This window comes from Streptomyces rugosispiralis (assembly GCF_024505145.1).
Lineage (GTDB): Bacteria > Actinomycetota > Actinomycetes > Streptomycetales > Streptomycetaceae > Streptomyces > Streptomyces rugosispiralis.
Genome location: NZ_JANIAA010000044.1, coordinates 1 through 57,232, shown reverse-complemented (window position 1 = coordinate 57,232; position 57,232 = coordinate 1). Strand labels below are relative to the sequence as shown.

Annotated in this window: 51 protein-coding genes, 1 tRNA gene and 1 pseudogene (1 of these 53 cut by a window edge); 30 read left to right on the top strand and 23 right to left on the bottom strand. The window is 71.6% G+C overall.

The genetic code is table 11. The annotated features are described in order from the left end of the window. Window positions 1–324 carry the 3' end of an ATP-binding cassette domain-containing protein gene (locus tag NP777_RS39650; RefSeq protein WP_256655022.1) on the top strand. 660 nt of this gene lie to the left of the window's left edge, so 324 of the gene's 984 nt are visible here — the last part of the coding sequence; its start codon lies beyond the left edge, outside the window; its stop codon occupies window positions 322–324. Next, window positions 321–1,085, top strand: coding sequence for an ABC transporter permease (locus NP777_RS39645; protein WP_256655021.1), 765 nt, complete (start codon window positions 321–323; stop codon window positions 1,083–1,085). The genes NP777_RS39650 and NP777_RS39645 overlap by 4 nt, the downstream gene beginning before the upstream one ends. On the opposite strand, the gene NP777_RS39640 is transcribed toward NP777_RS39645, so the two are convergent. Further along, window positions 1,069–4,386 (bottom strand): BTAD domain-containing putative transcriptional regulator, encoded by a 3,318-nt coding sequence (locus NP777_RS39640; protein ID WP_256655020.1) that lies wholly within the window; start codon window positions 4,384–4,386, stop codon window positions 1,069–1,071. The two genes, NP777_RS39645 and NP777_RS39640, sit on opposite strands and share 17 nt — an antisense overlap. A 136-nt stretch (window positions 4,387–4,522) precedes the next feature. On the opposite strand from NP777_RS39640, the gene NP777_RS39635 reads away from it, so the two are divergent. Further along, on the top strand, window positions 4,523–5,551 hold the full coding sequence (locus NP777_RS39635) for a phosphotransferase (RefSeq protein ID WP_256655019.1): 1,029 nt from the start codon (window positions 4,523–4,525) through the stop codon (window positions 5,549–5,551). A gap of 122 nt (window positions 5,552–5,673) precedes the next feature. Here NP777_RS39635 and NP777_RS39630 read toward each other — a convergent pair whose 3' ends face one another. Next, window positions 5,674–6,525 carry a helix-turn-helix transcriptional regulator gene (locus NP777_RS39630; RefSeq protein WP_256655018.1) on the bottom strand — a complete coding sequence of 284 codons (852 nt, stop codon included), beginning with the start codon at window positions 6,523–6,525 and terminating at the stop codon, window positions 5,674–5,676. 88 nt (window positions 6,526–6,613) lie between these two features. On the opposite strand from NP777_RS39630, the gene NP777_RS39625 reads away from it, so the two are divergent. The 8 genes from NP777_RS39625 to NP777_RS39590 all read left to right on the top strand — a co-directional run bounded on the left by NP777_RS39625 (window position 6,614) and on the right by NP777_RS39590 (window position 12,935). Next, window positions 6,614–7,420, top strand: coding sequence for an SDR family NAD(P)-dependent oxidoreductase (locus NP777_RS39625; protein WP_256655017.1), 807 nt, complete (start codon window positions 6,614–6,616; stop codon window positions 7,418–7,420). Window positions 7,421–7,529: 109 nt separating this feature from the next. Next, window positions 7,530–7,895, top strand: coding sequence for a VOC family protein (locus tag NP777_RS39620; protein WP_256655016.1), 366 nt, complete (start codon window positions 7,530–7,532; stop codon window positions 7,893–7,895). Window positions 7,896–8,101: 206 nt separating this feature from the next. Next, on the top strand, window positions 8,102–9,352 hold the full coding sequence (locus NP777_RS39615; RefSeq protein WP_256655045.1) for a helix-turn-helix domain-containing protein: 1,251 nt from the start codon (window positions 8,102–8,104) through the stop codon (window positions 9,350–9,352). Between the two features lie 95 nt (window positions 9,353–9,447). Beyond that, window positions 9,448–10,056 carry a hypothetical protein gene (locus NP777_RS39610; protein WP_256655015.1) on the top strand — a complete coding sequence of 203 codons (609 nt, stop codon included), beginning with the start codon at window positions 9,448–9,450 and terminating at the stop codon, window positions 10,054–10,056. Beyond that, on the top strand, window positions 10,053–10,295 hold the full coding sequence (locus NP777_RS39605; RefSeq protein ID WP_256655014.1) for a hypothetical protein: 243 nt from the start codon (window positions 10,053–10,055) through the stop codon (window positions 10,293–10,295). Before NP777_RS39610 ends, NP777_RS39605 begins: the two co-directional genes overlap by 4 nt. A 269-nt stretch (window positions 10,296–10,564) precedes the next feature. After that, on the top strand, window positions 10,565–10,816 hold the full coding sequence (gene tgmA / locus NP777_RS39600; RefSeq protein WP_256655013.1) for a putative ATP-grasp-modified RiPP: 252 nt from the start codon (window positions 10,565–10,567) through the stop codon (window positions 10,814–10,816). Between the two features lie 26 nt (window positions 10,817–10,842). Continuing rightward, entirely contained in the window at window positions 10,843–11,805 is a 963-nt protein-coding gene (tgmB, locus tag NP777_RS39595; protein WP_256655012.1) for an ATP-grasp ribosomal peptide maturase, read from the top strand. Then, complete coding sequence (locus NP777_RS39590; RefSeq protein ID WP_256655011.1) at window positions 11,802–12,935, top strand: methyltransferase domain-containing protein; 1,134 nt, start codon at window positions 11,802–11,804, stop codon at window positions 12,933–12,935. The genes tgmB and NP777_RS39590 overlap by 4 nt, the downstream gene beginning before the upstream one ends. Before the next feature lie 166 nt (window positions 12,936–13,101). On the opposite strand, the gene NP777_RS39585 is transcribed toward NP777_RS39590, so the two are convergent. Further along, window positions 13,102–13,173 (bottom strand) — tRNA-Val (locus NP777_RS39585). Window positions 13,174–13,423: 250 nt separating this feature from the next. Between NP777_RS39585 and NP777_RS39580 the strand changes: the two genes are divergently transcribed. The 3 genes from NP777_RS39580 to NP777_RS48880 all read left to right on the top strand — a co-directional run bounded on the left by NP777_RS39580 (window position 13,424) and on the right by NP777_RS48880 (window position 16,148). Beyond that, window positions 13,424–14,734, top strand: coding sequence for a hypothetical protein (locus tag NP777_RS39580; protein ID WP_256655010.1), 1,311 nt, complete (start codon window positions 13,424–13,426; stop codon window positions 14,732–14,734). 64 nt (window positions 14,735–14,798) lie between these two features. Further along, entirely contained in the window at window positions 14,799–15,035 is a 237-nt protein-coding gene (locus NP777_RS39575) for an FmdB family zinc ribbon protein (RefSeq protein WP_256655009.1), read from the top strand. A gap of 201 nt (window positions 15,036–15,236) precedes the next feature. Beyond that, the gene (locus NP777_RS48880; RefSeq protein WP_256655008.1) at window positions 15,237–16,148 is read left to right on the top strand and encodes a DUF4383 domain-containing protein; all 912 of its coding nucleotides are present in this window, start codon (window positions 15,237–15,239) and stop codon (window positions 16,146–16,148) included. Here NP777_RS48880 and NP777_RS39565 read toward each other — a convergent pair. From NP777_RS39565 to NP777_RS39550, 4 genes are all read right to left on the bottom strand, one after another. Further along, the gene (locus NP777_RS39565; RefSeq protein WP_256655007.1) at window positions 16,141–16,803 is read right to left on the bottom strand and encodes an O-methyltransferase; all 663 of its coding nucleotides are present in this window, start codon (window positions 16,801–16,803) and stop codon (window positions 16,141–16,143) included. The genes NP777_RS48880 and NP777_RS39565 overlap by 8 nt on opposite strands. Before the next feature lie 215 nt (window positions 16,804–17,018). Then, window positions 17,019–17,879 carry an HAD family hydrolase gene (locus tag NP777_RS39560; RefSeq protein ID WP_256655006.1) on the bottom strand — a complete coding sequence of 287 codons (861 nt, stop codon included), beginning with the start codon at window positions 17,877–17,879 and terminating at the stop codon, window positions 17,019–17,021. Next, window positions 17,876–20,686 (bottom strand): phosphoribosyltransferase, encoded by a 2,811-nt coding sequence (locus NP777_RS39555; protein ID WP_256655005.1) that lies wholly within the window; start codon window positions 20,684–20,686, stop codon window positions 17,876–17,878. Before NP777_RS39555 ends, NP777_RS39560 begins: the two co-directional genes overlap by 4 nt. A gap of 97 nt (window positions 20,687–20,783) precedes the next feature. Continuing rightward, the gene (locus NP777_RS39550) at window positions 20,784–21,971 is read right to left on the bottom strand and encodes an HpcH/HpaI aldolase/citrate lyase family protein (RefSeq protein ID WP_256655004.1); all 1,188 of its coding nucleotides are present in this window, start codon (window positions 21,969–21,971) and stop codon (window positions 20,784–20,786) included. Window positions 21,972–22,204: 233 nt separating this feature from the next. On the opposite strand from NP777_RS39550, the gene NP777_RS39545 reads away from it, so the two are divergent. Next, window positions 22,205–23,314: a TerD family protein gene (locus tag NP777_RS39545; protein ID WP_256655003.1), complete on the top strand. Its 1,110-nt coding sequence runs from the start codon at window positions 22,205–22,207 to the stop codon at window positions 23,312–23,314. Window positions 23,315–23,430: 116 nt separating this feature from the next. Here NP777_RS39545 and NP777_RS39540 read toward each other — a convergent pair whose 3' ends face one another. The 6 genes from NP777_RS39540 to NP777_RS39515 form a co-directional block, all read right to left on the bottom strand. Then, window positions 23,431–24,159: a TerD family protein gene (locus tag NP777_RS39540; RefSeq protein ID WP_256655044.1), complete on the bottom strand. Its 729-nt coding sequence runs from the start codon at window positions 24,157–24,159 to the stop codon at window positions 23,431–23,433. 206 nt (window positions 24,160–24,365) lie between these two features. Beyond that, window positions 24,366–25,559 (bottom strand): DUF475 domain-containing protein, encoded by a 1,194-nt coding sequence (locus tag NP777_RS39535; RefSeq protein WP_256655002.1) that lies wholly within the window; start codon window positions 25,557–25,559, stop codon window positions 24,366–24,368. Window positions 25,560–25,610: 51 nt separating this feature from the next. Continuing rightward, complete coding sequence (locus tag NP777_RS39530; RefSeq protein ID WP_191063228.1) at window positions 25,611–26,186, bottom strand: TerD family protein; 576 nt, start codon at window positions 26,184–26,186, stop codon at window positions 25,611–25,613. Window positions 26,187–26,329: 143 nt separating this feature from the next. Continuing rightward, window positions 26,330–26,905 carry a TerD family protein gene (locus tag NP777_RS39525; protein ID WP_037962225.1) on the bottom strand — a complete coding sequence of 192 codons (576 nt, stop codon included), beginning with the start codon at window positions 26,903–26,905 and terminating at the stop codon, window positions 26,330–26,332. Between the two features lie 124 nt (window positions 26,906–27,029). After that, on the bottom strand, window positions 27,030–27,488 hold the full coding sequence (locus NP777_RS39520) for a peroxiredoxin (protein ID WP_256655001.1): 459 nt from the start codon (window positions 27,486–27,488) through the stop codon (window positions 27,030–27,032). A 163-nt stretch (window positions 27,489–27,651) separates the two neighbouring features. Continuing rightward, window positions 27,652–28,092 carry a DUF3052 domain-containing protein gene (locus tag NP777_RS39515; protein WP_014060347.1) on the bottom strand — a complete coding sequence of 147 codons (441 nt, stop codon included), beginning with the start codon at window positions 28,090–28,092 and terminating at the stop codon, window positions 27,652–27,654. A 472-nt stretch (window positions 28,093–28,564) separates the two neighbouring features. Between NP777_RS39515 and aceE the strand changes: the two genes are divergently transcribed. Continuing rightward, complete coding sequence (gene aceE / locus NP777_RS39510) at window positions 28,565–31,294, top strand: pyruvate dehydrogenase (acetyl-transferring), homodimeric type (protein ID WP_256655000.1); 2,730 nt, start codon at window positions 28,565–28,567, stop codon at window positions 31,292–31,294. A gap of 616 nt (window positions 31,295–31,910) precedes the next feature. Here the strand turns inward: aceE and NP777_RS39505 are convergent. Both NP777_RS39505 and NP777_RS39500 read right to left on the bottom strand, forming a co-directional pair. Next, window positions 31,911–32,273, bottom strand: a complete 363-nt coding sequence (locus NP777_RS39505) for a peptidase inhibitor family I36 protein (RefSeq protein WP_256654999.1) — start codon at window positions 32,271–32,273, stop codon at window positions 31,911–31,913. 117 nt (window positions 32,274–32,390) lie between these two features. Then, the gene (locus NP777_RS39500; protein ID WP_256654998.1) at window positions 32,391–33,992 is read right to left on the bottom strand and encodes an MFS transporter; all 1,602 of its coding nucleotides are present in this window, start codon (window positions 33,990–33,992) and stop codon (window positions 32,391–32,393) included. Between the two features lie 127 nt (window positions 33,993–34,119). On the opposite strand from NP777_RS39500, the gene NP777_RS39495 reads away from it, so the two are divergent. The 6 genes from NP777_RS39495 to NP777_RS39470 all read left to right on the top strand — a co-directional run bounded on the left by NP777_RS39495 (window position 34,120) and on the right by NP777_RS39470 (window position 40,611). Then, complete coding sequence (locus NP777_RS39495; protein WP_256654997.1) at window positions 34,120–34,785, top strand: TetR family transcriptional regulator; 666 nt, start codon at window positions 34,120–34,122, stop codon at window positions 34,783–34,785. Window positions 34,786–34,885: 100 nt separating this feature from the next. Next, window positions 34,886–36,091 carry an alpha/beta hydrolase gene (locus tag NP777_RS39490; protein ID WP_256654996.1) on the top strand — a complete coding sequence of 402 codons (1,206 nt, stop codon included), beginning with the start codon at window positions 34,886–34,888 and terminating at the stop codon, window positions 36,089–36,091. An 85-nt stretch (window positions 36,092–36,176) separates the two neighbouring features. Then, window positions 36,177–37,175 (top strand): DUF4429 domain-containing protein, encoded by a 999-nt coding sequence (locus NP777_RS39485; RefSeq protein ID WP_256654995.1) that lies wholly within the window; start codon window positions 36,177–36,179, stop codon window positions 37,173–37,175. Next, complete coding sequence (locus NP777_RS39480) at window positions 37,176–38,576, top strand: sensor histidine kinase (RefSeq protein WP_256654994.1); 1,401 nt, start codon at window positions 37,176–37,178, stop codon at window positions 38,574–38,576. Next, complete coding sequence (locus tag NP777_RS39475; protein ID WP_256654993.1) at window positions 38,573–39,250, top strand: response regulator; 678 nt, start codon at window positions 38,573–38,575, stop codon at window positions 39,248–39,250. Before NP777_RS39480 ends, NP777_RS39475 begins: the two co-directional genes overlap by 4 nt. Window positions 39,251–39,399: 149 nt before the next feature. Then, window positions 39,400–40,611 (top strand): alpha/beta hydrolase, encoded by a 1,212-nt coding sequence (locus NP777_RS39470; RefSeq protein WP_256654992.1) that lies wholly within the window; start codon window positions 39,400–39,402, stop codon window positions 40,609–40,611. Window positions 40,612–40,680: 69 nt separating this feature from the next. Here NP777_RS39470 and NP777_RS39465 read toward each other — a convergent pair whose 3' ends face one another. Both NP777_RS39465 and NP777_RS39460 read right to left on the bottom strand, forming a co-directional pair. Then, complete coding sequence (locus NP777_RS39465) at window positions 40,681–41,712, bottom strand: aldo/keto reductase (RefSeq protein WP_256654991.1); 1,032 nt, start codon at window positions 41,710–41,712, stop codon at window positions 40,681–40,683. Continuing rightward, window positions 41,709–42,173, bottom strand: coding sequence for a MerR family transcriptional regulator (locus tag NP777_RS39460; RefSeq protein ID WP_256654990.1), 465 nt, complete (start codon window positions 42,171–42,173; stop codon window positions 41,709–41,711). Before NP777_RS39460 ends, NP777_RS39465 begins: the two co-directional genes overlap by 4 nt. Window positions 42,174–42,396: 223 nt before the next feature. Here NP777_RS39460 and NP777_RS39455 point away from each other — a divergent pair, with 223 nt between their 5' ends. After that, entirely contained in the window at window positions 42,397–43,206 is an 810-nt protein-coding gene (locus tag NP777_RS39455) for a serine hydrolase domain-containing protein (RefSeq protein ID WP_256654989.1), read from the top strand. An 8-nt stretch (window positions 43,207–43,214) separates the two neighbouring features. Here the strand turns inward: NP777_RS39455 and NP777_RS39450 are convergent, their stop codons facing one another. After that, complete coding sequence (locus NP777_RS39450; RefSeq protein ID WP_256655043.1) at window positions 43,215–43,883, bottom strand: pirin family protein; 669 nt, start codon at window positions 43,881–43,883, stop codon at window positions 43,215–43,217. 109 nt (window positions 43,884–43,992) lie between these two features. On the opposite strand from NP777_RS39450, the gene NP777_RS39445 reads away from it, so the two are divergent. The 5 genes from NP777_RS39445 (at window position 43,993) to NP777_RS39425 (ending at window position 48,939) form a co-directional block, all read left to right on the top strand. Further along, complete coding sequence (locus NP777_RS39445) at window positions 43,993–45,177, top strand: PucR family transcriptional regulator (protein WP_020871571.1); 1,185 nt, start codon at window positions 43,993–43,995, stop codon at window positions 45,175–45,177. 89 nt (window positions 45,178–45,266) lie between these two features. After that, window positions 45,267–46,259, top strand: coding sequence for an ACP S-malonyltransferase (locus NP777_RS39440; RefSeq protein WP_256655042.1), 993 nt, complete (start codon window positions 45,267–45,269; stop codon window positions 46,257–46,259). After that, entirely contained in the window at window positions 46,256–47,266 is a 1,011-nt protein-coding gene (locus NP777_RS39435) for a ketoacyl-ACP synthase III (protein WP_256654988.1), read from the top strand. The genes NP777_RS39440 and NP777_RS39435 overlap by 4 nt, the downstream gene beginning before the upstream one ends. An 83-nt stretch (window positions 47,267–47,349) precedes the next feature. Next, window positions 47,350–47,598 carry an acyl carrier protein gene (locus tag NP777_RS39430; protein WP_014060365.1) on the top strand — a complete coding sequence of 83 codons (249 nt, stop codon included), beginning with the start codon at window positions 47,350–47,352 and terminating at the stop codon, window positions 47,596–47,598. Between the two features lie 75 nt (window positions 47,599–47,673). After that, window positions 47,674–48,939, top strand: coding sequence for a beta-ketoacyl-[acyl-carrier-protein] synthase family protein (locus NP777_RS39425; RefSeq protein WP_256654987.1), 1,266 nt, complete (start codon window positions 47,674–47,676; stop codon window positions 48,937–48,939). A gap of 142 nt (window positions 48,940–49,081) precedes the next feature. Here NP777_RS39425 and NP777_RS39420 read toward each other — a convergent pair whose 3' ends face one another. Beyond that, window positions 49,082–49,975 (bottom strand): NAD(P)-dependent oxidoreductase, encoded by an 894-nt coding sequence (locus NP777_RS39420; protein WP_256654986.1) that lies wholly within the window; start codon window positions 49,973–49,975, stop codon window positions 49,082–49,084. A gap of 111 nt (window positions 49,976–50,086) precedes the next feature. Then, entirely contained in the window at window positions 50,087–50,581 is a 495-nt protein-coding gene (locus NP777_RS39415; RefSeq protein WP_256654985.1) for a DUF3145 domain-containing protein, read from the bottom strand. Window positions 50,582–50,906: 325 nt separating this feature from the next. Here NP777_RS39415 and NP777_RS39410 point away from each other — a divergent pair, with 325 nt between their 5' ends. Next, a complete protein-coding gene (locus tag NP777_RS39410; RefSeq protein ID WP_256654984.1) occupies window positions 50,907–51,905 on the top strand; it encodes an SGNH/GDSL hydrolase family protein in 999 nt (332 codons plus the stop codon). Window positions 51,906–52,562: 657 nt separating this feature from the next. Here the strand turns inward: NP777_RS39410 and NP777_RS39405 are convergent. Further along, window positions 52,563–55,163 carry a beta-glucosidase H gene (locus NP777_RS39405; protein ID WP_256654983.1) on the bottom strand — a complete coding sequence of 867 codons (2,601 nt, stop codon included), beginning with the start codon at window positions 55,161–55,163 and terminating at the stop codon, window positions 52,563–52,565. Between the two features lie 122 nt (window positions 55,164–55,285). Between NP777_RS39405 and NP777_RS39400 the strand changes: the two genes are divergently transcribed. Continuing rightward, a complete protein-coding gene (locus NP777_RS39400; RefSeq protein WP_256654982.1) occupies window positions 55,286–55,891 on the top strand; it encodes a TetR/AcrR family transcriptional regulator in 606 nt (201 codons plus the stop codon). A gap of 38 nt (window positions 55,892–55,929) precedes the next feature. Here the strand turns inward: NP777_RS39400 and NP777_RS39395 are convergent, their stop codons facing one another. Both NP777_RS39395 and NP777_RS39390 read right to left on the bottom strand, forming a co-directional pair. After that, window positions 55,930–56,391, bottom strand: coding sequence for a DUF6299 family protein (locus NP777_RS39395; protein WP_256654981.1), 462 nt, complete (start codon window positions 56,389–56,391; stop codon window positions 55,930–55,932). Window positions 56,392–56,746: 355 nt separating this feature from the next. Then, window positions 56,747–57,232 (bottom strand): annotated as a pseudogene (locus NP777_RS39390) (MFS transporter); the annotation flags it as partial.

The following is a 57,232-nucleotide window of genomic DNA, read 5'->3' as shown; positions in this document are numbered from 1 at the left end:
CTCAAGCGCCAGGTCCCCGGCACCCATGTCCGGCTCCGGTTCGCCGGGCTCCGCGAACTCGACGCGGCGGCGGGGGCCCTGCCCGGGTCCACCCGGGACGACCAGGAGCTGACCCTGCGGGTGCCCAGCAACGGTGACTCGAAGTCGCTGCGGGCCCTGCTGGACAAGCTCGATGAGCACACGATCACCGCGGATGCGTTTTCGGTGCACACACCGGACCTCGATGACGTCTTCTTCGCCCTGACCGGTCACGCCACACAGGCCGCGGACACCACACACGAAGCACACACCACACACGCCACAACGGAGGCGATCGCGGAATGAGCACTGTCTCGACGTCGTTCGGCGACGCGGCGATCATGCTGCGTCGCAACTTCAAGCACACGGTCAGGAATCCGGTCACGGTCTTCCAGGCGGTCCTGTTTCCCGTCGTGATGATGCTGATGTTCGTCTACGTCTTCGGCGGCGCCTTCAAGGTCACGGGCGAGTACATCGACTACGCCGTGCCGGGCTTGACCGTCATGGCCATCACCTACGGGCTGGGCCCGACCGCGGCGGCCGTGAACGGCGATATGACGAAGGGCATCAACAACCGGTTCAAGGCCATGGACGTCTCCCACGGCGCCGTGCTGGCCGGTTATGTCGTCTCCACCACGGTGCGCAGTCTGATCGCCGACGCGGTCATCGTCGGCGTCGGCTTCGCGATGGGGTTCCGTCCGCATGCGAGCTTCCTCCAGTGGCTCGCCGTGATCGGCCTCATGCTGTTGCTCGCCTTCGCGACCAGCTGGCTCACGGTCGCCATGGGCCTGGCCGCCAAGACCGTGGAGTCGGCGGGCATGGCCACCGTGCCGCTGATCATGTTGCCGTTCCTGAGCAGCGCGTTCGTACCCGCGGACACGATGGGGACCGGGGTGCGGCAGTTCGCGGAGTACCAGCCCTTCACACCGATCATCGAGACGCTGCGCGGGCTGCTGTCGGGCGGCCACCCGTCGACCGGCGACGCGTTCACGGCCGTCGCCTGGTGCGTCGGGTTCACGCTCGTCGGGTACGTATGGGCGATCGCCACGTTCAGGAAGCGAGCGTGACCTCGACCAGCTGGGACCAACTGGTGCGCGTCCCGTCCCGGGTCGCCTCGGCGAACTTCGCGTCGCCGAGGCGGCCGCGCGCGGCCCGCTCGATCCGGGCCAGGTCCGGGTGGGCGTGGTCCCGCCGCCCGCGTACGGCCGTGCTCGCCGCGAGCAGCCGCGCGGCCTGCGCGTGCTCGTCGCGGCGCAGTGCCAGGTCCGCGACCCCGACGAGCACATGCGCGGTCAGCACCACGTACCCCACCTCGACCGCCGCCTCGCAGGCCGCCGCGCGGTGCGCCCGCGCCTCGCCGAGGTCGTCGGCGAGGTAGCCGAGCAGGTCGTGCGTCACCGCGCGGATGTCCGCCCGCTCCGCGTCGCCGCCCAGCATGGCCGTCGCGAGGCCGAGTTGCCGGCGGGCCTCCTCGGCGTCGCCGTCCCACCGGGCGAGTTCCGCCCGCGCGAAGGCCAGCTCGGCCAGCGCGTCCGGCCAGGTGACCCGCTCCGCGCAGCGCCGCGCCTCGGCCATGGCGGCCGCGCCGGCGTCCTTGTCGCCCAGCAGCCAGTACAGCTGCGCCTGCCGCGACCGCAACCGGATGACGTCCTCGGTGGCACCGACCTCGCTGACGACCGCGATCGCCTGCTCGTAGTGGTCGCACGCACCGGCGAAGTCGCCGCGTACGGCGAGCAGATTCGCCAGCTCGGTCAGGGCGAGCGAGATCCCGTACCGCTCGCCGAGCGCCCGGAACTCGGCGAGCGCCGCCTCCAGGTACGCCTGCGCGGTCGGGCCGTCCGGCCGGACCTGGCTGCCCCGGGGCTCCTGGTCCTCCTGGTCCTCCTGGTCCTGGCCGTCCTGCCTGCCCGGCCCGTCCCGCCCGTCCTGCCTGCCCGGCCCGTCCTGCCCGTCCTGCCTGTCCTGGCCACCCCGCCCGTCTGGCCCGTCCTGCTGCCTCTCTTGCCCATCCAGCCCGAACACGATCCGCATCTTGCCCATGTGCCACCGGGCCAGCGCGCACACCCAGGGATCCGCGTCGTCCAGCAGCGGTGCGAACGCGGTCAGGGCCGCTTCGGGCGTGTGCAGCATGCGTTCCAGCACCGCGATGAACTTCACCCCCGGGTGGTAGTGGCCGCGCCGACTGAGCCGGTGCGCCTCGTGGATCCACTCCGCGGCCTGGCGCTCATCGCTCCGCCCGGAGGTCACGAAGTGCACGATCAGCGCGTACACCATGGCCCGTACGTCGTCGGGCACCTCCCCGGGGGTTCTGGTGGCCGCGGTGATCAGCTCCAGGCCCTCGGTCCTGCGCCCGCCGAGCCACCAGTACCAGCCCGCGCCCGCCGCGAGCCGCATCGCCGCCGACGCCTCGCCCGCCGCGAGCGCGCCGCGCATCGCCGCGCCGATGTTGTCGTGCTCGGCCTCGAGCGTGGCCAGCCACTCCACCTGCTCGGCGCGGCGCAGACGCGGCTCCGCGGTCTCGGTGAGCTCGGTGAAGTGGGCGAGATGCGCATGGCGCGCCAGGTCCGACTCCCCCGCCTCCGCGAGCCGGTGCCCGGCGTACTCCCTGATCGTGCCGATCATGCGGTAGCGCGGGGCGCCGCCGCCCTCGGCGACCAGCAGCGACTTCTCGGTCAGCGCGGTGAGCAGCTCCAGCACCTGCTCCCGCTCGACTCCGTCGCCCGCGCAGACCCGCTCGGCGGCCTCCAGGCTCGCCCCGCCGGAGAACACCGAGAGTCTCCGCAACACCGTGCGTTCGGCGTCGGTGAGCAGCTCCCAGCTCCAGTCGACCATCGCGCGCAGCGTCTTGTGGCGCGGCAGCGCGGTACGGCTGCCGCTGGTCAGCAGGCGGAAGCGGTCGTCGAGCCGGTGGGCGAGCTGATCGATGGACATGGTGCGCAACCGGGCCGCGGCCAGTTCGATCGCCAGCGGCATCCCGTCCAGCGCCCGGCAGACCCGCACCATCGTCGCCAGCGTACGGACGTCGGCCGCGAGGCCCCGGCGCACCGCCCCGGCCCGGTCCCGCAGCAGCTGAACGGCGGGCGCGGAGCCGATCTCGTCCGGGCCCGCGTCCCCCTCCGGCAGGGCCAGCGGCTCGACCGGCCACAGCGCCTCCCCGGTGATGCCGAGCGGTTCCCGGCTCGTCGCCAGGATCCGCAGCCGCCGGCACTCCCCGAGCACCCGGTGGGCGAACACCGCCGCGGACTCGATCACGTGCTCGCAGTTGTCCAGGATCAGCAGCGCCTCCCGCTCACGGACCGCCGCGATGAGCCGGTCCGTAAGCTCCGCGTTCGGCGCGGCGCCGAGCAGGGCGTCCCGGAGGCCGAGCCCGGCGAGCGCCGACTGCGCCACATCGCCGTCCGCGCCGATGGCGGCGAGCTCCACCAGCCAGGCCCCGTCCGGCAGTTCGCCATCGCCGAGCAGCGTGCGCGCGGTCTCCGTGGCCAGCCGGGTCTTCCCCGCGCCGCCCGGCCCGATCACGGTGGTGAGCCGGTGCTCGGCGATCAGCCCGCGGACCGCGGCCACATCGGCACCCCTGCCGACGAAGCTGGTCAGCTCGGCGCGCAGGTTGGTCCTGGGGCTCTCCTCCCGCCGCCCCAGCTCGCCGCGCAACAGCGCGACGTGCAACGCGGCAAGCTCCGGCGAGGGGTCGACGCCCAGCGCGTCGGCCAGCGCCTCCCGCGCCCGCTGGTACACCTGCAGCGCCTCGCTGTCCCGGCCGGCCGCGACGAGGGCCCGCATCAACGCGCCGACGAGCCGTTCCCGCACCGGGTGCGCGGCCACCAGGTCGGTCAGCTCCGCCACCAGCTCCGCACCCCGCCCGAGGGTGACCTCCGCCTCGGCCCGCTCCTCCGTGGCGGTCAGCCGCAACCCCTCGAGCCGTACGACCGCGGCCTCGAACGCGGCGCTGTCCTGCGGGCCGACGTCCTGCATGGCCGTACCGCGCCACAGCTCGAGGCCCTCGCGCAACCGCCGCACCCGCCGGGCCCCGTCCTCGGCACGGCCCTGGCCCGCGCCGACGAGCCGTTCGAACCGCACGGCATCCACGGCATCCGGCTCCACCAGCAGCCGATAGCCGTCCGGCTGCCCCTCGATCACCCCGCCCGGCAGCGCCTTCCGCAGCCGGGAGACCAGGCGTTGCAGGGCGTTCGCCGCATCGGCGGGCGGCCGCTCCCCCCAGATCCAGTCGACGAGCGACGCCTTCGGGACCACCTGCCCCGGCCTGAGCGCAAGGGCGACCAGCAGCCCGCGCAACCGCGCCCCCGGCACGTCGGCCAACCCGCCGTCGTCCGCGCGCACCTCCAACGGCCCCAGCATCCCGATCCGCACCCGCTGATTTTGCCATGGGCGTGTCGCGAGCCGTCCTGGTGGCGGTGTTCGCCATGGGCACTGTTCGCCATGGACGCTGATCGCCATGGGCACTGTTCGCCATGGGCACTGTTCGCGCGCATGGGAGGATCGGGCCGTGTGCTCACCGCCGCCCTTCGGGGAGAAGCTGCGGGCCGAACTGGGTTCGCCCCGCCGGGTCCGCGGGCTGGAGAGCAGTCCGCGATCGCGGGTGTGGCGGGCCGAGCTGTCCGGCACACCGGTGGTGGTCAAGCAGCTCATCGAGGGCCCGGAGGCCGCCGGGCGTTACGCCCGCGAGGTGGCCGCGTTACGGCTCGCGTCCCGGGTCGACCCGCCCGTCGCACCGGGGCTCCTCGGCACCGACCCCGCCGAACGGACGCTGGTCCTGGAGGACTTGGGCGATCGGCCGCCGGCCGACGACTGGGTGATCGGCTATGCCGAGGCGCTGGCCCGGCTCCACGCGGCCACCACCCCTGACGACATCGGCCTCCTCCCCGCCTGGTCCGGTCCCACGAGCGAGGACATCGGCTCCTTCCTCGGGCTCGCCCGGACGCTCGGCCGCACGGTGCCATCCGCGGTACGGACCGAGCTGGACGACCTCGTGAACCGCCTGACCCAGGCGTCCGGGCACGCCCTGCTGCACGGCGACCCCTGCCCCGGCAACGACATCCACACCGGCAGCGGGGTCAGGTTCATCGACTTCGAACAGGCCGCGCTCGGCGATGGACTCATGGAACTCGCCTACCTTCGCATCGGCTTCCCGACCTGCTGGTGCGCCACGGCCCCGGCCCAGCCGCTGCTGGACGCGGCGGAGGACGCGTACCGGACAACCTGGCGCCATGCGACAGGCGCCGATCTCCAGGACGATCTCACCGACGCGTGCGCGGGCTGGCTGCTCCGAGGCGACGCGCTCGTCGAGCGGGCTCACCGGGGAACCGCCGACCATCTCTCCAAGGTCCCCCATGCGGACTGGCGGTGGGGCACGGCGACGGCCCGCCAACGGCTCGTCCACCGCCTCGGGGTCGTCGGCCGGATGGCCGTGGACGGCGGCGAGCTCGAGCATCTGGGCCGGCTCGCCATGGCCATGCGCGCCACGATGCTCACCCGTTGGCCCGCGCTCCAGCCGCTCCCCTCCCGGCGGCCCTAGGGTCCTTCTCCCACGGAGATCCGTCAGAAGGACCCTGGCCCGGCGCGGACCGCCGGGGCGGTGTTCTCGCCCGTGGTTCACGGGGCCGCCGCTGGAGGCCGCGGTCAGCCGGGGCAGCCGCGTCAGCCGGATACGTCCATGCGCTGGGTGCCGATCACCGACAGCAGCCGCAGCGCCTCCTCCGCCGGGGAGCCGGGATCGGCCGTGTAGATCACGACTCGCTGGTCCCGGTCGGTGATGTCCAGGACATCGCAGTTGAGCGTGATGGGACCGATCAGGGGGTGCCGAAAGGTCTTGTGCGGGGCGGGTTCGACCGACAAGTCATAGGCGTCCCACAGCCGGGCGAACTCCGCGCTGCCGGCCACCAGGTCCTTCACCAGCGTGGCCACTTCGGGGTCGTCGGGGTAGCGAGCGGCGGCGGTCCGCAGATGCCGGGCCGCGTTACGGCCGAAGATCTCCATGCCGGACTGGCTGTACCACTGCCGCTCCCCCACGCGCGAATCGAGGAAGGTACGGCGCAGGAAGTTGCGCTCATGGCGGGGCAGGGCGGAGAAGTCCTCCAGGAGGGCGGCCGCCAGGTCGTTGTGGGCGATCACCTCATAGGCCGCGGACAGTACGACCGCCGCGGCGTGCGGTAGCCGCCGCAGCAGGTCCAGGATGCTCGGGCGCACCTCGCGGGAGGGTCCTGGCGGCGGGGTGGGCGGGGCACCGGCGAGGTAGTGCAGATGGGCGCGCTCGGCGTCCGACAGGCGCAGGGCACGGGTCAGACCGGCCAGCACCTCGCGCGAGGGCCGCGGGCCGCGGGCCTGCTCCAGCCGCGTGTAGTACTCGGTCGAGATGTACGCCAGCTGCGCCACCTCCTCACGTCGCAGCCCCGGGGTACGACGCCTCGGCCCGGCGGGCAGCCCCACATCGGCGGGGGTGATCCGCTCGCGCCTGCTGCGCAGGAAACCGGCCAGCTCTGGTCTGTCCATGGTCCCGAGTGTGCACGGGGCCTGCGAAGCCGATCCAGGTACCGCGGGTGCCTGGATGAGGGCGCGCGGCGGACACAGGCTCGTCGGCATGGACAACACACGGACCACCGACGCCTCCACCCCCGCCGCCCCGGGCCTGCTGGCCGGCAAGGTCGCCTTCATCAGCGGAGCCGGCCGCGGCATCGGCGCCGCCGCGGCGCGGCTGTTCGCCCGGGAAGGCGCCCGGGTACTGCTCGCGGCCCGCACGGAGGACCAGCTCAAGGCGGTGGCCGAACAGATTCGGACGGCGGGCGGCAGCGCGGAGTACGCGGTGTGCGACCTGGCCGACGCGACAAGCGTGCGCGCCGCCGTCGACCGCACCGTGGCGGTGTACGGCCGGCTCGACGTCGCCTTCAACAACGGGGCCATCGGCACGCGGCAGATCGGCCCGATGGACCAGGTGCCGGAGCCGGATTTCGACCAGCAGTACAGCGTCAACCTCAAGGGCGTCTGGCTGGCCCTGGCCGCTCAGGTCGTCGCGATCAGGGCGACGGCCGGTACGGGCGCCATCGTCAACACCTCGTCCGTCGGCGGCTGGAGGGGCAACCCCGTACTGCCCGCTTACAGCGCGATGAAGCGAGGCGTCCACAGCCTCACCGAGTCGGCCGCCGTCGCCTACGGCCCGGAAGGCATCCGCGTCAACGCCATCGCCCCCGGCACCACGCTGACCGAGATGATGCGCCACTGGGAAGCGGAATCACCCGGCGTCATCGACCAGCTCAACGCCCGCACCCCGCTGCGCCGCGCGGCCGACCCCGAGGAGGTCGCCGAGGCCGCCGCCTGGCTGCTGAGCGACCGCGCCTCCTATGTCACCGGAGTGGTCCTCTCCGTCGACGGGGGCATGCAGGCCTCGTGAGCCGAGGAAGCGTTCCGGCTTTCGCTCGTAGTGGCGATGTGGAAGTCGCAGGAACGGCCACCTCTAGGGTGTGCGTCTCCAAGGTCCATTGATCGGCCCCGGAGGTGCCATGTCCCTGCAGATGACGTTGCGTGCGATAACGCTCGATTGCCTTGATCCGCTGGCTTTGGCGACGTTCTATCAGCAAGCCACGGGCCTCGAACCGCACCCGAGTTCCGATGCCGACTTCGCCGGTCTCACCTGTGAGGATGGCCTCTTCATCGGCTTCCAACGAGTCGATGACTATCGCGCCCCCCGCTGGCCCGAACAGAGCGTTCCCCAGCAGTTCCACCTTGACTTCGCCGTCGACGACCTGGATGAAGCCGAGGCGCGACTGCTGGAGCTGGGCGCGGGCAAACCGGATCACCAGCCAAATGACAGGTGGCGGGTCCTCACTGACCCGGCGGGGCACCCCTTCTGCCTGGTCAGAGGCTGATTGCGGCGAGCCCGACCGCCCGCTGGAGGGTGCTGCACCCGCCAGGGATTTCCACGGCCGGATGTAGACCGGTCGTCAGCTCGGCTCGCCCGATCCTGTGGGCCGGGGCGGGCGCATTCACCCTGCCTGGGAGTGAACCGCCTCACACGCTAACGGCCTTGCCCCATACCCTGACAGTGATGAGCTGGACAGAGAGGGGCAAGGCCATGTCATCTGATGCTACCCCGGACCCACTGGACCACCCGCTGGTCTTCGGCCAGCGGATGCAAGTCCTTCGAACGCGCCGGGGTATGAGCCGTACCGTCCTCGCCGGTCTCCTCGGTAAGTCCCCGAGCTGGGTGAAGCAGGTCGAGAACGGCACCCTTCATACCCCCGGACTTCCCATGATTCTGCGCATCGCCGAGGTGCTCCGCGTCCGCGATCTCGCCGAGCTCACCGGCGACCAGAGCCTGCCCATCGACCTCTTCATCGGCCCCGGCCACGCCAAGCTGCCCGCCGTGCGAGCTGCGATCGATGCCTTCCCGCTCGCCACCGATCGCGAGGCACCGTCGGCCGCGCACCTAAGCGCACGTCTCGAAAGCGCCTGGGCCGCCCGCCACTCCGCGCCGAACCACCGAGAAGTGATCGGGGGTCTCCTGCCGGACCTCATCCGAGATGCGCAACTTGCTGTACGCCAGGCGGACCGTGTTCCCGAACGGCGCGCAGCTCAAGCGGTCCTCTCCGAGGTCTACAGCCTCAGCCAGTTCTTCATCGCCTACCAGCCCGACTCCGCCCTCCTGTGGCGCGTGGCCGAGCGCGGCATGGTCGCCGCCCAGGAGAGCGAGGACCCACACGCAATCGGCGTAGCCGCCTGGCTCACCGCACAGGCCCACCGCGACAGCGGCCCCGCCCACTTCGACGCAGCCGACGCCGTCACCTTGGAGACGCTGCGCTACCTCACACCGCTGCTGCCGGACGGGTCGGACGATGTCCGTGCCATCGCGGGCGCCTTGCAGTTCGAGGCCGGATACACCGCCGCCCGACGCGGCCACACTGGCACTGCGTGGGGCTATTGGGACACCGCCCGCGAGATGGCCAAGCAGCTCCCCACCGACTACTACCACCCCGTAACGTCGTTCTCTCGGGCCATCATGGGCGCGCACGCGGTGACAGTCGCTGTCGAGCTACGGGCGGGTGGGGAGTCCGTGCGGCAGGCCGCGAAGGCGGATGCAAGGACCATCCGTTCGCGGCCTCGGCGAGCCCGGCACCGGATCGAGGAGGCTCGGGGCTACCAGTTGGACGGGCAGTCGGAGACCGCGCTGGCGACGCTGGATAAGGCGTACGAGGCAGCTGCGGAGACGATCCGGTACAACGGTTACGCGCGCCGCATCATCTTGGAGGAGACCGAGTCGAAGTCTCCGGCGCATCGCCGTCGTGCTGCCGAGCTGGCGGTGAAGATCGGCGTGCTGGCTGCCTGACTTGGTGTTCGAGGGGCAGGATCTCTGCCCCTTCTCCGCCCCCGGCGTTCTTACGGTCGTTGCCACCTGATCACTGATGACGCCGGGGGCTGACCGTGCCGACGAATCCCCAAGTCCTGCCGTGGACACCGCCGAACACCGAGGACGTTGAGATATTACCGGTGGGCAAATGGTGGGACGCCATCTCCGCGCGCACCGCCGTCGCGGACCGCGCGCTGGAGTTGCTCGGCAACCGATCCGGCGCTGTGATCCAGGACGACACCTACGGCAAGACGTACTGGCTTGTCGGCATCGACACTTCCACCGTCCGCAGCTGGCGCATGCGCGGAGTCCGCATCCTCGCCGAACTCTCCGACGAAGGCACCCTCCTCGGCGTACCACCCGCCTCCTGGGGGCCTGAGCACAGGACGTACTGGCGGATCCCGCTCGGCCCGGACCGGTATCTGACCGACACCAATCACCTGGTCCGCGCCCTGAGCCAGGCCCTCGACGACGTCCTCGGCCCGGAGCCGAACGGCCGACAGCTCTGCTATCGCTGCCAACTTCCCACCGACGAGCCGGTCCCGGTCGAGGTGGAGGGCAGCGGCAGCGACGTCGGCAAGGTCACCTATGCCTGCCCCGCCCACGCGCCGCTCTACTCGAAGCGGCGGCCGCGGAGCCTCACCAGCGCGGCCGCAGGCGAGCACGAGGGGCGGCCTCGATGACGACCAGTCCCCAACCCTCGCTGCTCCCGGGCATCGCACTGCCGGACCCCGACACGCTGACCGGGCCCCAGCTGGAGGGCTGGAACTGCGCCCTGTGCGGGCGGCGGCTGATCGCCGACCAGCTGCTCGGCACGGTCGTGTGGACCTGCGGCAGCAGGCCCCGGGAGGTCGAGCTGTGGGTGTGCCGGCCGCTGTGCACCGAGGCTGGTGCGGCTCAGCAGGGCGGTGGCCACGGGTGAGCGCCTGGACGAGGTCGTTGTCCCTCCGTCAGCGCGCCGTGTGGTTCTGCTTCGCGAGCGCCCCGGCCCCATAGGCCGGGTGGGCCGTCGGAGCCCGGGAATCCCCCGCCCCGGACTGGACTTCGCCGCTGACGGCCCACCCTCCTGGACACCCTGCGGCCGGTGCAGCCGGGACAGCCGCCGACCACAGGGCAGGGACTCCGGCCCCGAAAACGGGACCGCGGGCCGGAGTCCCCACACAGAAGATCCACACACGAATGGAGAACGCCATGACACTGACCATGGAACGCACGCAGACCGACCCGGCCATCAGGCCGTTCGGGCTGTCCAAGGCCGTCCCCGTTGCCGACGACACGCTCGTCATGCCGGCCCTGCACCTCTGCCTCGAGCGGCAGATCAACGTCACTGCGGACGGGGTGCCGTTCATCAACGAGCCGTCGATGAAGACGCAGATGACGACCACCACACAGACCAGGGAAGACAGCCAGCTGGCCACCGACAACGAGAACGACACGGACTGACGTCGGCTGACAGAGGGATCTGAATCATGACCGTCCTGGTGCTGACCCGGCCCGCTGATGCGACCGCCGACCTGGTCATAGCCGAGCTCAACGAGCGATCCGTGCCCGTGTGCCGCCTCGACCCCCGGGATTTCCCGGAGGCCATGACGGTGGCGGCGGGGATCGGCCTCCACGGCGCACTGTGGGAGGGCGTCTTACGTGGTCCGCACCGGGACGTGTCCCTTGGCGACATCCGGTCTGTGTACTACCGCCGCCCCGGCGCCCACCGGCTCCACCCAGAGATGTCCGAGCAGGACGCACGATGGGCCCAGGCCGAGGCACGGGCCGGGTTCTGCGGGCTGCTGTACGCGCTGCCCTGTCTGTGGGTGAACCACCCGAACCGCAACGCCCTTGCCGCCTTCCCACCCGTCGCCCTGGCCGCCGCAACCCGCTGCGGGCTCTCCGTACCCCGGACGCTGATCACCAACGACCCGGCCGAGGCCCGTGCGTTCATCTCCGCGCTGCCCGGCCAAGTCGCCGCGTACAAGGCACTCGGCACCACCCACCCCAGCGATCACAACGATCATCCACAGGCCCTGTGGACAACGCAGGTCCGGCCCGACGAGATCGATGATTCCGTCAGACGCACCGCGCACCAGCTCCAGGAGTGGGTGGACAAGGCGTACGAAGTACGGCTCACCGCGGTCGCGCACAGCCTCTTCGCCGCCGAGATCCATGCAGGGCCGGACGCTGCCCGCCTCGATTTCCGGGCCGACTACGACAGCCTCATCTACAAGCCGTGCGAGGTGCCCGAGCGCATCGCCCGGGGCGTCCACATGCTGACGCTCATGTTCGGACTCCAATACGTCGCACTGGACTTCCTCGTTAACCCACAAGGGCGCTGGTACCTGATCGACGTCAACCCCGGCGGCCAGTGGGGATTCATCCCCGACCTGCGAGCGCCCATCACCCGAGCACTCGCTGACCTACTGGAGAGGGCCCATCCGTGACATTCACCGCCGCACCATCCGCTGACGAACTGCGCCAGCACATGGCCGACCACCTGGTGAGGACTGGCCGCATCCGGTCCAAGCCCTGGCGCACCGCCTTCCTCAGCGTCCCCCGGCACGAGTTCGTCCCCGACTTCACCGTCCGGGCACAGGGCAGCCTGCACCGGTACAGCCAGGGCGACCCCGCATGGCTGGCCGCGGCCTACCAGGACGTCTCCCTGCTGACCCAGTTCGACCAGGACGGCACCGCCACCAGTTCCTCCACGCAGCCTTCCCTCATGGCCGAGATGCTCGAGGCCCTCGATGTGCGGGACGGCGACACCGTGCTGGAGATCGGCGCGGGCACCGGCTACAACGCCGCACTGCTCTCCCACCGCCTCGGGCCCGACCATGTCGTAACGGTCGACGTCGACCCCGACCTCGTGGCCACGGCGAAGACCCGCCTTCGCTCGGCCGGGTACGAACCCACCCTCGTCGCGGGGGACGGCATGACCGGCTGCCCGGAGCGCGCACCGTACGACCGGCTGCTGGCGACGTGCGGAGTGGGCCGCATCCCGACACCCTGGCGGGACCAACTCCACCCGGGCGGGGTGATCGTGGCCAACATCGGCTGCGGCATCGTGCGCCTGGTCCTCGCGGCCAACCACTCGGCCGGCGGCCGGTTCCTCCACGGCCTGGCCACCTTCATGACCGCCCGGCCGACCCCCAACACGATGGGGACCACTGCGGGGCGACTCGTGCAGCCGCTGCTGACGTGGTCCGGCCAGACCCGGGAGATCACCCTCCCTGCGGTCCTGGACGCCCCCGGAGCACAGTTCCTCACGTCGCTGCTGCACCCGCAGGTCAAGGAGTTCGCCTTGGGCAACGGGGGCCAGGAGATCAGGTGTCTCTTCGACCCGGAGAGCTCATCGTGGGCGCGAATCACCATGACCGGGGCCGGAGTCATGACCGCTCGACTCGACCACGGCGGGCCGCGTGATCTGTGGGCCGAGCGGGAGCCGCTGCTCACCCAGTGGCGGGATGCCGGACGGCCGGGGCATGAGCGCTACGGCCTGACCGTCTCTCCCGACGGGGTTCATACGCTGTGGCTGGACGAGCCGGACGGCACCAGCTGGCGACTGCCGGACTAGACCACCGTGGATCTTCTGCCACCGTTCGGTCGCACAGGGTTACACGCCGTTGTACATCCATGACCCTTTGGGGATGCGGCACCTATGTGGCATCCGGAACGGGAACGGCCCCTCAACCCGGACGAGTTGAGGGGCCGAACCACGCGCTGACCTGCGATAATCACTGTGGGCGCAGACGGGTTCGAACCGCCGACATCTGCCTTGTAAGGGCAGCGCTCTACCGCTGAGCTATGCGCCCCAGGGGAGCTGTCAGCCTACAGGGTTTCCGGGGTGGTGCCGCAATTGTGGGGAAGGGGCCCCGGAGGGGGTGGACTCGGGTGGGAGAAGTCCACAGATCGCGAACCGAACCGAGCGCTGTGTTCGTCAGTGTCGGGTGGGAGAATGACATTCGGACCTGGGCGATCCATCGGGAGCGGGAAGTGGCGGCGTCATCTGCAGAGGAGTCTGCGCGTCCAGCGCGCCGTCCGCGTCGTCCGCGTCGTCCCTCCGTGCTCGGGCTGGTGTTGCTGCCCGTGCCGTTGCTGGTCGCGGTGGGGTCGTTGTCGTTCGCCGGTGGGGGCGGGGGGCGGCGGTGGTTCGGGGGGCGGGGGGAGAGCCAGCGGGCGGAGGCGCAGGCGGCCAAGGATGCCGCCGCGGCGGCGTTCTACGAGTTGGACACCGCGCAGCGGGATCTGCGGATCTCCATCGAGACGATCACCGCCGTGGACGATTCGCCCGCCGCGCGCCGGACCGTGGCCGACTTCTCGGCGCTGGAGCAGCGGATCGACCAGGTCAGCCAGGACTACATCACGGCGGTGGACGCCCATGATCTGGACCGGGACGATCTGGACGCGGCGACGGCCTCCCGGGCCCGTGCCGACCTGACCAGGGCGAAGGACGCGCTGGAGCGGACGAAGGCGGATCTGGACCGGTTCGGGCAGGGGCTGGGGCCGCTGCTGGAGCAGGCCGAGACGCGGTTGGCACGGTTGGCGCCGGCGGTGGAGCGGGCGCGGCAGGCGCTGCTCGCGGCGAGTAACGCGCTGGACGCGGTGCGTGCGTCGGGGCTGCGGGCGGACGATCTGGCGTCCCGGCTGGCGGCCCTGTCGCCCGAGCTGACCAAGCTCAACCAGGGGGCCGGGCAGCACGGTGTGCAGGAGACCCTGCGGCGCGCCGACGACGTGCTGCGCAGGGCCGAGGCGGTGCGCGGGGAGGCCGAGCGGCTGCCGGAGCGGGCGGCGGAGATCGACAAGCGGCTGGTGTCGCTGCGCACCCGCGCCCAGGCGATCACCACCCGGGCCGCCGGGGTCGAGCCCGTCCTCAGCGAGCTGCGCCGCCGGTACACCGCGGCCTGCTGGCAGGATCTGCAGCCCGTCCCCGCGCAGGCGGAGCGGGACGTGGCGCAGGCCGAGGAGAAGCTCAAGGAGGCGCAGGCGGCGCGCGAGGAGCAGCGCTGGCCGGATGCCACCGCGCTGCTCGCCACCGTACGGGCGCTGCTGAACAGTACGGACGAGGCCGTCTCGGCGGCCGGAGACCGGCTGCGGCGGCTGGACGAGGTGTCGTACGACCAGCAGCAGGAGATCGAGCGCACCCGCTTCGCGATCCGCGACGCGCAGCGGCTGGCCATGGCCGGGCGCAGCACCCCCGATCCGCGCCACGCGCGCCCGCTGGACGACGCCGTGGAGCGCCTCGAGCGGGCCATCGCGGGTCTCGAGGGGCGGCATCCGGACTGGTGGCACTTCCTCTCCGAGACCGAGGCCGTACGGCAGACCGCCGCCCGGGTCGTCCAGGAGATCCGGGACGAGCGGGGTGGCGGGCATTGAGCCCGCGCGAAGCCAAGGGCTGATTCGGGGGGCTGACCTGCGGTTCGGTGGTTATGCTCCTGCCATGCCTCGCTATGAATACCGCTGCCGCGCCTGCGGCACCACCTTCGAGCTGAACCGGCCCATGGCCGAGTCCTCCGCTCCCGCGTCCTGCCCGGACGGGCACGACGACACGGTGAAGCTGCTCTCCACCGTGGCCGTCACCGGCGCCGCGTCCTCGTCGTCCGCCGCCGCCTCGGCCCGGCCCCCGTCCGGCGGCGGTGGCGGCGGTGGCTGCTGCGGGGGCGGCTGCTGCGGTTGAGCCTGGGGGGACCGGGGCGGATCCTGGAGATACGTACCCGTGCCACGCCTCCGGTTGTGCGCGTATACGCCGTGGACGTCGTGTACGTCGTGGACGCGCCGGTGACGTGGCGGTCCACGGGTACGGCCCCGACCGCGAGAAGCGCGAAGAGCGCCAAGAGCGCGCGGCCGGGGTCCGGCGCCAGCAGCAAGGAGGCCGGAGATGGCTACGGGCCGCCCCTCCCCCATCGGTCCTCATCCCGCCGGGGTCGCCCGGCACTTCCCGGAGCGGATCGGCGCGCACACCACGCTCGATGAGCATCTGCCCGTCGATCACCGGCTCAGCAAGGTCTATCGCGTCGGCGCCGGGTTCATGGGGCTGGTGCTCGTCGCCTTCGGCATCCTGGGCCTGATCCACCGGGTCGGCTTCTTCGACACCGGCAGCAACACGGTCGCCGGGCTCAACACCAACGGCACGCTGAGCGTGCTCTCCATCGTCATCGGGCTGCTGCTGTTCATCGGCATGCTCATCGGAGGCAACTTCGCCTCGTCGCTCAACATGGTGCTCGGGCTGCTCTTCCTGCTGAGCGGGTTCGTCAATCTGGCGCTGCTGGAGACCCCGTACAACTTCCTGGCGTTCCGGATGCAGAACGTGCTGTTCAGCTTTGTGGTCGGACTGCTGCTGATGTGGTTCGGGATGTACGGACGGGTCAGCGGCGGACTGCCGCATGACAATCCGTACTGGGTGACCCGCCACCCCGAGCAGGCCGAGCGCGAGGCCGCCCACGCGCGTGAGCTGATCGCGGCGCGGGAGCGGGCCGCCGAACGGGGCGGTACGGCCGTCGAGCCCGGCGCCCCGCTCACGCCCGAGGCCCCGGGTGTGCTGCCAGGTGGGCCGGGTGGGACGGGCGCCCCGGGTGGGACGGGTGGGACGGGTGGGGCGGGCGCCCCGGGTGGCCCTGTCGAACGGTCCGGGCGGTCCGGTCAGCCGCCCGGCAAGTGGGGCAAGCTGGATCAGCCGGGGGGCGGCGAGCAAGCCCGAGCCGCCGGGCGGGCCACGCCCGGCGAGCAACCCGGGTCCCCCGGGCGCTGGGCCCGGATCCGGCGGCGGATCCGCGACCGGCGGCTCAGCTGACCCGGCGCGCGAGCGTCAGACCGTCGGCGACGGTGAGCATGACCGCCTCCATTCGGGCGTCCGCCGCCACATGGTCGTTGAACGCCTGGATCGCGGCGCCCCCGGGCGAGGGCGCCGCCTCCATGACCTGCGCGTGGTAGAAGACGTTGTCCGCGACGATCAGACCGCCCGGGTTCATCCGCGGGACCAGTTCCTCCCAATACGGGATGTAGTTCTCCTTGTCCGCGTCCAGATAGGCGAGATCGATATGGGGCTCGGCGGGCATCGCGCGCAGCGTGTCCAGCGCGGGCGCGATCCGCAGGTCGATACGGTCCTCGACACCGGCCTTGGCCCACGCCTTCCGCCCGTACGCCGTCCACTCCTCCGACACATCGCAGGCGATCAGCCGGCCGTCGGCGGGCAGCGCCTGGGCCATCGCCAGCGCGGAGAAGCCGGTGAACGTGCCGACCTCCACGATGTGGCGGGCGCCGATCAGCCGGACCAGGAAGGCCAGCAGCGGGGCCTGCTCCTCGGCGGACTGCATCCCGGCGTGGCCGGGGAGGTTGCGGTGGGTGACCTCGACGAGTTCGCGCAGGACCGGGTCTAGCGGCGGATTGTGCCGCAGGACGTAGTCGTACAGCTCGGCCGTGATCGGTGTGCTCTTGCTCTCGGCCATCCCGGCCTCCCTTTCGGCTCCTCGGCTCCCCGACCGGATTCCCGGCTGGTTCCCCGGCCGGTTTCCCGGCTGGCTCCCCGACCGGTTCCGGTCCGGTCCGATCCAGTCCGGTCCGATCCAGTCCGGTCCGGTGCGTTCCGTTCCGGTGCGTTCCGTTCAGCTTCAGCTTCCCAGATAGCGCACGACCGACGCGATGGCCGAGCGGTCTCCGCTGGTCAGTCCCGGCCGCGGGAGACGGCGCGGATGATCTGGCTGCGAGCCCGCGCCCAGGTGACGGAGGAACGCTCGCCCAGGGCGCGGATGATGGCCTCGCCCGCCGCGACGCCCTTCTCCTCGACCACGGTCAGGTGGGGCGCCGACCAGCCGATGTCGGCCAGTTCGCCGTGGCCGGGGCGCCAGGCGCGGTCGGCCGCGAGCAGCAGATCGGTGTCGAGCAGCGAATCGCCCGCGGCGAGCACCTCATCCGCTCCGATGCGGCTCTTGATCTCGGCGACGGCCGCGCTCTTGGTGAGCGGCTTGGGCACGGCGTAGATCTTGCGGCCCTGGAGGGAGACCGTCCAGCCGCGCGGGTCGGCCCACTGGGCCAGCTCCTTGACGTACCCCTCGGGCAGCAGCTCCCGTTCGACCACGAGATAGGCGAACAGTTCCTCGGCCACCCGCTCCTTGAGCAGCCAGGCGGGGTCGGCGGTGGCGCTGAGGTGGGCGCGCACCTCCTCCAGGGGGGCGCATCCGTCGTCGAGTGCGCTGCGCACCCGCTGGTGCCAGTCGGCGTCGGGCTCGCCGTTGACCAGCAGTTGGCCGCCGTTGGCGCAGATCGCGAAGCGGGGGGCGGGGCCGGGGAGGCGGATACGGCGGTACTGCTCGACGGTGCGGGTGGTCGTGGGGACGAAGACGGAGGTGCGGACCAGCTCGGCGAGCAGCCCGGCGGCGGCCTCGGTCAGGTACGACAGCGGCTTGCCCTCGTACGTTTCGACGCACAGCAGCCGCGGGGCCTCGGCGTCCGGCATCTCGAGGCCGAGGGCGGCCGTGGAGTAGATCAGGGTACGGTCGAGGTCGCTTGCCACCAGAACGCTCATCTTGCCGCCACCGTTCTCTCGTGTCTGCCGGCGGCGATGCCCGCCGTGTTCGCGGTGTTCGCCGTGTCGGCCGTCTTGTCGGGAGCCGTGCCGACCGTCTTTCCGTCGGCCCCGGTGGCGCCCCGGGTGTAGCGCGGGTGGATCAGCCCGACGCAGGTGTAGGGGAGGTCGTCGGTCTCCTCGACCGGCACTCCGCGCTGCTCGGCGAGCAGCCGCACATGGTCCAGGTCAGCGCCCGCGCCGCGCTGGGCGAGGATCTTCCACGGGACGCGGCGCAGCAGCACCCGGGTGGTCTCGCCGACGCCCGGCTTGACGAGGTTGACGTCGTGGATGCCGTACTCCTGGCTGATCCGCTCGACCGCGGCCCAGCCCTCCCAGGTGGGGGTGCGGTCGGTGGCCGCGAGCCGCCCGGCGTCGGCCAGGGCCGCCTCGGCGACCTCGGCGAAGCGGGCCGAGACGGTGTCCAGGAAGTACCCGGAGACATCCGAGCCGGCGAGTTCGCGGTAGTACTTCGCGCCGTGGAAGTCGTCCGGGCCGACGAGGTCGGCGCGGAGCACGGTACGCGATATCAGCCCGGAGACGGTCGAGTTGAGGCATGCGGAGGGGACGAGGAAGTCGTCCCGGGTGCCGTAGGTGTCCACACACCGGCCGGGGTCGGCGAGGACCGCGATCCGCGGATCGAAGTCCGGGTACGGGGCGAGGGCGTCCGAAAGCTCGCGGGTGATGGCGCCCTTACCGGTCCAGCCGTCGACGAAGACGACGTCGGACGGGTCGTGGTGGTCCGCCAGCCAGCGCAGCGCGGCGGTGTCGATGCCGCGGCCGCGCACGATGGAGATCGCGTAGTGCGGGAGGTCCAGCCCGTGGGCGTGGCGCGCCCAGCGGCGCATCAGCACCCCGACGGGGGTACCGGCGCGGGCGAGCGAGACGAGGACGGGGCGCGGGGAGCGCTCGGCGAGCACCGTCTCGGTGACCGCGCCGACCGCGCGGGCGATCCGGGCGGCGGAGGTGTCGAGGGCGGCCCGGAACAGCTCCTGGTAGCTCTCGCTCGGCTGGTACTCCACGGGCAGCGACTCGGCGTAGTGCGCGCCCCCGCTCTGGATCGCCTCCTCCCGCTCCTCGGTGGGCGCTTCGAGGGTGACGTGGGAGAAGTCCTGGAGCAGCCAGCCCACCTCTTCGGGGGCGTAGGACGAGAAGTCCGGCCCGCGCAGGGGCTCGTACGACGGTTGGTGCATGGACGGTGCCTGTCGTTCGGGGACGGTGTGGGGGGTGGGTGGGGTGGGTGGGGTGGGTGGGGTGTGGGGGCGGTAGGACGGCACCACGGCCAGCACCAGCCGGTCCGTGTGCCCGCTCAAACCGGCGAGCAGCCCGTCGGGCGCGTGCAGCGCGGGCGTGTCGGCGGTCGAGTCGACGACGGCGACGACGGCGTCGAAGCGGCGGCCGGGGTCGGCGCCGGGCGCCACGTTGTACGCGTAGCGGGGCCCGGGGCCGTCGGCGGGGTCGTCGTGCGCGGGGAAGGTCAGCCGGGTCCTGATGGCGTACCCGGGGTCGTCGACGGGGAGCACCGGCGAGCGGGTGGTCGTCGAATACCGCACCTCGACGCCGTCGAGCGCCTCGTCCAGCGCCTCCGCGAGCCGCAGCGGCGCGTATATCAGCTCCTCGAAGCCGAGGACGAGGACGCGCCGGAGGGGGCGGGGCGGGGTGGGGGCGTCCGGCGTCGTCGTCCCCAGGGCGGCCGCGAGGCGGGTGGCCAGGGTGGGGAGGGCCGCTTCGAGGCGGGCGCGGTGGACGGGGGTGAAGCCGTGGCGGCCGCCGTCCGGGAGCCCCTCGGGCCAGCCGAGGTCCACGCGGACGGCGGCCGGGCCCGCGCCTGGGGCGGTGGCGGGAGCGGTGACGGCCTTACGGTCGTCGTCGGCGGCCTTACGGTTCTCGGCGGCCGCCTCGTGCTCGGCCACCAGCTCCGCGCCCCGCTTCAGGACGTCGTCGGGCAGGTGGACCGCTCCGGCCGCGGCGGCGACCAGGTCGACGCGGGCGCCGAGGTCGGCCGCGAAGGCGTCCAGGCGGGCGCGGTCCTCCGGCGAGCGCATGTCCACCAGGGCGACCACCACATAGTGGTCGCGGGGGAAGCGGCGGTGGAGGGCGGCGATGGTGTTGAGGACCGTACGGCCGGTGGAGAACTCGTCGTCCACGAGGACCAGCGGGCCCGTCGAGGCCAGGAACCCGGGGTCCTCGGGGAGCAGCAGATGGGAGGTGGCGTGGCTGTGCTCCTCCTCGAAGCCGCCCACCGTGGCGACGCCCGGAACCGGGCGGCGGGTGGAGTGGAGGTACGGGGCGAGGGCGAGCCCGTCGGCCACGCTGTGGCCGAGGCCGGTGGCGGTCTCGGCGTACCCGAGCACCACCGCGTGCGCCGCCGCCTCGTCACCCAGCAGCTCCCGCACCCGGCGGCCGAGCCGCACGCCCGCGCCGTGGACGGTGGCGGGGCGCTGCGGGACGTGCTTGCCGAGCACGTTGGAGACCAGCAGATGCGCCCGCTTGGGGTTGCGCCGCAGGGCCAGCCCCAGCAGCTCACGCAGCTCCGCGCCGTCGCCGTTCGGTCCGCCGCCGCCGTTCGGTCCGCCGCCGTTCGGTCCGCCGCCGCCGTTCGGTCCGCCGTCGACGTTCCGGCCGCCCTCGCCGCCCTGGCGGCCCTGACCGCCCATAGCGCTGAAGCCGTCGTCGTCCCCGTCCACGGCCCCGTCCGCGCCCCCGGCCAGCCGTACTCCCAGCCGGTCCGCGACCCACTGTCCCGACCACACGTTGCCCACGCTCACGCCGCCCTGCGCCTCGTTTCCATCGTCCTTCGTCCCTCGCCCTTCGCCCCTCGTCCCTCGCCCCTCGTCCCCGGGGCCCGTGCCGGCCCGGTTCGCGCTACGTCCGCAGGCTCGCCGCCAGCAGTTCCACGAAGCTCACATCCTCCCGGGCCACTCCGAAGACCTCCGCGCGCCGCAGGGTCCGCTCGGCCCAGGCCCGGTGCGGCTTCACCTCGTTCATTTTGTTGGTGTACGAGGAGCGCAGCACACCGCCCCCGCAGCGCTGCGGCTCGAGGATGTCCACCGCGTCGCTGAACTCCTCGTGGCTGACCACGGAGAGCGCGTGCACCGGGGCCACATGGCTGGGGTGGATGCAGGTCTTGCCCTGCAGACCATTGGCCCGGTCCAGCTCGATCTCGCGCAGCAGCCCGTCCATGTGGTGCTCGATCAGCGCGGTGCGCAGCGACTCGGCGCGGCCGCTGCTGAAGGGGCTGATCCGCAGCTGCGGCTTGAACATCCGCTCATGCGGTTTGAAGTACTCCCACACCGGCCCGGTGATCGTGAAGCCCGTGCCATCGGCCCGGCCCAGCATGTTCACCACGTCCGCGATCACGGACGCGACCAGTTGGACGTCGTAGGCGGTCATGTCCGGCGCCCTGCGCAGCCCGTACGCCGAGCACAGATCGGTGACCCCGAGGCGCAGCGCCAGCACCCGCTCCCGGTACTTGTCGACAATCCGGCTGATGCCACTGAGGCTGTCGGTGCGCGTTTCGCGGTGCATCAGCTCCGGCGATTCGAGGACCGGCATCGCGAACAGCCGCCGTCCGCCCAACACCTCGGTCACCTGGGCGGTTTCGGCCGACAACAGCGCCTCGAGGAAGGCCCCGCCACGCTCCTCGGTGAACTTCGGCAGTACGAATCCGGACAGCAGCCGCACGCCCGCGCCGAGCCGGGAGACGAGATCGACGATCTGCCCGGGGGTGCGGACCCGGATGAAGAGCAGCGGCAGCGAGGTGCCGGGGGCGCGCCCGGAGAGTTCCGCGAATTGCCGTACGAGGTTCTCCTCCGCGCCCGCCACCTCGGCGTCGTCAATGGAGTCCTCCAGGCACAGCACCATGGAGACCACTCCGCGACCTGCCTGTTTGACGATGTCCTCGGCCAGCTGGGGCCGGGTCGCCGGGCAGTACAGGGTGGCGCCGAGGGCCACGGCCAGCGTCCGGGTGGGCGAGTCCACGTCGAATTCACCGGGCTCCCGGTGGAAGAGGTTCGCTCGCACCTCGACGGGCAGATGTTCGAAATGCCGCATACAACTCCCCGCACTGCCGGTATGCCGCCTCGGTCACGCTGACCGCGGTTGGCCGATAATCGTACGTGTGGCCATGGGTCAAAAGTTCCCCAAGGGCGTGAAAATCACGTAACCCATGTGCGTCCGCGTGGTGTCCGGCATGCCCGCCCTGCCACCCCGTACCACCCCCGCACCGCCGCCCGCCGCGTACCCTGCGTTGTCCCCGCACCCACCGGGAAGGCAGGATTGCCGCCATGACGCAGGCGATGCTGAAGGGATCGAACATCCCGCTGGAGGCCACGGCCATACGCGCGGTGCTGCGCTGGACCCCCGGCACGGACGTACCCGACGTGGACGCCTCGGCGCTGCTGCTGGGGCCGGACGACCGGGTGCGCTCGGACGAGGACTTCGTCTTCTACAACCAGCCGCAGCACCCCTCGGGTCTGGTCCGGCATCTGCCCAAGAAGCCGAACCAGGACACGCTGACGGACACCATCGAGGCCGAGTTGATCGGGCTGCAGCCGGAGGTCCGCCGGGTGGTGATCGCCGCGTCCGCCGACGGCGGCACCTTCGGGCAGGTACGGGATCTGAGCCTGCTGCTGTACGACGCCTCGCCCGGTGCGCCGGACGCGCCGGACGCCGAGCCGGTCGCGATCTTCGCGGTGCTGCCGGACACCGGCAAGGAGACCGCGCTGATCTGTGGTGAGGTCTACCGGCGCGGTGACGGCTGGAAGTTCCGGGCCCTGGGGCAGGGCTATGAGTCGGGGCTGGTCGGGCTGGCCACGCAGTACGGGATCTCGGTGGAGGACGGCGAGGGCGCCCCGGAGGACGACGCCGCGGCCGAGCCGGAGGCCATCGCCGCTCCCGAGCCCGCCGCCGTTCCCGAAACCCCGGCCCCCGCCCCTGAGCCCGCGGCCGCCGCGCCCCCCGCACCCGCTTCGGCCCCCGGCACGCCGCCCCCGGCGCCGTCCGACGCGACGACCCAGGCCCATCCCCCGGCCTACGGCTATCCGCACCCGGTGTCGCCCGACCCCTGGGATCCGCAGCGCACCCAGCCCATGCACCCCGCCGCCGCGCAGGGCGACAGCGGCTACGCCTATGTGCCGTCACAGGTGCCGCCCCTACCCCCGCAGGCCCCGGGCACGGGGTATCCGCAGCCGCCCGCCCAGGCCCCGGCACAGCCCGGCTACGGCTATCCGCAGCCGCAGCCGGGGTACGGCTATCCACAGCCCCCCGCGTACGGCTACCCACAGCAGGTGCAGCCGACGGGGCCGCTGCCGCCGCCCCCGCCGCCCATCCCCGCCCAGGTGCCGGACCCGCATTTCGTCCTGCCGCCGCAGGGCCCGCAGTTCCAGAACCGATGAGGACCTACAAGGACCTACAAGGACCTACAAGGACCGGTAAGGACCGGTAAGGACCCATGAGGGCCCATGAGGACCTATAAAGACGGACGGGGGCGGGGCCGCGGGGCGAGCCGGGGTCACACCTTGGACTTGTAGCCCCGGCCCCACTGGAGGCCCCAGCCGTACAGCCGGTCCAGCTCCGCCTGGAAGCCGTAGACGTACTTCACCTCGCGGCGGACCATCATCTCGCCCTTGACGTTCTCGATCAGCACGACGGCGCAGGAGCGCGCCTGCGGGGCGCGCTCGTCGAGCGCGATCTCCACCCGCGGCCCATTGCTCGGATAGAGCGTGACCAGGCCGTGGGTGCGGTCGAAGGCTGGGGTGCCGTCGTAGATGTAGACGAAGACGAGCAGTCGCTTGATGTCGTCCTTGTGGTCCATGTTGACGTAGACCGTCTCACCGGACCCGGAGCCGAACCGGTCGTCGCCGCTGAGCTTGATGTACGGCGCCTCGTTGAGATTGCCGAAGAACTCGCCCAGCGGCTGCACCACGCCCTTGGAGCCGCTCTTCAGCTCGTACATCACCGCGAGGTCGAGGTCGACATTGACCAACGCGGGTCCCTGGGCCTGCACCGGCTCGGGCTTGAACATCTGCAGCGGATGGCGCAGCGAGCCACGCCGCGACCTGCTGTTGAAGTCCGAGGTGCGCATCTGCCAGGAGAGGTTGATGCGCAGATTGCCGGTGGCGGCCCCCTGTTTGGTCAGCGAGATCGACGCATGCCGCTTGGTCAGCTCGACCACACCGGACGCGTCACCACTGTCGAACTGACGCCATGCGGACCGTCCCCAGTTGTTCCAGAACGCCATGGTGCGCACCCCCACCCTTCGTCGCTCGCCACCTTGAGGCTGCCCAGAGGCTGCCCAAAGACTGCCCGGGAAACAGCCCCACAAGCCGCCGTCCAGCCGTTCAACCGCCGCGGGGCGGCCGGGAGGTCGGAAGACCTCGGCCGCCCCGCTCAGAGCGTTCCTCAAACGCCGCCGGGTCACACTCCCGGCGGCCGGACTCCCGGCGCTCAGACTCCGGAAGTGACTTCCGTCTTGGCCTCCGAGTCCTCCCCGGCGGCCGCCTCCCGGCGGTTGCGCCGAACCGAGGACCAGTACGAGGCGGCGATCAGCACCACGCCCACCAGGCCGGTGATGACCTCGTTGATCTCGTACTTGATCGTGACCAGCAGGATCACGGCGAGCGCGCCGATCGCGTAGTGCGCGCCGTGCTCCAGGTAGACGTAGTCGTCCAGGGTGCCCCTGCGGACCAGGAAGACGGTCAGCGACCGGATGTACATGGCGCCGATGCCCAGACCCAGCGCCATCTCGAAGATGTCGTTGGTGACCGCGAAGGCGCCGATGACCCCGTCGAAGGAGAAGGACGCGTCGATGACCTCGAGGTAGAGGAAGAGGAAGAACGCGGCCTTGCCGGCCAGGCCCATCACGGAGGTGCCACCGGAGCCACCGCCGCCGCTGCCGTTGAGCTGGGCGTTCGGGGCGGCCTTCGCCTCCTCGTCGCCCTCGCCCCCGGCCTCACCGGCCTCGTCGTCCTCGTCTTCGTCCTCCTCCTCTTCGAGCTTGTCCTCGAAGTAGCCGGAGATGCCGCCGACGATCAGATACGTGAGCAGACCGGCGACGCCGGACAACAGGACGGTGGCGGTCTTGTCACCGCCGCCGTGGGCCACGTCGGTGGCCACGGTGGTGGCGGTGATCAGCAGCACGAGCAGGGCGACCACGATCGAGAACGTGTCCAGCTTGCCCAGCTTGGCGAGCGGCTTCTCCAGCCACCCCAGCCACCTGATGTCCCGCTCCTCGAAGATGAAGTCGAGGAAGATCATCAGCAGGAAGATCCCACCGAAGGCCGCGATCGCCGGATGCGCCGCCGTGACCAGGTGCTCGTACTTGTCCTTGTCGTTGATCGCCAGATTGACGGCCTCGATGGGGCTCATCTTGGCCGTGACGGCGACGATGATCACCGGGAAGACCAGCCGCATACCGAAGACGGCGATCAGGATGCCGACGGTCAGGAAGATCTTCTGCCAGAAGGCGTTCATCTTGCGCAGAATGCCCGCGTTGATGACCGCGTTGTCGAATGAGAGCGAGATCTCCAGGATCGAGAGGATCCCGACGATGGCGAGCCCCTGCCACCCCCAGAGGACGCCGGCCAGGGCCAGACCGATCGCCGTGACGGCGAACGACCAACCAAAGGTTTTGAGGAGCACTGCCTACCCAATCCTTCGTCGTAAGGTCTCCCCCGCGCGCTTTACGCGGTTTTACGAAACGTTGACTCCGAAGTCTAGAGCGATGCCTCGCAGACCCGACGCGTACCCCTGCCCCACGGCCCTGAACTTCCATTCGCCGCCGTAGCGATAGACCTCGCCGAAGATCATCGCGGTCTCGCCGGAGGCGTCCTCGGAGAGGTCGTAGCGGGCCAGCTCCTGGCCGTCCGCCTGGTTCACCACCCGGATGAAGGCGTTGCTGACCTGCCCGAACGTCTGGCGCCTGGCCTCGGCCTCATGGATGGAGACCGGGAAGACGATCTTGTCGACCTCGGCCGGGACCTTGCCCAGATCGATCAGCAGGGACTCGTCGTCACCCTCGCCCTCGCCGGTGAGGTTGTCGCCGGTGTGCTCGACGGAGCCCTCGGGGCTCTTGAGGTTGTTGTAGAAGATGAAGTACTCATCGCCGAGCACCCGCCCCGACCGGCACAGCAGGGCGCTGGCGTCGAGGTCGAACGGCGCTCCGGTGGTGGAGCGCGCGTCCCAGCCCAGGCCGATGAGCACCTGTGTGAGATTCGGAGCGGCTTTGGAGAGGGAGACATTGCCCCCCTTGGCGAGTGTGACGCCCATGATGCTGTTTCCTCCCCGGGTGTTGCGTGGGTGATACGCGTCCGGCGCCGCACCCCTGCCCCTGGGGCGCGGGGGGTGCGGCGCCGGAATGATTGCCCTGTCGACGGCCTTCGGCGGCCTTCGACGGCCTGCTCGGACGTCGCTCAGACGTTGACGCCGAAGTCCTGCGCGATACCGCGCAGACCCGAGGCGTACCCCTGTCCGATGGCGCGGAACTTCCACTCCGCGCCGTTCCGGTACAGCTCGCCGAAGACCATGGCGGTCTCGGTCGAGGCGTCCTCGGAGAGGTCGTAGCGGGCGAGCTCGTTGCCGTCGGCCTGGTTCACCACGCGGATGAAGGCGTTGCGCACCTGGCCGAAGCTCTGCTGACGGGTCTCGGCGTCGTAGATCGACACCGGGAAGACGATCTTGGCGACATCGGCGGGGACACCCGCCAGGTTCACCTTGATCTGCTCGTCGTCGCCCTCGCCCTCACCGGTGAGGTTGTCACCGGTGTGCTCCACGGAGCCGTCGGGGCTCTTGAGGTTGTTGAAGAAGACGAAGTTCTGGTCGTTGCCGACCTTGCCCTCGGCGTTGGTCAGCAGGGCGCTGGCGTCGAGGTCGAAGTCCGTGCCCGTGGTGGTACGGGCGTCCCAGCCGAGACCTACGACGACCGCGGTCAGGTTCGGGGCTTCCTTGGTCAGCGAGACGTTGCCGCCCTTGCTGAGGCTGACTCCCACGAGTCCTCCCAAAAAAGGTTCGTCAGGAGCACTGCGTGCCCCTTCATCAAAGGTTTCCCATCAGGATCAACGCGTCGATCCTAGTGAGCGGTTCCCGACCACTACAGGGTTTCGGGGGCCTTGGCTACAGGGCCTCCAGGGCCTTGACGTAGTCGTTGAGGTCCCGGGCGTCGGGCAGGCCGTTGACGACCGTCCAGCGCACCACGCCCTCCTTGTCGATCACGAAGGTGCCGCGCACCGCGCAGCCCTTCTCCTCGTCGAAGACGCCGTAGGCGCGGCTGGCCTCGCCGTGCGGCCAGAAGTCCGACAGCAGGGGGTACCCGAGGCCCTCCTGCTCGGCGAAGACCCGCAGGCTGAAGGGCGAGTCATTGGAGACCGCCAGCAGCTGGACGTCGTCGTTGACGAACTGCGGCAGCTCGTCGCGGAGCGCGCACAGCTCGCCGGTGCACACGCCGGTGAAGGCGAACGGGTAGAAGAGCAGCACGACGCTCTTCTCGCCCCGGAAGTCGGAGAGCCTGACCGACTCACCGTGCTGGTTCTTCAGCTGGAAGTCAGGGGCCTTCGCGCCGACCTCTATCGCCATGGGAGCCATCCCTTCGCTCACGTTCGGAAGATCATGTTCGACATGATCAACGATTGAATTGATCAAGGTTTGAATTGATCATGTGGTGCGCGGCCCAGCCTACGCTCAGAGCCCCCCTCCGTAAGGGAACGGAGGGGGGCTCTGGAGTGTGGATCCGCCGGCCTCAGCGCTTGCCGCTGCGCGCGGCCTTGGGTGTGACCAGACGGCTGCCCGTCCAGTCCTTGCCCGCGTTGAAGCTCTTGGTCTGGGACAGGCCGGCAGTAGTCGCCGCCTCATTGATGTCGCTCGGCTCGACATAGCCGTCACGGCCGGTCTTGGGCGTCAGCAGCCAGACCGGTGCGCCGTCGTCGATCATCTGGATGGCGTCCACCAGCGCGTCCGTCAGATCGCCGTCGTCCTCCCGGAACCACAGCACAACGGCGTCGGCCACATCGTCGTACTCCTCGTCGACGAGCTCCTGGCCGGTGATCTCCTCGATGGACTCGCGGAGCTCCTGGTCGACATCGTCGTCGTAGCCGATCTCCTGGACCACCTGCTCGGGCTGGAAACCCAGCCTCGCGGCAGGGTTGGTCCGCTCCTCCGCGTGGTCCGCGGTCGCGCTCACGGATTGCCTCCTGTCATCTTGCATTCACTCTTCGAGTCTGTGGGTCCCGCGCGCGTACGCGAGGGCTTGGGCGTAGTCCACACGGGCCGGGCGGATCGCGCAAGTACCCGGCCAGCGATCCCGCCCAAACGTTGACGTGTCGCCGCAACTCCCATCATGGAGGAACGACACACAACAGCGCGCGGCAGACCGGATTGCCCGAGGATGTCCGGCTTACGTGTGTGTCTAGCCACCCTACGCCGCTCCCGTGCCGAACGGTCGTACGCAGACGACCCCGGTCGTGGGCGTAAGGTTGCGATTCGGCCGTCGCCGTTGAGACGGCACGCCGGAGCGCCCGTCTCACCTGGTGATGGTTACCACTCGGTAGAGGTGACGTATCCCGTACCCGAGGTACACGATGGAGAACGGCGCGACAGCAGCAGAGCACGAATCCATGTCCGTGCACAGCACGACCGAAAAGCGAAGGAATAGCGTGGCTTCCGGATCCGATCGCAACCCGATCATCATTGGCGGCCTTCCCAGCCAGGTCCCGGACTTCGATCCCGAAGAGACCCAGGAATGGCTCGACTCGCTCGACGCAGCCGTCGATGAGCGAGGCCGGGAACGTGCCCGCTACCTGATGCTTCGCCTGATCGAGCGCGCCCGTGAGAAGCGCGTCGCCGTGCCCGAGATGCGCAGCACGGACTACGTCAACACCATCGCCACCAAGGACGAGCCGTTCTTCCCGGGCAACGAGGAGATCGAGCGCAAGGTCCTCAACGCGACCCGCTGGAACGCGGCGGTGATGGTCTCCCGGGCGCAGCGCCCGGGTATCGGGGTCGGTGGCCACATCGCCACCTTCGCCTCGTCCGCCTCGCTGTACGACGTGGGCTTCAACCACTTCTTCCGCGGCAAGGACCACGACAGCGGCGACCAGATCTTCTTTCAGGGCCATGCCTCCCCCGGCATCTACGCCCGCGCCTTCCTCCTCGACCGGCTGAGCGAGGACCACCTGGACGGATTCCGTCAGGAGAAGTCCAAGCTCGGTCACGCGCTGTCCAGCTACCCGCACCCGCGGTCGATGCCGGACTTCTGGGAGTTCCCGACGGTCTCCATGGGCCTGGGCCCGCTCGGCGCGATCTTCCAGGCGCGGATGAACCGCTATATGGAGGCGCGCGGCGTGGCCGACACCTCCAACTCCCACGTCTGGGCGTTCCTGGGCGACGGCGAGATGGACGAGCCGGAGTCGCTCGGCCAGCTCTCCCTGGCCGCCCGTGAGGGCCTGGACAACCTGACCTTCGTGGTCAACTGCAACCTCCAGCGGCTCGACGGCCCGGTGCGCGGCAACGGCAAGATCATCCAGGAGCTGGAGTCGCAGTTCCGCGGCGCCGGCTGGAACGTGATCAAGCTGGTCTGGGACCGCACCTGGGACCCGCTGCTGGCGCAGGACCGCGACGGCATCCTGGTCAACCGGCTGAACACGACGCCGGACGGTCAGTTCCAGACGTACGCGACCGAGACCGGCTCCTATATCCGCGACCACTTCTTCGGTGACGACCAGCGGCTGCGCAAGATGGTCGAGGGCATGACCGACGACCAGATCCTGCACCTGGGCCGCGGCGGTCACGACCACAAGAAGATCTACGCGGCGTACTCGGCGGCCAAGGCCCACAAGGGCCAGCCGACGGTGATCCTCGCGCAGACCGTCAAGGGCTGGACGCTCGGCCCGAACTTCGAGGGCCGCAACGCGACCCACCAGATGAAGAAGCTGACGGTCGACGACCTCAAGCGCTTCCGCGACCGGCTGCACCTGCCGATCCCCGACAAGGAGCTGGAGTCCGGCCTCCCGCCGTACTACCACCCGGGCCGGGACTCGGAGGAGATCCAGTACATGCACGACCGCCGCAAGGCGCTGGGCGGCTACGCGCCGACCCGTGTCGTGCGCGCCAAGCCGCTGCGGCTGCCGGGCGACAAGACCTACGCCACGCTGAAGAAGGGCACCGGTCAGCAGCAGATCGCCACCACCATGGCGTTCGTCCGGCTGCTGAAGGACCTGATGCGGGACAAGGAGATCGGCAAGCGGTTCGTGCCGATCGCGCCCGACGAGTACCGCACCTTCGGCATGGACTCGCTCTTCCCCTCGGCGAAGATCTACTCGCCGCTGGGCCAGATGTATGAGTCGGTCGACCGTGAGCTGCTGCTGGCCTACAAGGAGTCGTCGACCGGGCAGATGCTGCACGACGGCATCTCCGAGGCGGGCTGTACGGCCTCGCTGATCGCGGCGGGCTCCGCGTACGCCACGCATGGCGAGCCGCTGATCCCGGTCTACGTCTTCTACTCGATGTTCGGCTTCCAGCGCACCGGTGACCAGTTCTGGCAGATGGCCGACCAGCTGGCGCGTGGCTTCGTACTGGGCGCGACCGCCGGTCGTACGACGCTGACCGGTGAGGGTCTCCAGCACGCGGACGGCCACTCCCAGCTGCTGGCCTCGACCAACCCGGCGGTCGTCGCGTACGACCCGGCGTTCGGCTTCGAGATCGCCCATATCGTCCAGGACGGTCTGCGTCGGATGTACGGCGAGAACAGTGAGGACGTCTTCTACTACCTCACCGTCTACAACGAGCCGATCCAGCACCCGGCCGAGCCTTCGAACGTGGACCGCGAGGGCATCCTCAAGGGCCTCTACCGCTACCAGCAGGGCGAGAAGGGCTCCGTACCGGCCCAGATCCTCGCCTCCGGCGTCGCGGTGCCGTGGGCCCTGGAAGCCCAGCGCGTCCTGGCCGAGGACTGGAACGTCAAGGCGGACGTCTGGTCGGCCACGTCCTGGAACGAGCTGCGCCGGGACGCCATCGAGGTGGAGGAGCACAACCTGCTCCACCCGGAGGAGGAGCAGCGCGTTCCGTACGTCACCCGGAAGCTCGCGGGCGCGGAGGGCCCGAAGGTGGCCGTCTCCGACTGGATGCGTGCGGTTCCCGACCAGATCGCGCGCTGGGTACCCGGCACGTACCAGTCGCTGGGCGCGGACGGCTTCGGCTTCGCCGACACCCGCGGCGCGGCGCGGCGCTTCTTCCACATCGACGCCGAGTCGATCGTGCTCGGCGTCCTGACGGAGCTCGCCCGCGACGGCAAGATCGACCGCTCGGCCCTCAAGCAGGCGATCGACCGCTACCAGCTCCTCGACGTGTCCGCCGCCGACCCCGGCCCGGCGGGCGGCGACGCGTAGCCGTCTACGACGGCGGCAAGCCGTGACGCGGGGCGGGCTGAAGGTTCAGCCCGCCCCGCGTCGTCGTATGCCTGGTGCCAGGGCTACACGAAGGACGGAGGCGCCGCCCCCGCCCTCCCAGCCGGGGATCCAGGGGCTCCGCCCCGGGCGTCGGCCCCCGGATCCCAGACCGTGGATCCCAGATTCCCGGGCCCGACCCCGGACCCCAGACCGCGGACCCCTGACCCGCGGCCCCGAACCCCCGGACCCCGGCCCCAGGCTCCCGGCCCCCAGGACCCGGCCAAGCCAGGACCCCGAACCCGGCCCCGGGCTCCCGGACCTCCAGGACTCAGACCCCCGGGCCCCGGGCCCCGGGCCCCGGGCCCGGGGGTCGGGCGTCGGGCGTCGGGCCCGGGGCGGGCTTGGTGCTCCGGCTCAAGTGCCGCGCCTGGCTTCCGCCGGTCCCGATGGCGGCGGAGCCGCACCGGATCGACCGCCCCACGGACGGCGGCGGGCCACCCGCTGCCGTCCGGCGGGACGCTTGCGAACACGCCCGAAGGACACCCGGGGTCCAGGGGCGATGCCCCTGGTTCGGGAAGGGGCGGGGCGGGGGGGCAAACAGGCCCCGGGCCGCCGGTCAGCGTTCCCAGATTTTGAAGGCGCGGACCTGGTACGGGGTTTCGGGGGCCCAGGTGCCGGTGGGATAGGTGTGGAACTCGGCCGTTTCGGCGCACTCGCGGCTCTGATAGGCCGTCACCGGGCGGCCCGTACGGTTCGCCAGGGACGCCGCGGTGGTGCCGGACGGCAGGGCGACACAGCTTTCGATGTCGACGTCGGCCAGTTCATGGATCTGGCGCGCCCCCGTGAAGCCGCCGCTCCGCCACAGGCACAGCTGCCCGGCGGCGCAGTTGCCCAGCCGCGGTGGGGCAGCCGCCGCGGCCGGGGCCAGGGTGGCGGAGAGGGCCAGCGCCGAGACGGCGACCGTAATGATCTTGCGCATAACGATTTCGCTCCCCGTGTGGAAAGAACAGAACGGGAGCCAGCCTGTCCGCCGGCTCCCGTTCGCCACCATGGGGTCGATCAAGGTCCACCCTGATAGGGGGTTGACCGCGAGGGGTCAGATGTGGACGGCGCCCCCGGCCGCGTCCGCGTTCTCACCGCGCTTGGTGAAGGCCGCGACCAGCGCCGCGACCACCGAGACGACGGCGGCCACCGTGAAGGCGAACCCCATCCCTGACACGAAAGTGTCATGCGCGACGGCCGTGATCTTGCCCGCGACCTCCGGCGGAGTGCCCTTGGGAACCGGGGCGATGCCGACCTCGACCGCGTCCGACGCCTTGGACTCCGCGCCCTCGGGCATCGGCGGCAGCCCGGCGTCGGCCCACTTCTCCGGCAGCGTGCTGTCCACCCGGCCCGCCATGACCGCGCCCAGGACGGCCGTACCGAGGCTGCCGCCGACCTGCATCGCGGCCTGCTGGAGGCCGCCGGCGACACCGGCGTGCTGGATCGGGGCGTTGCCGACGATGACCTCGGTGGCGCCGACCATGACCGGGCCGAGGCCGAGGCCCAGCAGGGCGAACCAGACGGCCATCTCGACGCCGCCGCTGTCCGCGTCCAGCCGGGACAGGCCGAACATCGCGACGGCGGTGATCATCATGGCGCCGACCAGCGGCGTCCGCGGCCCGAACTTGGTGATCAGCGCACCGGCCAGCGGCGAGGCGACGATCATCATCGCGGTGAGCGGCAGCAGATGCAGCCCGCTGTCGACGGGGCTCATCCCGTGCACGTTCTGGAGGTAGAAGGTGACGAAGAACAGCCCGCCCATGAAGCCGAAGGCCATCAGCAGCATCAGCACGGTGCCCGCGCTGAGCGGCACCGAGCGGAACATGCTGAGCGGCAGCAGCGGCTCCGCCGTCCGGTTCTCCCAGAAGATGAAGACGGCGAAGCAGACCGCCGCCAGGGCCAGGAAGAGCAGCGTGCGCTGGTCGGTCCAGTGCCAGTCAGCGGCGTTGATGAGCGCCCAGATGAGGCAGAACATGGCACCGGACAGCAGCACGATGCCGGGGATGTCGAAGGACCGCGGCGCCTGCTCGGCGCGGTGGTCCACCAGGAGCAGCAGACCGAGGACCACGGCCAGCACGCCGACGGGCGCGTTGATGAAGAAGACCGACTGCCAGTTGACGTGCTCGACGAGCAGTCCGCCGACGATGGGCCCGGCGGCGGTGGAGGCGCCGATCACCGCGCCCCAGATGCCGATGGCCATGTTGAGCTTCTCGGCGGGGAAGGTGGCGCGCAGCAGCCCGAGCGCCGCGGGCATCAGCAGCGCACCGCACAGGCCCTGCAGCACCCGGAAGGCCACGACGAGCGACACCTCGCCGGAGAAGCCGATGGCGGCCGAGGAGATGGCGAAGCCGACGACGCCGATGAGGAAGGTCTGCCGGTGCCCGAAGCGGTCACCCAGCTTGCCCGCCGTGATCAGCGCGACGGCGAGGGCCAGCAGATAGCCATTGGTGATCCACTGCACATCGGCGAGCGAGGCACCGAGGTCCTTCTGGATGGCCGGGTTGGCGATGGCGACGATCGTGCCGTCGAGGGCGACCATCGTCACGCCGAGGGCGACGGTGAGAAGCGTCAGCCACGGATGACCCCGAAGCCCCTTCGGGGCATCGGCTATGGGAGGTTCCGGCGCCGAATTGGCGACGGTGGTCGAAGAGGTCATGACCGGAGGCTAATGTCAGCGTCTGACAATTGACAAACCGATTCATCCGCCGGTAACTGACGTTTTTGTCACAGGTATCCTGAGCAGCCGCAACGCGGCCCCACACCGGTAGAGAGCGAGCCGACAGGTGACGACGGACGAGGCAGTGGCGGGCACGACGACGCCACCACCGGCCGGGCTGCGCGAGCGCAAGAAGCAGCGGACGCGAGCCGCCCTGGTGCGCTCCGCACTGGAGTTGTTCACCCGTCAGGGATACGAGCGGACGACGGTCGACGAGATCGCCGAGGCGGTCGAGGTCTCCCAGCGCACCTTCTTCCGGTACTTCGCCAACAAGGAGGAGGTCGCCTTCGCGAGTCAGGAGTCGGCGGAGTGCCACTTCTTCGCCGCCCTGTGCGCACGCCCCGCGGGCGAGGCGCCGCTGGCCGCGCTGCGCGGGGCGACCCTCGACGCCTGGGGAAGCATCGGGGGAGCCCTCGAGCAGCTGGTGCCGCCCGAGCTCCATATGCGGATGTACCGGGTGATCGAGTCCACGCCGAGCCTGCTCGCGGTCCATCTGCGCCGCATCGCGGAGCTGGAGGAGCGGCTGGCGCGCGAGATCGCCCGCCGCGAGGGGCTGGACATCGACGCCGATCCGCGGCCGCGGCTGGTGGTCGCGATGTTCGGCGGGGTGATCCGGGTGGCCGGGAAGCTGTGGACCGAGGGCGACGAGGACAGCGTCGTCACATTGCGAGACCTCACCGCGTTCCATCTTGATTACGTGGGTCCCACTCTCGCCGAGAAATGGGATAAATAGCATCAATTCCGGCATAGCCCCCAAGCATTCCCGCTTTCAAACGTGATATGAATCACGGGATTTGGCACGCGACGCCGCGCTTCTCCTAGGGTGTCCCGCGGTGACTTCCTTCTCGGAGCTCGGCTCCCCCTCTCCCGGTTCCACCGCCTGGCGCGCCCTGCTCGCGCTGGCGGTGGTCTTCGTCCTCCTCGCCACCACCGGCTGGACGGCCGTACGGAGCCACAGAGGAGCCCCGGACGCGCTCTCCGCGTCGATGGACGCCTGGCGCCATGGATCGCTCGGCGGCCGCGCGCTGCCCGATCCGTACGGCTCGCCGCGCACCCTCGGCCGCTGGTTCGGCTCGCTCACCAAGGCCCAGACCGACCGGGTGGTGCGGCGCTATCCGCTGGCCGTGGGCAATCTCAACGGCGCGCCGGTGGCCCTGCGCTACCGCGCCAACCGCGTCGCCCTGTTCAAGGCCCGCGCCGACGAGCGCAAGCGGATGCACGACCCGCGGCTCACCCCGATGGGCCGCTCGGACGCGACACGCCGGATGAACCGCTATGCGGACCTGCTGGGCGCCGGGCGGCAGATCCTCTCCTTCGACCCCTCGGGCGCCGGGCGAGCCGCCGAGGTCTTCGGGGACCTCGCCCACGCCAACCGGGTTTCGATCGTGGTGCCGGGCGTGGACACCGACATCCTGACGTTCCAGAAGACCGAGCGCCCGTACACCGCCACGGTCGGAATGGCTCAGGCGCTCTACGACAACGAGCGGGCCGACGCCCCCGACACCAAGACCGCCGTCATCGCCTGGGCCGACTACACCAGCCCGGCCGGGATCGGCATGGACGCGGCCACCGGCAAGCTGGCCGCCCAGGGCGCGGTGCGGCTGCGGGCGCTGGTCAACGCGCTGCCCTCGCTCTCCCGGGTCTCGCTGATGTGCCACAGCTACGGCTCGGTGGTGTGCGGGGTCGCCGCCCGCGATCTGCCGCCCAAGGTCACCGATATCGCGGTGGCCGGCAGCCCCGGGATGCGCGCCGGCCATGTCTCCGACCTGGGCACCAGTGCCCGGGTGTGGGCGATGCGCGACTCCGGCGACTGGATCGAGGACATTCCGCATCTGGAGTTCGGCGGGCTCGGCCATGGCGCGGACCCGGTCTCCTCCGGCTTCGGCGCCCGGGTGCTGGCCGCGGACGGGGCGAATGGACACGCCGGATACTTCGAACCGGGCACGACCAGCCTGGACAACTTCGCGCGGGTGGGAATCGGTGCTGTCCAGTCCGTGAGCTGCGGCAACGGCGACGACTGCACCGCAGGGCTACGCTGACGCCCGGCATAAACACCGGAAACTCTAGTGACGCGCGTAGCCTCAAAGGGGGACGGGCGGGCCACCGCCGCATACGATGAGCCGCATGGGTGATGTGCTGGCCGGTTTTCAGACCGTCTGGGAGTTCGACACCGACTCCATGCTCATCCGCTTCGAACGGGGGATCCGCACGCCGAAGCTGCTCCAGGCGCTCGGCGAACGCCGCATCCCCTTCGAGGCGCTGTCCGGGGTGGAGCTCGCCGTGGGCAAACGCGGAACGGTGGTGCTGCGCGCCGTGCCCAGACCGGGCGCCGACCCGCTGATGGACGCCGCCGACGGCCAGCTCAAGGAGGCGTACGACCCGTACCGCCTGGTGCTGCCGGCCGAACGGGAGACCCTCGCCGACTACTACGCCGAGCGGATACGCGAGTCCCTCGGCCCCGACGCGGACACCGCGGCCGAGGCGCATCTGGTGACCGTGCCCCCGCCGCCGCTGTCCTTCAAGGCGTACGACGGCAAGGCGTCCTTCGACGGCAAGGACATCTCCTTCCGCTGGTTCTGGACCGGCGCCTCCTCGGAGAAGTGGAAGGTCGGGGACCAGCGCTTCCGGATCGACGAACTCACCGGTGTGGAGTGGCGCTCGCCGGAGAGCCGGGGCTCGGCGGGCACCATGCCCAAGGAGGGCTCCGCCAAGGCCGGTGCCGCCAAAGGGGGTTCCGCCAAGGACGGCACGGCCAGGAACGGCACCGGCAAGGTCACCCCCAAGGGCGGTGGCCACGGCCATCTGCGTCTGCTGCGGCGCTCCGCCGAGGACCAGCCGGCCGACCGCCCCGACCGGGACCCGGCGGCCGTCGTCTTCGGGATGGGCTACGGCCTCGTCCACCAGTCGCTGCCGTTCGCCGCGTCCGTCCTGGAGGCCATACGGGCCTCCTCCCCCGTGCCGTGCGCCGAGGGCGCCCCGGCCCCGAGCCGGGCCGCCGCCCCGCGCCGCGACCCCGCCGACATCGCCGAGCGCATCCGTCATCTGGGCGACCTGCACACGGCCGGGCTGCTGACCGACGACGAGTTCAGCGCGAAGAAGGCCGAGTTGCTGGCGGAGTTGTAAGTGTCCGGCTCCCCCTCCGCACCGGCCGGCGAGGCCGCCGGCCAGGCGTCCGCCGCCGCGTCCTCCGGCGCCGCGGCGACCGCCGCCTCCTCCACCGCGCACGAGAGCCTGCCCAAGGCCGCCCGGCGGCAGGCGGGCGGTCTCGCCCGCGCCCTGGTGACCCCCAGCTATCCGGCGACGCCGCTGTTCGCCCAGTCGCCCAGGAGCTGGCTGCGCAGGGTGCCGTACGGCGTGGCGATGGTCCTCACCACGATCCTGGTCCCCACCACCGCCCAGATTCTCTCCCATGACTACGGGGTGGGCGGCGGCGTCGCCACGCTGCTCGGGATCGTCCAGAGCACCCCGCTGCTGCTGTCCGTCACCCGCCCCCTCCAGGCGTGGTGGATCGTCTTCCTCGCCGACCTGGTCTGCGCCCTGGTGGTGCTCGGCACCGCGGACCACCTGGAGAACCGGGTGTGGCCGTGGCTGCCGGGCGCCATCGTCGGCTATCTCTTCCTGCTGCTCGCCCTCGCGCTGCGCGAACCGCGCCGCACCCTGGTGGCGGTGTGGCTGGTCACCGGCGCCGCGGGGCTGGCGCTCGGCATGGCCTTCCCGGACAAGAGCAACGGCAGCAATGTGGTGCTGTTCGTGCTCAGCGGCGTGGTGCTGCTGGTCGCCGGGGCGCTGCGCGAGCGCGGGGACGCCCAGCGGCGGCTGGCCGAGCAGGAGACGATCAGCGAGGCCGAACGGGCCCATCGCACCCTGCTGGAGGAGCGCACCCGGATCGCCCGTGAGCTGCACGACGTGGTCGCCCACCACATGTCGGTGATCACCGTGCAGGCGGACAGCGCCCCGTACCGGATCGGCGGTCTGCCGTCCGAGGCGGAGCGGGAGTTCTCCACCATCGCCGCCACCGCCCGCGAGTCGCTCGCCGAAATGCGACGGCTGCTGGGCGTGTTGCGCAGCGAGGAGACCCGCGGGGAGCGGGCGCCGCAGCCGGGGCTGCGGCAGGTGCCCCAGTTGGTCGAGGCGACCGTACGGGCCGGCATACCGACCACGCTGACCATCGCGGAGGACGTGGCCGAGCTCGAACCGCTGCCGCAGGCGGTGGGGCTGTCCGCGTACCGCATCGTGCAGGAGGCGCTGGCCAATGTGGTGCGGCACGCGCCGGGCGCCACCACCCGGGTGGCCATCTCCGCCGAGGACGGCTCGGCGCTGACCCTGCTGGTGGTCAACGGCCCGGCCGACAGCGCACCCACCAAGCCCCTGGAGACCAGCGGCACCGGACATGGCCTCGTCGGCATGGTCGAGCGGGTACGGCTGGTCGGCGGCATGCTCGACACCGGCCCGCTGGCCGACGGCGGCTTCCGCGTCGCGGCCCGCCTCCCCCTGGTAGACCTCGAAGAGACGGACCCGTCATGACCATCAAGGTGATCATCGTCGACGACCAGGCGATGGTACGGGCGGGGTTCGCCGCCCTGCTCGCCGCGCAGAGCGATATCGACGTCGTCGGCGAGGCGCCGGACGGGCGGGAGGGCGTGGAGGTCAGCCGCCGCAGCCATCCCGATGTGGTGCTGATGGACGTCCGGATGCCCGAGATGGACGGGCTCGAGGCGGCCCGGCAGCTGCTGGACCCGCCGCGCGGGGTCATCCACCGGCCCAAGGTCCTGATGCTCACCACCTTCGACGTGGACGACTACGTCTACGAGGCGCTGCGCGCCGGGGCCAGCGGCTTTCTGCTGAAGGACGCCCCGCCGGCCGATCTGATCTCCGCGGTCCGGGTGGTGGCGGCGGGCGAGGCGCTGCTCGCCCCGTCCGTCACCCGCCGGCTGATCGCCGACTTCGCCCGGCAGCGCCCCGCGCCGCGCCGCGACGGCCCGGCCCTGCGGCGCAGCGGGCTGACGCCGCGGGAGACCGAGGTGCTGGAGCTGATCGCCCGTGGCCTGTCCAACCAGGAGATCGCCGAGTCGCTGGTGCTCGCGGAGCAGACGGTGAAGACCCACATCGGCCGGGTGCTGGCCAAGCTGGGGCTGCGCGACCGCGCCCAGGCGGTGATCTTCGCGTATGAGTCGGGCCTGGTGACACCGGGTCAGTGACCCCGGCCGGGCGGCCACCCCCTACTGGGGTATGACACCCCACTTGGCACCGGGGGGTGACGTACCGCCACCCGACACCTCTCTACCTTTCCCTCCGCCACCGACGGATCCACCGACGGATCCACCGACGGAAGAGGGAAGCCGCCGCCATGCCCCAGACGCTACGCACCAGGCACTACGCACGGCGCCTGATCACCGCGGCGCTCACCATCACCGTCATGGCGGGGACGGCCGGCTGGACGGTGGCCCACGAGGAGCAGGCCATCACCGGGCCGCCGCCGGGCACCGCCGCCTGGCTGGCGGACCATTCGCTGGGCGGGGCCGGGCGCGAGCTGCCCGATCCAGCCACCGCCTCGCCCGCCGGGATCGCCCGGTTCTTCGACCGGCTCACCGAGGTCCAGCGGAAGGCGCTGGTCATCCGGCACCCCGAGGTGGTGGGCAATCTGGACGGGGCACCGCTGAGCCTGCGGTACGAGGCCAACGCCCGGTCGATCCGGGCCGCCTGGCACAAGGAGCGGGAGGCCGACCCGAAGAGCCCGCTCGCCGAGCGGTACGCGGCGCTCCTCCGGCCCGGCCGCCAGATCCTCGCCTTCGATCCGCGCGGGCGCGGCCAGGTGGCGGAGGTGTACGGGGATTTGGCGGCGGCCCGTCGCACGGCAGTGATCGTGCCCGGTTCCGACATCGACCTGGACGACTTCGACCGCACGGGCCACCCGTACGGCACCCCGGCCGGGATGGCCCGGTCGCTGCGGGCGCGGATGGCCGAGGACGCGCCCGCGACCCCGACCGCCGTCATCGCCTGGGTCGGCTACACCACCCCGGTCGGGCTGGGCCCGGACGCCGCCACCAGCCGGCTGGCCAAGGCGGGCGCGCCCCGTCTGGACCGGTTTCTGGCCGGGCTCGCCGTGACCACCGCGGCCACCGCCGACGCCCCGCCCGCCGTCTTCTGCCACAGCTACGGCTCGGTGGTCTGCGGTCTCGCCGCCTCCGCGATGGACCGCACCCGCGTCTCCGACCTGGTGGTGCTGGGCAGCCCGGGGATGCGCGCGGACAGCGCCGCGGGCCTGCGCACGGGGGCCCGGGTCTGGGCGGCGCGGGACCGCACCGACTGGATCCGGCGGGTGACCGGCTATGACTTCCTGGGCCTGGGCCATGGCGACGACCCGACCGATCCGTCCTTCGGCGCCCGGGTGGTCTCCTCCGAGAGCGCCCACGGGCACACCGGCTACTTCGCGCCCGGGACGGACTCGCTGCGCAACTTCTCGCGGATCGCGCTGGGGGACTTCGACGGGGTGCGGTGCGCGGAGGAGGACGGCGGCGGTCCGGGCACGGGGCCGGACTGCCGCCAGGGCCTCGTCTGACCGCTGTCCCCGGCCCGGCGCCGTCCGTCACCCGCCGTCCGTCACCCGCCGCCGGTCACCCGCCGCCCCTTACTCCCGGCCCGCGCTCGTCGCGCTCATATCGGCGTAGCGGGCGCCCGCCACCTGTCCGGCGATCGGCTCCAGCGCGGCCAGCTCGTCCCCGGTCAGCTCGATCCGGGTCGCGCCGGTGTTCTGCTCGATCCGGGCGCGGGTGCGGGTGCCGGGGATCGGCACCACGGCGAGCCCGTGCACCTGGGCCTGCTGCTGCACCCAGGCCAGCGCGATCTGGGCGAGCGTGGCCCCGCGCGCCTCGGCGATCTTCCGGAGCGGCTCCAGCAGCGCGGCGTTGGCGGCCGCGTTGTCGCCGGTGAAGCGGGGCTGGAGGCGGCGGAAGTCGTCCTCGCCCAGCTCCTGCTCGGCCTGGACGAAGGAGCCGGTGAGGAAGCCTCGACCGAGCGGCGAATACGGGACGAGGGCCACGCCCAGCTCACGGGCGGCCGTCACCACGCTCTTCTCGATGTCGCGGCTGAACAGCGACCACTCCGACTGCACCGCCGCGATGGGGTGCACCGCGTGCGCCGCGCGCAGCTCGTTCGCCGTGACCTCGCTCAGCCCGAGGTGCCCGACCTTCCCCTCGGCCACCAGCTCGGCCATGGCGCCGACGCTCTCCTCCAGCGGCACCTCGGGGTTGCGCCGGTGCATGTAGTACAGGTCGATGTGGTCCACCCCGAGGCGGCGCAGACTGCCCTCGACGGCCTGGCGGATGTACGGGCGGTCGTTGCGTATCCGCTGGCGGCCGTACGGGTCGCTCTCGTCGCGGTCGATGGCGAACTTGGTGGCCAGGGTGATCCGGTCCCGGTTGGCCCGGACGAAGGGGGAGATGAACTCCTCGTTCCGCCCGAAGCCGTAGACATCGGCGGTGTCGAAGAGCGTGACGCCCAGGTCCAGGGCCCGCTCCAGCGTGGCCCGCGCCTCCGCCTCGTCGTGGGTCGGTCCGTAGGCCCAGCTCATGCCCATGCAGCCCAGGCCCTGGACGCCGACCTCGGGGCCGCCGGTCCCCAGGCCGACGGTCACGATGGTGTCGTTGGTGCTGTCGCTCATACGGTGTCAAACCTCTCCGACGCCCTCCGGGCGTCAGCGTAGACATCGATCTTGAAGTCGAGAACTTGGAGCGTGCTCTGGAGCTCGGCGATCCGCTCCCGCACGTTCTCGCGGTGCGCGGTCAGCAGCTCCTCGCGCTCGGCGAAGGTGTGCTCGCCCTCCCGCACCAGCTCGGCGTAGCGGACCATGTCCGCGACCGGCATCCCGGTCAGCCGCAGCTTGCCGACGAGGTCGAGCCAGTCCAGGTCGCGGTTGGTGAAGCGGCGCTGGCCGGTGTGGGTACGGTCCACATGGGGCATCAGCCCGATCCGCTCGTACCAGCGCAGGGTGTGCGCCGTCAGCCCGGTGTGGGCGACGACCTCACTGATCGAGTAGCGGTCCTGCCCGGTGGGCCGGGGGTGGCCGTCCCTTCCCGCGCAGTTCTTCCGCGCCTTCACCGGGGCGCTCTCCATCACGGTCATGCCGATTCACCTCTCGCAGGTCGCGGATCCGCACGCCTCATCGACGTCTTCAACGCTATTGACTTGGAGTGCACTCCAAGCAAGCGGGGATTTGGGGCAACCTTGGCGCCCGCGGCGGGCCACTCCCCTCCCCGGCCCCGTCCCTCAACCGGGGCTCCGCCTCCAGACCCCGGGGCCCAGGGGCGGAGCCCCTGCCATGCGGGCACCCCGTAGGCTCTGGGGCATGGAGAGCCTACGGATGATCGAGAACTGGCCGGTTCCGACGGCGGCGGCCGCCGTCGTGCGTGCGGACGGCACCCTGGCCGGATCGTACGGTCCGACCGGTCATCGTTTCCCGCTCGCCTCGGTCACCAAGCCGCTCGCCGCGTACGCCGCGCTGGTCGCCGTCGAGGAGGGCGCGGTGGAGCTGGACGAGCCGGCGGGGCCCGAGGGCTCCACGGTGCGCCATCTGCTGGCGCACACCTCCGGGCTCGCCTTCGACGAGCACCGCCCGGTCGCCGCGCCCGGCAACCGCAGGCTCTACTCCAACGCCGGGTTCGAGGTGCTGGGCGACCACATCGCCAAGGCCACGGACATCCCGTTCCCGGAGTATCTGCGCCAGGCGGTGCTCCAGCCGCTCGGCATGGTCGCCACCGATCTGCCCGGCTCGCCCGCCAAGGACGGCGTCTCGACCGTGGACGACCTGGTGCGCTTCGTGGCGGAGCTGCAGGCCCCGCGGCTGCTGGCGGCCGAGACGCTGGCCGGGGCCACCTCCGTGGTGCACCCGGGTCTGACGGGTGTGCTGCCCGGCTACGGACATCAGCGGCCCAACGACTGGGGGCTCGGCTTCGAGATACGCGACGGCAAGTCGCCGCACTGGACCGGTGCCTCCTCCTCGCCCCGCACCTTCGGGCATTTCGGCCAGTCCGGGACATTCCTCTGGGTGGACCCGGACGCGGGCGCCGCCTGTGTGGTCCTGACCGACCGGGCCTTCGGCCCGTGGGCGATCGAGGTCTGGCCCACGTTCACCGACGCGGTCCTGGCCGAGCTGTAGCCCTCGGCTCAGCCGTAGCCCGGCTCCGTGTGCATCTCCCAGATCAGCAGCTCGGCCGGGCCCTCGGCACGCGCCTCCAGTCCCTCCGCGGCGGAGATCCGGGCCGCGTCGCCGGGGGTGAGGGTCTCCCCGTCGATCCGCGCCGCGCCGCGCACCGCGTGCGCGTACACCCACGGCGCGTCCGGCAGCGCGGTACGCTCACCGTCCACCAGCCGCCGCACATGCAGCACCGCCTCGGTGCGCTCGAGTGCGTACGGGGTGCCGTCGGCGATGCCGCGCACCACCTCGTACGCCGGGTCCGTGGCGGCGGCGGGGCCCGGCATCAGCCACATCTGGACGAAGGTGAGCGGCTCGGCACCCGCGTTGCGCTCGGTGTGCCGCACCCCGCTTCCGGCGCTGAGCCGCTGGACGTCGCCGGGGCGCACGACGGTCCGCGCGCCGGTGGAGTCCTCATGGGTCAGCTCGCCCTCGACGACCCAGGTGACGATCTCCATATCGCGGTGCGGATGTTCGGCGAAGCCCGCGCCGGGCGCGAGCCGCTCCTCGTTGCAGGCCGTGAGCGAGCCGAACCGCACATTGCCGGGGTCGTAGTACCCAGAGAAGGAAAAGGCGTGGCGCGTCTCGATGCCCACGCCCTCCCCGCCCGGATACCGTGCACCGGACCGCTGTATCCACATCACCCGGTCCACGGTAGTGCGCCCCGCACCGTCCGCCCCGCACCGTCCCTACCCCCGCGTACACCTCCCGCCCCCAGCGCTCACCATCCGATAAGGCAGTCTTGTCCTCGTGCCTGAACCAGCCTCGAACACCCCGCATCCGCACAGTGCCACCCTGCGCCGCCTGGAGAAGTCCTCCGGGAAGCTCGCCGCCAACGCCATCGCGCGCATGGACGAGCAGCTGCCGTGGTACCGGGCGATGCCGCCCGAGAACCGCTCCTGGATCGGGCTGGTGGCGCAGGCGGGCATCGCGGCCTTCACCGAATGGTTTCGCCACCCCGAGGCGCCCCAGGCGATCAGCACCGATGTGTTCGGCACCGCCCCGCGCGAGCTGACCCGGGCGATCACCCTGCGGCAGACCGTGGAGATGGTCCGCACGACCATCGAGGTCATGGAGTCGGCGATCGACGACGTGGCGGCCCCGGGCGATGAGTCGGTGCTGCGCGAGGCGCTGCTGGTGTACGCGCGGGAGATCGCCTTCGCCACCGCCCAGGTGTACGCGCAGGCCGCCGAGGCGCGCGGCGCCTGGGACGCCCGGCTGGAGTCGCTGGTGGTCAACGCGGTGCTGTCCGGTGAGGCGGACGAGGGGGCGCTGTCCCGCGCCGCCGCCCTGGGCTGGAACTCGCCCGAACATGTGTGCGTGGTGCTGGGCACCGCCCCCGACGGGGACAGCGAGCTGACCGTCGAGGCGATCCGGCGGGCCGCCCGCCACGCCAAACTGCAGGTGCTCACCGGGGTGCTGGGCGACCGTCTTGTGGTGGTCGCGGGCGGCTCGGACAATCCGCTCCAGGCGGCGAAGGCGCTGATCGGGCCGTACGCCCCGGGGCCGGTGGTGGCCGGTCCGGTGGTCTCCGACCTGCTGGCCGCGACCCGCTCGGCGGGGGCCGCGGCGGCCGGGCTGAAGGCGTGCACCGCCTGGCCGGACGCGCCCCGCCCGGTGCTCGCCGACGATCTGCTGCCCGAGCGCGCGATGGCCGGGGATCCGGCCGCCCGTGAGCAGTTGGTGGAGGAGATCTACAGACCGCTGGAGGAAGCCGGTTCGGCGCTGCTCGAGACACTGAGTGTGTACCTCGAACAGGCGAGCAGTCTGGAGGGTGCGGCCCGGATGCTCTTCGTTCACCCGAACACCGTCCGCTACCGGCTACGACGTGTGACGGACGTCACCGGATGGTCACCTTCGGACGTCAGGTCGGCGTTTACTCTGCGCATAGCCCTGATCCTGGGACGTCTCGCCGACGCGAACATATTGCCCTGACCGTTTGTTGGACCCCCACAATTCCCCTGACGGTTCTTCGTCCTTGTCCTCACGGGCGAGCCGGACCGTCCACAAGAGAGAGTGTGAGAGTGCTCGTACTCGTCGCTCCCGGCCAGGGCGCTCAGAAGCCCGGCTTCCTGACCCCTTGGCTCGACCTCCCCGGCGTCACCGAACGTCTGGCCTGGTGGTCGGCCGTCTCCGGCCTGGACCTCATCCACTACGGCACCAAGGCCGATGAGGAGGAGATCCGCGACACCGCGGTGGCCCAGCCGCTGCTGGTGGCCGCCGGTCTGGTCGCCGCCCACGCGCTGTTCGGCGAGGGCGTCGAGGGCGCGACCGGTCTCGCGGAGCTGCCGAACCGAATCGGCGCGGTCGCGGGCCACAGCGTCGGCGAGATCACCGCGGCCGTGGCCTCCGGTGTGCTCACCGACGAGGCGGCCATGGTGCTGGTCCGCCGCCGCGGACTCGCCATGGCGGAGGCCGCGAGCCGCACCGAGACCGGAATGGCCGCCATACTGGGTGGTGAGCAGGACGATGTCGTCGCCCACCTCGACAAGCACGGACTGACCCCGGCGAACGTCAACGGCGCCGGGCAGATCGTGGCCGCGGGCACCGCCGAACAGCTGGCGGCGCTGGCCGAGGACAAGCCGGAGGGGGTGCGCCGCGTCGTACCGCTCAAGGTGGCCGGCGCGTTCCACACCGACCACATGGCCCCGGCGGTCGCCGCCCTCGAGGCCTTGGTCGCGGGCGTCCCGGTGGCCGATCCGCGCACCCGTTACGTCTCCAACCGGGACGGCGGGGTCGTGACGACCGGGGCCGGGGTGATCGAGCGGCTGGTCGCCCAGGTGTCCAACCCGGTGCGCTGGGATCTGTGCATGGAGACCTTCCAGGGGCTGGGCGTCACCGGGCTGATCGAGGTGGCCCCGGGCGGCACGCTCACCGGCATCGCCAAGCGCGCCCTGCCGGGCGTCACCAATGTGGCGCTGAAGACTCCGGACGATCTCGACACGGCCCGTGCGCTGATCGAGGAGCACGCCGTTCCCGTCGACACCCCGGCCGAAGAGGAGCTCCGAGAAGCATGACCGCGAAGATCAAGCCCAGTAAGGGCGCCCCGTACGCGCGCATTCTCGGCGTCGGTGGCTACCGTCCGACCCGGGTGGTGCCGAACGAGGAGATCCTCAAGCACATCGACTCCTCCGACGAGTGGATCCGCTCCCGCTCGGGCATCGCCACCCGGCACTGGGCCGGTCCGGACGAGACGGTCGCCGCCATGTCCGTGGAGGCCGGAGGCAAGGCCATCGCCGACGCCGGTCTGACGCCGGAGCAGATCGGCGCCGTGATCGTCTCCACGGTCTCGCACCTGAAGCAGACCCCGGCGGTCGCCACCGAGATCGCGCATCTGCTGGGCACCGGCAAGCCGGCCGCGTTCGACATCTCGGCGGGCTGTGCGGGCTTCGGCTACGGGCTGACCCTCGCCAAGGGCATGATCACCGACGGCACCGCGGAGCATGTGCTGGTCATCGGGGTCGAGCGGCTTTCGGACCTGACCGATCTGGAGGACCGGGCGACGGCCTTCCTGTTCGGCGACGGCGCCGGCGCCGTGGTGGTCGGGCCGTCCAAGGAGCCCGCGATCGGCCCGACCGTCTGGGGCTCGGAGGGCGACAAGTCCGACACCATCACCCAGACGCTGCCCTGGGACGTCTACCGCGAGCAGGACGCCGCCGACGTGCGCTACCCGGCGCTGCGCCAGGAGGGCCAGGCCGTCTTCCGCTGGGCCGTCTACGAGATGGCGAAGGTCGCCCAGCAGGCCCTGGACGAGGCCGGGATCAGCGCGGACGAACTCGACGCGTTCATCCCCCACCAGGCCAATATGCGGATCATCGACTCGATGATCAAAACCCTCAAGCTGCCGGAGCACGTCACGGTCGCCCGTGATGTGGAGACCACCGGCAACACCTCGGCCGCCTCCATCCCGCTCGCCATGGAGCGGCTGTTGGCGACGGGGCAGGCGAAGAGCGGCGACACCGCGCTCGTCATCGGATTCGGAGCGGGTCTCGTCTACGCAGCGACGGTCGTTACCCTTCCTTAAGGCTCCACAGTCCATATCCACGCAGCTCCGCAGAAGTCGGACGCTGCGCCACCACCGCAACACACCGAAGAAGGAGCGCCGCAATGGCCGCCACTCAGGAAGAGATCCTCGAGGGTCTCGCCGAGATCGTCAACGAGATCGCCGGTATCCCGACCGAGGACGTCCTGCTGGACAAGTCCTTCACCGACGACCTGGACGTCGACTCGCTGTCCATGGTCGAGGTGGTCGTCGCCGCCGAGGAGCGCTTCGACGTGAAGATCCCGGACGACGACGTCAAGAACCTCAAGACCGTCGGCGACGCCGTCGAGTACATCCTCAAGCACCAGGGCTGAGCCCGAATCAAGGCCGGTCGTCGCCACCGAGCGGTGGCAGGTCCAGCACCTTCTACACGTGGAGTAGGAATTCCTGTGAACTCGACCAATCGCACCGTGGTCGTCACCGGTGTTGGTGCCACGACGCCGCTGGGTGGCGACGCCCCGTCGACTTGGGAGGCCATGTTGGCCGGCCGGTCCGGCGTCCGCCTCCTGGAGGAGGAATGGGCGGCCGAGTTGCCGGTCCGCATCGCCGCGAAGATCGCGGTGGAGCCGGGCACGATCATTCCGCGTCCGCAGGCCCGGAAGCTCGACCGTTCCGCGCAGTTCGCGCTGGTCGCGGCTCGTGAGGCATGGGCGGACGCGGGCTTCACCGCCAAGGCGGGCGAGGACTCCTCGATCGACCCCGACCGGCTCGGCACGGTCATGGCCTCCGGGATCGGCGGGGTCACCACCCTGCTCGACCAGTACGACGTGCTGCGTGAGAAGGGCGTCCGCAAGGTCTCCCCGCACACCGTGCCGATGCTGATGCCCAACAGCCCGGCGGCGAACGTCAGCATCGACCTCAACGCCCGCGCGGGCGCGCACACTCCGGTGAGCGCGTGCGCCTCCGGCGCCGAGGCCATCGGCTACGCCATCGAGATGATCCGCACCGGCCGCGCCGATGTGGTCGTCGCGGGCGGCACCGAGGCGTCCATCCACCCGCTGCCCATGGTCGCCTTCGGCAACATGATGGCGATGTCCAAGAGCAATGACGACCCGCAGGGCGCCTCGCGCCCGTTCGACGTCGACCGCAACGGCTTCGTGATGGGCGAGGGCTCGGGCGCCATCGTCCTGGAGTCGGCGGAGCACGCCGCGGCGCGCGGCGCCCGGGTGTACGCGCAGGCCATCGGCCAGGGCATCTCGGCCGACGCCCACCACATCACCCAGCCGGAGCCGTCCGGCAACGGCATCGGGAACGCGCTGCAGAACCTGGTGGAGAACACCGGCATCAGCGGTGGTGAGGTCGCGCACGTCAACGCGCACGCGACCTCGACGCCGCAGGGCGACCTGGCGGAGATCAAGGCGCTGCGCAAGGTGTTCGGCGACGACGTGGACCACATGGCGGTCTCCGCCACCAAGTCCATGACGGGCCATCTGCTCGGCGGCGCGGGCGGTGTGGAGACGGTGGCCAGCGTGCTCGCGCTGTACCACCGGCTGGCCCCGCCGACGATCAACATCGGCTCGCTGGACCCGGAGGCGGACGCGGACGTCGTGACCGGCGAGGCGCGGGCGCTCCCGGCCCAGGGCCCGATCGTGGCGCTGAACGACTCGTTCGGCTTCGGCGGCCACAATGTGGTGCTGGCCTTCCGCACGGTCTGACCGCTCGGCGCCGTGCGACGCTGATATGTGGGGGTGGCCCGCCTCCGGCTCCGGCCGGGGCGGGCCATCGGTTGTGTCAGGGCCGTTGGGGTGTCGGCTCAGGGGGCTTCGCCGTCGAGTTCAGGGGGCTTCGCCGTCGAGCTCAGAGGGCATCACCGTCGAAGCTGGCGAAGTACGAGGCCACCATGTCCTCGTCGCCGTGGCCCGCCTCGATCGCGCGGCGGAACCGCTCCGCGCCCGCGGCCGCCAGGTCCAGCCGCACTCCGGCGCGCTCCCCGGCCTGCACGATCAGCCGGGCGTCCTTCTCGGCGGTCTTGGTGGCGAAGCTGGGCTCGAGGTCACCCCTGAGCACCTGGGCCGACTTGACCCGCATATAGCCGTTGTCCAGCGGGCCGCCCTCGACCGCGGCCAGGAAGCCCTGCCAGTCCACGCCGAGCCCCTTGGCGAGGGCGGCCGCCTCGGCGGTGGCGTGGGTGATGTTGAGGACCCAGCTGTTGAGCACCAGCTTGAGCCGGGTGGCGGCGGCGCTCTCCGCGGTGTCGCCGACCCACACCGTACGGCTGCCGATGGCGTCGAAGACCGGCCAGACGACCGGGCGGACGGGGTGCGGCCCGGCGGCCAGCACCAGCAGTTGTCCGCTCTCCGCGGGCTGCTTGGTGCCGAGGACGGGCGAGTCGATGAGGACGAGGTCCTTCTCGCGGGCGAACGCGGTGAGCGATTCCAGCGCCTCAAGACCCGCCGTGGTGGCCTGGGCCCACGCGGTTCCGGGGCGCAGCGCGGGGGCGGCCTGCCGCATGGTCTCGAGCGCCACGGCGCCGTCGTAGAGGATGGTCAGGACGACATCGGCGCCGTCCACGGCCTCGGCCGGGGTGTCGGTGACGCGTACGCCGTCCGCGGCCAGCGGCTCGGCCTTGGATCGGGTGCGGTTCCACGCACGGACCTCGAGCCCGGAGCGGGCGAGGTTGCGGGCCATTCCGGAGCCCATGATGCCGGTGCCGAGGACCGCGACGGACGTTGCCGGGTGTTGTTCGGTCATTCCGCCACGCTAGAACCCGAAGAGGGTTTCCGGCCAAAGTGATGGCGGCGCGTCAGGCGCTCAGACGACCTGCCCGCTCAGACGACCTGCGCGCTCAGACGACCTGCGCGCTCAGACGACCTGGTGCAGCCAGCGGACCGGGGCGCCCTCACCCGCGTAGCGGAACGGCTCCAGTTCGTCGTCCCAGGGCTTGCCGAGCAGTTTGGCGATCTCCGCCTCGAGGTCGCTCTCGCCGCGGGCGGAGCGGGCGAGGGCGGCGCGCAGCCGGTCCTCGGGGATCAGGATGTCGCCGTGCATTCCGGTGACGGCGTGGAAGATGCCGAGCTCCGGGGTGGAGCTGTAGCGCTCGCCCTCGGCGGTGGCGCAGGGCTCGGCGGTCACCTCGAAGCGCAGCAGATGCCAGCCGCGGAGCGCGGAGGCCAGTTTGGAGGCCGTGCCGACCTCGCCCTGCCAGGAGAACTCGGCACGCCAGGTGCCGTTCGCCGCCGGCTGCTTGATCCAGTCGAGATTGACACGCACGCCGAGGACGCCCGCGATGGCCCATTCGACGTGCGGGCACAACGCGCGCGGAGCGGAGTGCACATACAGAACTCCACGGGTCGTCACCGGTGCCTCCTGTGCGGTTCGAGGTGCGCCTTCCCCAGCGGCCTCGCGCCCGTACCGGTCCCGCCCGGGACATCGGATCACATTCTGCCCTAGTGATCGCTCCCACACCAGTCTCGACGTCACCTTCAGTGAAATTTATCGTGCAGAATTCTCTAGAAAGTGGACAGTATGTGACGGGGCGTAATGTGCTGCTACCGCATAGCGCGCCATGTCGCCGGGACGACGCTCATCTGGCACAAGAAAAACGTACCGTGCGAGGCAGCCGGAGGAGTGACGTACCGTCGGTCCGGATAGATATCACCCAACAGCCGGAGGGGGAACAGCCATGCGGGTCAGCGCGACACGCCGGAAGCGATCGGCGGCCGCTTCCTCGACCACGCGTACGATCGTGCGCCCGTCCTCGCGCGGCGCCGGGCGCACCGCCGGGCGCGCCTTTTCGCGCTCCGCCGGGCGCACCGGCGTGGTGCTGTTCACCACCGCCGCCGTACTGAGCTCCGCGGGCTGTTTCGGCAGCTCGGACGACCCTTCCCGGCACGGGCCGGCCCGCGAGGGGAAGACCCCCGGCGCCAAGCGTGCCGTCGTCTGGAACCCCCGGCCGACCTCGATCGCCTCCCTGGGCGACTCCATCACTCGCGGCTTCGACGCCTGTTCGGTGCTCTCCGACTGCCCCGAGGTGTCCTGGTCCACCGGCACCGATGTGAAGAGCCTCGCCCAGCGGCTGCTGCCCTCCGCCACCGCGGGCGCGGGGACCCACGCCTGGAACTTCGCCAAGACCGGCGCGGTCGTGGCCGACCTCCCCGGCCAGATCGAGGCGGCCACGGTCCGCAAGCCGAAGCTGATCACCGTGATGATCGGCGCCAATGACGCGTGCCGGGACTCGGTGGACGACATGACCTCCACCGAGCAGTTCCGCACCACCTTCACCTCGGCGCTCACCCGGCTGCGCCGTGATCTGCCGAAGACCCAGGTGTATGTGGCGAGCGTGCCGGATCTGAAGCGGCTGTGGTCGGAGGGGCGGAAGAACGTCTTCGGCCGGCAGATCTGGAAGCTGGGCATCTGCCCTTCGATGCTGAAGGACTCCCAGGACCTGGACGCGGCCTCCAACGACCGCCGGCAGCGGGTGGCGGACCGGGTGACGGAGTACAACAAGGCGCTCAAGGACGTGTGCGGGCGGGATGTGCTGTGCCGGTTCGACCCGGCGGTACACGAATACCGCTTCACCACGGACGAGCTGAGCAAGTGGGACTGGTTCCACCCCAGCAAGGCGGGCCAGGCACAACTGGCCGAGATGGCCTACCGCCGCATCACCGCTTCCGCGCCCTGACCCCTGGCCGCGCCCGGCTCCCGGCCAGGGGCCGGGGGCCGGGCGCGGGGCGCCCCTCCCTTTATGCGGCTCCGCCGCACGGCAGGGGCTCCGCCCCTGGCCCCCGGGGCTTAGGACGCAGCCCCGGCCGTGCGGGGTCTGGGGCACAGCCCCGGCCCTCCCGAGGCCTAGGACGCACCCCCGACCCCCCGGGGTCCGGGGCACACCCCCGGCCCTCCCGAGGTCTAGGACCAAGCCCCGGCCCCGGGGGTCTGGGCCGCACCCCCGGCCCCCGGGGTCTAGGACCCAGCCCCGGCCCTCCGAGGTCTGGGACCCAGCCCCAGCCGTCTCGGAGTCTGGGCCCACCCCCGCCCCCCGGGCTCTGGGGCACAGCCCCAGCTCCAGGTCTGCGGCGCAACCCCAGCCCTCTCGGGTCTGGGACGCAGCCCCGGCCCCCCGAGGCCTAGGACGCAGCCCCGGCCGTTCGGGGTCTGGGGCGCAGCCCCGGCCGTGCGGGGTCTGGGGCACAGCCCCTGCCCTCCCGGGGTCTGGGGCAGAGCCCCAGGTTCGGGAAGGGGCGGGGCGAGGAACAGCCCGCCGCAGGCGTCGCCGATTCGTCGGCCACCCTCTGACCGGCGGACGCGAGCAGCCTCGCCGCGCGCCCGGCGGCGGCGTAGCTCAGGCTGTCGGCCGCACGGACACCGGGGCCGACAGGCGGCGGTCGGCGACGCTGCGGCCCGCCTCCGCGGCGTAGGTGCCGGGGATCAGGCGCCAGGCGCCCTTCTTCTCGTCCCAGATCTCCGCCGCCCGGCGGGGCACGGGGATGGTCGCCTCGGCCGTCTCCCCCGGGGCGGCGGAGACCGAGGCGAAGCCCGCCAGGCGCCGCACCGGGCGGTCCCCGGCACCGTCCCGGGCGCCGTCCTCCGCGTCGCCCCCCGCGCCGCCCTCCGCGTCGTCCTCCGGCACGGTGAGGTACAGCTGCACGACCTCACGGCCCGCCCTGGCCCCCGTATTGCGGACCCGCACGGTCACCGCGCCCAGCGCCTCGCCGTCGCCCTCCGCGGGGGTGAAGTCGATCGCCTCGTACGCCCAGTCCGTGTAGCCGAGGCCATGCCCGAACCAGTACGCCGGAGCGATCCCCTCCCGCCGCTCCCACGCGCGGTAGCCGATGAACACGCCCTCGTCGTAGACCAGCCGGCCCTCGCTGGGCGTCACCGCGCTGACCGGGGCGTCCTCGAGCCGCTGGGGCCAGGTCGTGGGCAGGCGGCCGCCGGGCTCCTCCGCGCCCAGCAGGACGTCGGCGAGCGCGGCCCCGGCCTCCTGGCCCGGGAACCAGCTCAGCAGCACCGCGGCGACCTCGTCCCGCCAGGCCATCTCGACCGGTGCGCCCGCGTTGACCACCACCACGGTGGGGGTGCCGGTGGCGGCGACCCGGCGCACCAGCTCGTCCTGACGGCCCGGCAGCCCCAGGTGGCCGCGGTCGAACCCCTCGCTCTCGACCCGCTCGGTGGTGGCGACCACCACCACGGCCGCCTCGGCCGCCGAGGCCGCGGCGACGGCCTCCCGGATCAGCTCCTCGGCGTCCCGCTCCGGGGCCCGGTGCAGCAGGCTGAAGCAGACGGCGTCGAGCAGGGCGTCCTCGGGGCGCGCCACCGCGCAGCTGAGGCTGACCTCCACCGGTTGACCCGCCGTGAGCCGCACCCGGCCCCGGGGCACGGGCGAGCCCATGAACGCCTCGAAGGGGTCGCCGACGTCCGACGGGTGCTCCTCCCCCTCGAAGAGCACCTTGCCGTCCACGGCCAGCCGGAGGCCGCCCAGCCCCCTGGTGCCGAAGGAGTGGGCACCGCTCTCGCGCGGGGTGAAGGTGCCGACGGTCTCGACGGTGTGCAGCTCCTCGAAGCGCACGCCGTCGGGGAAGTCGCTGATCCACTGCACCTGCCCACTGGCCAGCCGGGACTCGCCGAGCACCCGCCCGTCGGCGGCCCGGACCACCGCGCGCAGCTCGAACCCCTGTGCGGCCGGGGCGAGTTCATCGGTGGGGTCGGCGCCCACGGCGTAGCCGAACTCGACGCCCGGCGGCAGCGCGGCCCGCAGTCCGTCGAGCGGTGAGACCACATGGTCGGGGAAGACCACCGCCGAGCCGCCGCCCAGCACCCGGGCATCGCGCGCCGCGGCGCCGATCAGGGCCAGCGACCGCACCCCGCCGGGCGCGCCGGGGGCGAGGGGCAGCACCGCTTCCCGGCCGCCCGCGCCCTCGTTCCGCAGCAGCACGAAGGACCGCCGGGCGATCTCGCGGGCCAGCGCGTCCCCGTCGATGGGGCCGGGCCGGTCGGCGGGGGCGACGGCCGGGGCCGCGCCCTCCAGCGCGCCGACCCGGGCGGCCAGGGTGAGCAGCCGCCGCACCGCCTCGTCCAGCTCCGCCTCGCTCACCTGGCCGTCGCGCACCGCGGCGGCCAGCGCCTCGCCGTAGACGGTCCGCGGGCCGGGCATCGCGACGTCGAGCCCGCCCTTGAGCCCCCGCACGGTGTCGCGGGCCGCCATCCAGTCGGAGACGATGAAGCCGTCGAAGCCCCACTCACCGCGCAGCACCCCCTGCTGGAGCTCGCGGTGCTCGGTCATGGTCGAGCCGTTGACCCCGTTGTAGGCGGCCATGACGCCCCAGGGGCGGGCGTTCTTGACGATGGCTTCGAAGGGCGCCAGATACAGCTCGCGCAGCGCCCGCGCGCCCACCCGGTTGTCGACGGTGAAGCGCTCGGTCTCCGCGTCGTTGGCCACGAAGTGCTTGACGGTGGTGCCCACCCCGCCGTCCTGGACGCCGCGCACATAGCCGGTGCCGATCTCGCCGGTGAGATACGGATCCTCGCTGTACGCCTCGAAGTGGCGGCCGCCCAGCGGGGAGCGGTGCAGATTGACCGTCGGCGCGAGCAGCACATGGACGCCCTTGCGCCGCGCCTCCTGCGCGAGCAGCCGCCCCGCGCGCCGGGCCAGCTCCGGGTCCCAGGTCGCGGCGAGCGCGGTGGGGCTGGGCAGGGCGATGGAGGGGTCGTCGGCGGTCCAGTGGACGCCGCGGACGCCGATCGGGCCGTCCGACATCACCAGGGAGCGCAGCCCGATCGCCGGGACGGCGGGCAGGCTCCACATGTCCTGCCCGGACAACAGCCGCGCCTTGGTGTCCAGATCCAGCAGGCCGAGGGCCTTCTCCACGGCCTCGGCCGTGCCGAGCCCGCCGCCCCCGCCACCCTTGCCGCCCTCGCCGCCCTCGCCGATCGCGTCCGCCATCGCTCGTCCCTCCCGGTGCGGGTCCCGTCCGGTCCTCGTCCGGGGTCATCGTGGACCTGAGTACCTGTTACGAGGTAGGTACCGTTATCGATTCGTTATCAAACATGCTCTACGGTACGAGCATGGAGAGGGCGACCGAGCGCGGTACCAGACGTGGTGAGGAACGACGGGCGGAGATCGTCCGCTGCGCGCTCGAAGTGATCGCCGAGCGCGGCTACCGGGGCGCGACCCTCGGCGCGGTCGCCGAGCGGGTGGGCCTCACCCAACAGGGGCTGCTCCACTACTTCCCCACCAAGGACTCGCTCCTCATCGCCGTGCTCGAGGAGCGCGACCAGTGGGACACCGGCTCCGCGCGGCGCGACGGAGGCCACGTATGGCCGCTGGACCTGCTCGCCTCGCTGGTGGACTACAACGCGATGCGCCCCGGCATCGTCCAGACCTTCTCCGCGCTCCTCGGCGAGAGCGTCACCGACGACCACCCCGCGCGCGGCTTCTTCACCCAGCGCTACGACAAGGTGCGCGCCGACATGGCGGCCATCCTGCGCGGCGAGTTCGGCGACCGGCTCCCCGGCGGACTCACCCCGGAGGCCGCCGCGCCGCTGCTGGTGGCGGTGATGGACGGGCTGCAGTTCCAGTGGCTGCACGACCGGGACGCGGTGGACATGCCCGCCCTCTTCCGGGCCTTCGTCTCCCTGCTGGGGCAGGGAGACGAAGCGGCCGAGGCGTGACGGCCGTACGGGCGGCGGAACCGTCCTGTGACGGTGGCTCAGTTGCCGCCGCCCACCAGCCTCACCCCCTGGTCGACCCCGGCCACGTTCTTCGGCATCGGCACGAAGGAGTCGCCGCTGTCGAACCTCAACAGCGTGACCTCGGCCTCCGCAGGCCCCGGTTCGTACCGTCCCACGTTCACCGCGTCGATCAGCCAGCGGTGCCGCAGTCCGTCACAGATCGCGTCATAGCCGCCGAGGCCGTGGCGCTCCCGGCCCTGGGTGAGGGTGACGAGCACGCTCGCCCGCGTGTACTCCATCCCTTCCCGGACGCATCGGTAGCTGCCGTACAGCGTGACGGATCCGTCCGGGCTGACGTCCCCGGTGCGGTCGATGGTCAGATCGTCGTTCCAGGGCAGGGGCAGACGCGGCCGGTCGTACCCACCGTACCCGCCGTACCCACCGTGCCCGGCGGGCACGGCATGGTCGGCGGGCGCGGCGTGGGCGGCCGGTGCCGCCATGAGAAGAACGGTAAGGGCGCCGAGGGCGCGGCGGCGGTTGCGCATGGACGTACATACCTCCACGGGAGTTCAGTTGCCCGTACAGCTACCGGGCGGCCGAACCCGTCCGGGGGAACCTCACCCCCGTGCGGCGTGTCCGGCACCGCCCAACGGGTGGCCGCCGGGCGCCCGGTTGACCCCGGCGTACCGCCCACGGCTGCCCCACAGCGGCGCGTCCGCCCGCCCCACGGCGCCGCGTCGGCCTGCCCCTCGCGCCACGTCCGCCCGCCCCCGGTGACATCCTTACGGTGCTCGCCCGCGTCCTTGCGGTGCTCACCCGCGTCCTTACGGCTCTCACCCCGCCCCCTTACGGCACTCACCCCTCCCGGGCCACCCCCTCGGCCGTCCCCTCCGACGCGACCACGTGCGGCCGCCGTGCCCCGGGATCGCCCCGCAGCCCCGGGGCCAGGGCCAGGGTGACGGCCACCGAGACCGCCGCCAGCGTGGCCATCGCCACCGCCGGTGAGGTGGGCTGTGCCAGCGCGCCCGCGAGGGCGGCGGACACGCCCTGCATGGTGAGCATGCCGGAGGAGTGCAGCCCCAGGGCCTGGCCGCTCATCTCGTCCGGCGTCAGGGCCATCAGCCGCTGCTGGAGCGCCAGCGTGGCCGAGAAGCCGATCGAGGCGAGGGCGACGGCGGCCAGCGCGAGCGGCAGCGGCGGACGCAGCGCGAAGACCAGATACGGCGCGGCGAGCAGCAGCCGCAGGGGCGCCGCGAGCCGCTCCCGCCGGTGCGGCGGGAGGAGCCGCCCGGTGGGGGGGGCGCCCATCAGCATGCCGAGGGAGCCGCGGCGGAGAGCAGC

Coding starts and splice junctions, on each gene's coding strand:
- NP777_RS39645 (WP_256655021.1), top strand. CDS start 321: ATGAGCACTGTCTCGACGTCGTTCGGCGACGCGGCGATCATGCTGCGT.
- NP777_RS39630 (WP_256655018.1), bottom strand. CDS start 6,525: ATGGACAGACCAGAGCTGGCCGGTTTCCTGCGCAGCAGGCGCGAGCGG.
- NP777_RS39625 (WP_256655017.1), top strand. CDS start 6,614: ATGGACAACACACGGACCACCGACGCCTCCACCCCCGCCGCCCCGGGC.
- NP777_RS39620 (WP_256655016.1), top strand. CDS start 7,530: ATGTCCCTGCAGATGACGTTGCGTGCGATAACGCTCGATTGCCTTGAT.
- NP777_RS39615 (WP_256655045.1), top strand. CDS start 8,102: ATGTCATCTGATGCTACCCCGGACCCACTGGACCACCCGCTGGTCTTC.
- NP777_RS39605 (WP_256655014.1), top strand. CDS start 10,053: ATGACGACCAGTCCCCAACCCTCGCTGCTCCCGGGCATCGCACTGCCG.
- tgmA (WP_256655013.1), top strand. CDS start 10,565: ATGACACTGACCATGGAACGCACGCAGACCGACCCGGCCATCAGGCCG.
- tgmB (WP_256655012.1), top strand. CDS start 10,843: ATGACCGTCCTGGTGCTGACCCGGCCCGCTGATGCGACCGCCGACCTG.
- NP777_RS39575 (WP_256655009.1), top strand. CDS start 14,799: ATGCCTCGCTATGAATACCGCTGCCGCGCCTGCGGCACCACCTTCGAG.
- NP777_RS48880 (WP_256655008.1), top strand. CDS start 15,237: ATGGCTACGGGCCGCCCCTCCCCCATCGGTCCTCATCCCGCCGGGGTC.
- NP777_RS39565 (WP_256655007.1), bottom strand. CDS start 16,803: ATGGCCGAGAGCAAGAGCACACCGATCACGGCCGAGCTGTACGACTAC.
- NP777_RS39560 (WP_256655006.1), bottom strand. CDS start 17,879: ATGAGCGTTCTGGTGGCAAGCGACCTCGACCGTACCCTGATCTACTCC.
- NP777_RS39550 (WP_256655004.1), bottom strand. CDS start 21,971: ATGCGGCATTTCGAACATCTGCCCGTCGAGGTGCGAGCGAACCTCTTC.
- NP777_RS39545 (WP_256655003.1), top strand. CDS start 22,205: ATGACGCAGGCGATGCTGAAGGGATCGAACATCCCGCTGGAGGCCACG.
- NP777_RS39540 (WP_256655044.1), bottom strand. CDS start 24,159: ATGGCGTTCTGGAACAACTGGGGACGGTCCGCATGGCGTCAGTTCGAC.
- NP777_RS39530 (WP_191063228.1), bottom strand. CDS start 26,186: ATGGGCGTCACACTCGCCAAGGGGGGCAATGTCTCCCTCTCCAAAGCC.
- NP777_RS39520 (WP_256655001.1), bottom strand. CDS start 27,488: ATGGCGATAGAGGTCGGCGCGAAGGCCCCTGACTTCCAGCTGAAGAAC.
- NP777_RS39505 (WP_256654999.1), bottom strand. CDS start 32,273: ATGCGCAAGATCATTACGGTCGCCGTCTCGGCGCTGGCCCTCTCCGCC.
- NP777_RS39500 (WP_256654998.1), bottom strand. CDS start 33,992: ATGACCTCTTCGACCACCGTCGCCAATTCGGCGCCGGAACCTCCCATA.
- NP777_RS39485 (WP_256654995.1), top strand. CDS start 36,177: ATGGGTGATGTGCTGGCCGGTTTTCAGACCGTCTGGGAGTTCGACACC.
- NP777_RS39475 (WP_256654993.1), top strand. CDS start 38,573: ATGACCATCAAGGTGATCATCGTCGACGACCAGGCGATGGTACGGGCG.
- NP777_RS39470 (WP_256654992.1), top strand. CDS start 39,400: ATGCCCCAGACGCTACGCACCAGGCACTACGCACGGCGCCTGATCACC.
- NP777_RS39465 (WP_256654991.1), bottom strand. CDS start 41,712: ATGAGCGACAGCACCAACGACACCATCGTGACCGTCGGCCTGGGGACC.
- NP777_RS39460 (WP_256654990.1), bottom strand. CDS start 42,173: ATGACCGTGATGGAGAGCGCCCCGGTGAAGGCGCGGAAGAACTGCGCG.
- NP777_RS39455 (WP_256654989.1), top strand. CDS start 42,397: ATGGAGAGCCTACGGATGATCGAGAACTGGCCGGTTCCGACGGCGGCG.
- NP777_RS39450 (WP_256655043.1), bottom strand. CDS start 43,883: ATGTGGATACAGCGGTCCGGTGCACGGTATCCGGGCGGGGAGGGCGTG.
- NP777_RS39435 (WP_256654988.1), top strand. CDS start 46,256: ATGACCGCGAAGATCAAGCCCAGTAAGGGCGCCCCGTACGCGCGCATT.
- NP777_RS39430 (WP_014060365.1), top strand. CDS start 47,350: ATGGCCGCCACTCAGGAAGAGATCCTCGAGGGTCTCGCCGAGATCGTC.
- NP777_RS39420 (WP_256654986.1), bottom strand. CDS start 49,975: ATGACCGAACAACACCCGGCAACGTCCGTCGCGGTCCTCGGCACCGGC.
- NP777_RS39410 (WP_256654984.1), top strand. CDS start 50,907: ATGCGGGTCAGCGCGACACGCCGGAAGCGATCGGCGGCCGCTTCCTCG.
- NP777_RS39405 (WP_256654983.1), bottom strand. CDS start 55,163: ATGGCGGACGCGATCGGCGAGGGCGGCGAGGGCGGCAAGGGTGGCGGG.
- NP777_RS39400 (WP_256654982.1), top strand. CDS start 55,286: ATGGAGAGGGCGACCGAGCGCGGTACCAGACGTGGTGAGGAACGACGG.
- NP777_RS39395 (WP_256654981.1), bottom strand. CDS start 56,391: ATGGCGGCACCGGCCGCCCACGCCGCGCCCGCCGACCATGCCGTGCCC.